This is a genomic window from Dyella jejuensis (genome assembly GCF_044904675.1).
In the GTDB taxonomy this organism is placed as follows: Bacteria; Pseudomonadota; Gammaproteobacteria; order Xanthomonadales; family Rhodanobacteraceae; genus Dyella_B; species Dyella_B jejuensis.
In genome coordinates, this window is the sequence record NZ_JADIKJ010000003.1 from 114,505 (window position 1) to 172,175 (window position 57,671).

Consider the following 57,671-nt stretch of genomic DNA (forward strand, 5'->3'; position numbering starts at 1 on the left):
CTGGGCGATGGCCAGGCGTTGCTGCGTGCCGCGCAACTGGAAGTAATTGCGCGCGACTTCGGCGAACAGGCTGACTTGCGCGTCGTGCAGCGATGCTTCGCTGGCACCCAGGTCAGCGCGTGCGGCTTCCACCGAACGGCGCACGCCGCCGAACAGGTCCACTTCCCACGAAGCATCGAAGCCGGCCTCGTAGGTATCGGCCGCGACGCGCTGGGTAGTGAAACCCGGCTGCTGTTCCAGCGCACGGCTATAGGCGATCTGCGTGTCGATGGTCGGCAATTGCCCGGAACGGGCGCTGCCGAGCAGCGCGCGCGATTGCTTCAGGCGCGCTTCGGCGATGCGCAGGTCCAGGCTGCCGCTGGCGGCGCGCTGGATCAATGCATCGAGCACCGGATCGTTGAACTGCTTCCACCAGGCGGCCTGGAACTGCGCGGCGCTCTCGCGCGCCGCGTCGACGCCTTGTACGTTCGCCGTTGGCGCTGGCGGGGTGTTGTAATCCGGCCCCACGCTGGCACATCCGGCCAGCGCAAGAGCGGCGAACAGGACGGTGTTACGGAAAAGTCGTGTCATCTCAATGGCCCTCCAAGGCGGGCAAGCTCGGCGCGTGCCGTTGCCTGCGTGCTTCGCGCCGTTCGACCACGGCGCGGATCAGCACGTAGAACAGCGGGGTGTAGATCAAGCCGAAGATGGTTACGCCGAGCATGCCGGAGAACACCGCCACGCCCATCGCATGGCGCATTTCCGCGCCGGCGCCGTGCGAAGTGACCAGCGGCACCACGCCCATGATGAAAGCGATCGAGGTCATCAGGATCGGGCGCAATCGCAGGCGAGCCGCTTCCAGCACCGCATCGTGGCGGCTCATGCCTTCGTGCTGGCGTTCGCGCGCGAACTCCACGATCAGGATCGCGTTCTTGCAAGCCAGGCCGACTAGCACGATCAAGCCAATCTGGGTGAAGATGTTGTTGTCGCCGCCCGACAACCACACGCCGGCGATCGCGGATAGCAACACCATCGGCACGATCAGGATCACCGCCAGCGGCAGCGACCAGCTTTCATACAGCGAGGACAGCACCAGGAATACCAGCAGTACGCACAACGGGAACACCAATATCGCGGTGTTGCCGGCGAGGATCTGCTGGTAGGTCAGTTCGGTCCATTCGAAGCTCATGCCGTTGGGCAGGTTGTCGTGTGCCAATTTTTCCATCGCCGCCTGCGCCTGGCCGGAACTAAAGCCGGGCGCCGGGCCACCGTTGATTTCCGCGGTCACGTAGCCGTTGTAATGCATCACCCGTTCAAGGCCGGCGGTGTGACGCACGCTGATGAACGAACCCAGCGGCACCATCTGTCCCTGGGCGTTGCGCGTCTTCAGTTGCAGCAGGTCTTCCGGCTCGTGGCGGAAGCCGGGCTCGGCCGAGACGTTGACCTGGTAGACGCGGCCAAAGCGATTGAAGTCGTTGACGTACAGCGAGCCAAGATAAGCCTGCAAGGTATCGTCGACATCGGTAAGGTCCACGCCTTCGGCCTTCGCTTTTTCCCGGTCCACATCGGCATCGATCTGCGGCACGCTCACCTGGTAGCTGGAGAACAATCCAGCCAGCGCCGGTGTTTTCTGGCTTTGCGCAATCAGGTTCTGGGTTTGCTTGTACAGCTCGGCGAAGCCCAGCTGGCTGCGATCCTCGATCTGGATGCGGAAACCGCCGATCGTGCCCAGGCCCTGCACCGGCGGCGGCGGGAAGGTGGCAATGTAGGCATCCTGGATCGTGGCGAACTTCTGGTTCAGCGCGGCGGCAATCGCCCCGGCCGACAGCGAAGGATCGCGCCGTTCCTCGAACGGCTTCAAGGTTTCAAACACGATGCCGGCATTCGTGCTGTTGGTGAAGCCGTTGATCGACAGTCCCGGGAACGCGACGGCACTTTCCACGCCCGGCTGTTTCAGCGCGATCGCGGACATGCGTTGGATCACGTCCTGCGCGCGGTCGAGCGAAGCCGCGTCGGGCAGTTGCGCGAACGAGACCAGGTACTGCTTGTCCTGCGCCGGGACGAAGCCCATCGGCACGTGCGAAAAGCCCAGCCAGGCCAGGCCGATCAGGCCGGCATAGACCACCAGCGCCACCGAGCCCTTGCCGATGACCCGGCGCACGCCACCCACGTAGCGCTCCGCGCCGTGGTGGAACAGTTTGTTGAACGGACGGAACAGCCAGCCGAAGGCCCTGTCGATAAGCAGCGTGAGCCGATCCTTGGGCGCGTCGTGGCCCTTCAGCAATACCGCGGCCAAGGCCGGGCTGAGACTGAGCGAGTTGAACGCGGAAATCACCGTGGAGATCGCGATGGTCAGCGCGAACTGCCGATAGAACTCGCCGGTCAAGCCGCTGATGAAGGCGGTCGGTACGAACACCGCGCACAGCACCAGGGCGGTGGCGATGATCGGCCCGGTTACCTCGTTCATGGCGCGGCGTGTCGCGTCGCGCGGCGTATAACCGAGCTCGATGTTGCGCTCGACGTTTTCCACCACCACGATCGCGTCGTCCACCACGATGCCGATGGCCAGCACCAGGCCGAACAGCGACAGCGCGTTGAGCGAAAAGCCCACCAGGTACATCACCGCGAAAGTACCGATCAACGATACCGGTACCGCTACCAGCGGAATCACCGAGGCACGCCAGGTCTGCAGGAACAAAATCACCACCAGCACGACCAGGAAAATCGCTTCGAGCAGCGTATGCGCCACCGCCTCGATCGAGCCGCGCACGAACACGGTCGGGTCATAGACGATGCTGTAGTCCACGCCTTGCGGGAAATCCTTTTTCAATTGCGCCATGGTGGCGCGCACTTCGTTGGAAATCTGGATCGCGTTGGAGCCGGGCCGCGCGAAGATCGGAATCGCCACCGCGGGCTGGTTGTTGAGCAGGCTGCGCAGTGCGTACTGGTTGGAACCCAGTTCGATGCGCGCCACATCGCGCAGGTGCACGACGCTGCCGTTGGCATCGGTGCGCACGATGATGTTGCGGAAATCGTCAGCCGTGCTCAGGCGTCCCTGCGTATTGATATTGAGCTGGAAGTCGGTATTGCCCGGCACCGGCGGTGCGTTCAGCGCGCCGGCGGCAACTTGCACGTTCTGCTCCTGGATCGCCTTGACCACGTCGCTGGTGGTCAGACCGCGCTGGGCCAGCTGGTTGGGATCAAGCCATACCCGCATGCTGTATTCGCCGGCGCCGAAGATCTGCACGTCGCCCACGCCATCGAGGCGGGCGAGCAGGTCTTTTACGTGCAGGCGCGCGTAGTTCGACAGGTACAGCATGTCGTAGCGCTTATCCGGCGAGGTCAGGTGTACCACCATGGTCAGGTCGGGCGAACTCTTCTGCGTGGTGACGCCCAGCCGCTGCACTTCGTCCGGCAGGCGCGGCAATGCCTGCGACACGCGGTTTTGCACTTCGACTTGCGCATTGTTGAGATCGGTGCCGAGCGCGAACGTTACGGTCAGCGTCATCTGTCCGTCGCTGGTCGCCTGCGAGGAGGTGTAGAGCATGCCTTCCACGCCGTTGATCTGTTCTTCCAGCGGCGTGGCCACGGTTTCGGCGATCACCTCGGGGTTGGCGCCGGGATAGTTGGCGCGCACCACCACGGTAGGCGGCACCACTTCGGGATATTCGCTGATCGGCAGCTTGAACACCGCGATGCTGCCTGTGATCACGAAGATCAGCGAAAGCACCGCGGCCATGATCGGCCGGTCGACGAAAAACTGTGCGATGTTTTTCATGGGTCATGTCTCAATGATTCGTGCCATGCGGCTTTCTCTTCCAGCAGGAGAGAGGAAGAGTGGCGCTCAACCCTGCGGACGCTTTTGCGTCGCGCCGCTGTCTGCCTGCGCCGTGCGCGTGTCGTTGCCATCCGGATCGGTGACCGCTGCATCCACCAATGCCTTGTCTTGCGCATCGAGGCGGTAATCCATTGCCACCTGCTGTGGCGCGACTTCGACACCCGGGCGTACGTGCTGCAAGCCATTGACCACGACCACGTCGCCGGGGCTCAGGCCGTCGTCGATCACGCGCAGGCCGTGGAACAGCGGACCGGTATCGACCCTGCGGTATTGCACCTTGCGCTGGCCATCGATCACGTAGACGAACTGATTGCCAAGATCGGTGCCGACCGCGCGATCATCGATCAACACACGTGGGCGGGGTTGCCCGCTTTGCAGATGCACGTGCGCATACAAACCGGGCGTAAGCAGGCCGCCTTCGTCGTCGAACACGGCGCGCAGGCGCATGGTGCCGGAGCCCACGCGCAGCTGGTTATCAACGAAGTCGATGCGGCCGCTGTGCGGATAACCCTGCTCGTCGGACAGCCCCATGCTGGCTTCGATGCGCGGTGCATGGCCGCTCTTGATGGCGTTGCGGCGCAGGCGATCGAGCTTCAGCCAGGTCTGCTCATCCACGTCGAAATACACATAGACCGGGTTGACCGAGACCACGCTGGTGAGTACGTCTGAACTGGTCACCAGGTTGCCGGGCATGATGCGGGCATTGCTCACACGGCCATCGATCGGCGCGCGCACCTGGGTCCAGTCGAGATTGAGCCTGGCTGTGGCCAATGCCGCCGTGGCCGCCGCCACGCTGGCGATGGCGCTTTGTTCGCCGGTACTCATGCTGTCGGCGTCTTCCTGCGAGATGGCATGCTGGGCGAGCAGCCGCCGGGCGCGTGCCGCATTGGCCTGGGCCAGCCCCCATTGCGCCTGGGCCTGGGCGCGATTGGCGCTGAGCCGGTCCACCTCGGCCTGGAATGGGCGCGGGTCGATGCGGAACAGTACATCGCCCTGGTGCACCTCGGCGCCTTCCTTGAATAGCACCGCGTCTACATAACCGCCCACGCGCGGGCGCACGTCGGCGGTATCGACGGCCTGCAGCTGGCCGGTGAAATCAGCGCTATCGCTGACCGGCCGCGACATCGCCTGGGCGACGGTGACTTGGGGCGGGCCGCCGTCGGGCGTGGCGACCTGGGCCTGGGCGCCGTGGTGTCCCAACAGGGCCCAGCTGCCGGCGATGACTGCCACGACGAGCCCGGCCAGAATAGTTTTCTTCAACATCGGTTCGCTCCCTGGGATACGGTCGTGCCGCAATGCAGCACGCTTGGGGAAACGAATGATGGGTATACCGTACAGTTTAGAAAATCCGTTTCTTGCGCAAGCCACTCATGACTTCAAATCACGAATGGATGCATAATCGCCCGCAGTACTTGCTCTGGACCTTGTTATGGAAGATTTTTCCGCTATCTCCGCCTTTGTCCGCGTGGTAGAGGCGAAAAGTTTTGCGTCCGCCGCCGCCCAGCTGGGCATGACGCCTTCCGGGGTCAGCCGTGCGGTCTCGCGGCTGGAAGAACAGCTTGGCGCACGCTTGCTGTTCCGCTCGACTCGGGCACTGCGGTTGACCGACGATGGCGCCTCGTTCTATGCACGATGCAAGGAAATCCTTACCGATCTCACCGAGGCGACCGAAGCCCTGGGTTACGCGCATCGCAAGCCGACCGGCAAGTTGCGGGTCGGTATGTCGGTATCGGTAGGGCGGGCCGCGATCATCCCCCAGCTATCGGATTTCGAGCGCCGCTATCCGGACATCCGGCTGGAATTGATGATGTGCGATTACCCCTATGACTTGAACGAGGAAGGGGTGGATTGCGCCATCCGCATGGGCGAACTGGAAGATTCCAGCCTGATCGCGCGCAAGATCGGTTATTTCCGCAACGTACTGCTGGCCTCGCCGGACTATTTGCGGCGGCATGGCCATCCGGCCAGCATCGATGACCTGAAAAACCATCGCTGCATCAACTACGTCTACCCGAATGGCCGCCCGCGCCAATGGCAGTTCGACACACCGAACGGCCGGCTGGAGGTGGATATCCAGGCGCATATGCTGATCAACGATGGCGAGTCGGTGATCCAGGCGGCGGTGGCGGGCCTGGGCATCATCCAGGCGCCGCATGTGCTGGCAGCCTGCATGCTGGACCTGGGCAAACTGGAGCCGATCATGACCGATACGCTCTCCACCGGTAAGAGCGTGTGGATCGTATATCCCCAGAAAAAACACCTGTCGGCGCGCGTGCAGGCTTTCATCGAATGGGCGCGTGAGCTGTTCGAGCGCCCATTCGAATCGGTCTGCCCGCTGGCGCCCGTGGTCGACGCCCTTCGCCCGCCGGCTCAGGAAAAATCGATGTCGCTGGCTCAGTAAGGCATCGCACGCGCCGCGCGACTTTCAAGCACCCGCCGGAATCAACCACAGCAGCGCGGCGCCGAATGCGATGCGATACAGCGCGAACCACGTGAAACGATGCGTGCGAATGTAGCCGAGCAGCCATTTCACCACGACGAACGCCACGATCAACGACACCAGGAAGCCGATCGCCAGAGCCGTCCAATCCTCATGCGCCGTGTCGCCGCGCTTGAGCACTTTGAGCCACTCATAGCCGGTGGCGGCATACATGGTCGGAATGCCGACCAGGAATGAAAACTCGGTAGCGGCCGGCCGGTTGCTGGTCCCGGCCAGCATCGCCGTGAAAATAGTGGCGCCCGAACGCGAGGTACCCGGAAACACGCCCGCCACCAACTGCGCGATGCCCACCAGGATCGCCACCCGCCAGGTGACGTCCTTGCGATCGGCCTGGCGGGCGGCGATCGCCTCCGCGCCCAGCATCCAGCAGCCGCCGATCATCAATGCCCAGGCAATCGGTGTCACCGTCTCCGGTAATTTGAAACCGTAGTGGGTGACCATCAGGCCAAGCACGCAGGTGATCAGGAACGCCACGGCCAGTTTGCACAGGTAAGCGCGATTGGCCGGGTTCCGCCATTGCGTGAGCAATTGCCAGATGTGCTTGCGGTAGATCAACGTGATCGCCAGGATCGCGCCGGCCTGGATGCCGATATTGAAGAGATCCGAACGTGCGCCCAGCCCGAAGTCTTCCGCGATCAGCAGGTGGCCGGTGCTGGAGACGGGCAGGAACTCGGTGACGCCTTCGATGATGCCGAGCAGGATGACGTGGATCAGGTCGCGCATGGCAGGCGAAACTCCATGGGATGCAGCGATGGCGCGCAGGAACGGCGCCGGATGAGGCAAAAGAAGCCGCATAGCTTAGAGGCTGCCTGGCAGGTTGTGCCGCCGCTGCCGTCCAAATCGGCCTCGACCGATGGGCTGGCGGGTGCTACCGGAAAGCGGCTGGCGCTCTGACCTGGTCCGCCTCGACCGAGCTGCGCCAACGGGATGGGACGCACGTCAAGCACAATATTGGTGCAACCCATTCCCCACAAGCGGGCAGTTCGTGTTGTGTCCGCCCGCGCCTCTTTACTTAATTGCCTGAAAAAAAAGACATTCCAAGCCTGGTACGCCCCTTGCTACAGTGCACGCGCGATCCCCTTCCACGATCTGAGGTTCCACATGTCCGCCAAGAAAGTTCTCGACCTGATCCAGGAGCATGAGGTCGAGTTCGTCGACCTGCGTTTCGCCGACATGCTCGGCAAGCACCACCACGTGACGTTCCCCGCCCACGCCATCGACGAGTCGACCTTCGAGGACGGCAAGATGTTCGACGGTTCGTCGATTTCTGGCTGGAAGGGCATCAACGAGTCGGACATGGTGCTGCTGCCCGATCCGGAGACCGCCTACCTCGATCCGTTCAGCGGCCACACCCAACTGGTACTGCATTGCGACGTGCTGGAGCCGAGCACCATGCAGGCCTATGGCCGCGACCCGCGCTCGATCGCCAAGCGCGCCGAGGCCTACCTCAAGTCCACCGGCATCGCCGATACCGCCTTCTTCGGTCCGGAGCCGGAATTCTTCATCTTCGATTCCGTGCGCTGGCAGAACGACATGGGCCGCGTGTTCTACGAAATCGAATCGCAGGAAGCCGCCTGGAGCTCGCGCTTCAAGTACGACGAAGGCAACAGCGGTCATCGCCCAGGCGTGAAGGGTGGCTATTTTCCGGTGAGCCCGGTCGATTCGCTCGGCGACCTGCGCGCGGACATGTGCAAAGTGCTGGAGTCGCTGGGCCAGGTCGTGGAAGTGCATCACCACGAAGTGGCGAATGCGGGCCAGTGCGAGATCGGCGTGAAGTTCAACACGCTGGTGCAGAAGGCCGATGAGCTGATGACGATGAAGTATGTCATCCGCAACGTGGCGCACCAGAACGGCAAGACCGTCACCTTCATGCCCAAGCCGATCGTCGGCGACAACGGCAGCGGCATGCACGTGCACCAGTCGCTCAGCAAGGACGGCAAGAACCTGTTCTCCGGCGACCTGTACGGCGGCCTGTCGCAGACGGCGCTGTGGTACATCGGCGGCATCTTCAAGCATGCGCGCGCCATCAACGCCTTTGCCAACTCGACCACCAACAGCTACAAGCGGCTGGTGCCGGGTTTCGAAGCGCCGGTGATGCTGGCTTATTCGGCGCGCAACCGCTCGGCGAGCTGCCGCATCCCGTTCGTCTCCAATCCGAAGGGGCGCCGCATCGAAGTGCGCTTCCCCGATCCGATGCAGTCGGGCTACCTCACCTTCACCGCGTTGATGATGGCCGGCCTGGATGGCATCCTCAACAAGATCGATCCGGGCGCACCGGCCGACAAGGATCTTTACGACCTGCCGCCGGAAGAAGAGAAGAACATTCCGCAGGTATGTTCGAGCCTCGACGCCGCGCTGGATGCGCTGGACAAGGACCGCGAGTTCCTCAAGGCCGGCGGTGTGTTCAACGACGACTTCATCGATGCGTACATCGAACTGAAGATGCAGGAAGTCACGCGCTATCGCGCCAGCACGCATCCGCTGGAGTTCCAGATGTATTACGCGATCTGATCGGTTGCAAGACGTGTCATCACACAACGGGCGCTGCGGCGCCCGTTGTCATTTGCGCAGCTGCTCTGTGCAAGCATCAGAAAGTAGCGCCACGCAACATATCGCCGCACGCAAGCTGACTATTCGCATCGAGCCACAGTCGACTCATTGCTTGCGTTCTCCATCGCGGTCTTCTTTTGGTCAACGCCGACTTCCTGTTCGCGGCGCGCTGTCTTTTAGTTGGCTTCGGGTCCACCACCAGGCCACGCACGGTCGGCAGCGTGGAGGACTATGCCAAACGGGTGCGCGTCGCTGCCGCTGCCATCCATGAGGTGGATCCGGATGCCGTCGTGGTCGCCGGCGGCGCTACCAATTCCGATATGCATTGGTTCGAAGCGTTTGCTCGCAACGATGCGCTGTCGGCCATTGATTATCTGGCAAGGTTCATGGCCCTGGCGCGTGCAAGCAGGTACGTGCGTGGCGTTTGGTGGTATGACCTGATCGACGATGGAAGCGATCCGGACAATCGCGAGAATCGTTTCGGTCTTTTCAACCAGGATGGAACACCCAAGCCAGCGGCGCGACGCATCGCCGACAGCCGCCGATGACGTGACAGGCATTGCGGCGGAACAACGTATCCGCCGTCGCTTTCATGCAGTGCCTGGGGTGGCTGGCATCGCGCGCGCATTTGATTTTTCTGACAGCATCCCTAGAACTTCTTCTGGATGTTGATCAACACCGATTGGTCGTTCTGGTCACCCGCGTCGATCTGGTTGACGTATTCCAGCCGCAGCATCAGGTTGTTGGGGAATTCCCAGTTCACGCCCACGCCGACCAGGAAGTGGTTCTGCGTCAGCGGATCCACTTGCGCACGGTAGAGCGGTCCGGCCAACAGGTCGGCGTAGCTCATGGTGGCCTGGCTGGAACCCTGGAAATCGTGCTCGTATTCCACGCGCAGTTGCGGCATGACCGTGCCGTAGTCTTCCTTGATCAGGTAATTGGCGCGGATACCCAGGCTGGTCGTGGTGGTTTTCACCAGCTGGCTCTGGTAGCTCAATGCGTAGATCGCATCGCCTTGCTCGGTATAGCCGTCCAGCCGCGCGGAAGCAGCGTCGAGTCGTCCGTATGGCGAGAGCAGCAAGGTATCGGTGCGGTACTCGTAGCCGGCGGAGATCGAGGCGAATACCTGGTGCCCGTCACGGCTGCCGCTGACCGTATTGCCATCGGCGGTGACATAGCGGCGCGCGTCGAATGACAGCCATTCGTAGCCCAGCAAACTGTCGACGAAGGTCGAGGGGCTCGGACTGAAGCTGCCGTACCAGGCGATGTTATAGCTATCGGCAATGCTGCTGCTGCCGTTGTGGCCGATATCCGAATCGTCGTGGCCATAGCCCACGCCGACGCCCATCGCGAAGGACGAGGACAGGCGATGATCGATACCCGCGCTGACGCCCGAGGTCGTGAAGTCGAAGCCGTTGGCGGTGGCCGTGGTATCGCGCGATCCGAAATTCACCGCGCCGCCGGTCCACACGGTATAGCCGTTGGGTAGCACGGACGACGACGCGGATGCCGGATTGGCCGGTGTTTGCGGCGCCACCATGTAGCGTCGATCCAGGTTGGCCGCCGTGTTCTGCGTGCCGTTGTACGGCCATTGCGTGGCAAGGCCATCGGGATTGATGTTGTCGCCGGACATGAAAGTGAGGCCATTCTGGAATCCGCCGTCGCCGCCTGCGCCGCCATGCAGGCTTTCCAGGCGTTGCTGGAAGTTGTCGATCTGGCCCTGGGCGAATTCACGGGCCGCATCGGCCTGCGCGGTGAGCACCCCCAGCACTTCCGGATCTTTCGACGGATCCGGCCGCGCAGTCACCGCGATGGTGATGGTGCCCGGCGTCGAGGTCGCATAGGCGTTGGTCAGCGTGAAGGTGACCACGGCGGCGCCGCTGAACGTCGGCGACGACGTGAAGTCGAGCTGGTAGCCACCCGATGCCTGCACAATGCGCGCGCTGCCTGCCGAGGCAGGCGAGAGCGATACCAGCGTGGCCGCCGTAAACGGTCCGCCGCTCGCGCCCTTGGTCAGTACGGCCTGCACTGGCCGGCCGGCAACGGACGAGAGGTTTTGCGAGACCGCGATCGGCTTCGGATCGATCGTGATCGTCACCGTGGCTGGCGAGGATACGCCGAACGCATTGGACAACGTGTAGGTGAAACTCACCTGCCCCGAGGCCGTGGCTTCGGCGGTGTAGTTGATCGCATTGGCCGCCACCGTTGCCGTGCCGGAGCCCGGCGCCTTGACGATGGTGACTGCCGTGAACGGACCGCCTGTCGCACCGGTAGTCGGATTGATGCTCACCGTATTGCCGGCAAGCATGGTGATGTTCTGCGCGGCAATCGTCGGCACTGCCAGTGGCGTCACCGTGACCGTCACCGTAGCCGGCGCGGACGTACCACCGGGACCGGTAGCGGTATAGGTCAGCGTATCGGTGCCGAAGAAATCGTGCGCCGGCGTGTAGACGATGCCCATTCCGCTGACCGATGCCGCGCCATGGGCCGGCGCCGTACCGATCGCCACGCTGGTAATCGGACCGGTATCCACCGAGGTCACATTGATCGTCACCGCCTGGTTCGCCGGTGTGCTGGCGGTGTCGTTGACGGTCACCGGCCGGGGCTGCCTGGTGGCCAGCGTGTAGGACTGCGAGCCCGAGAAATTCAGGCTGTCCTTGGCCATGACGGTGAAGCTGAAACTGCCCGCGGCCGTCGGCGTGCCGGACAGCAGGCCGGAACTGCTCAGTGTCAGGCCGGCCGGCAAGGCACCGGCGCTGATGCTGAAGCTGTAACTGCCGTTGCCGCCGCTTGCCGTCAATTGCTGGCTATAGGCCGCGGCAACTTGCGCGCCGGACAAGCTGCTTGGCGTGATGCTCACCGTGGGCGAACCGACCGTCACCGCGTATGCGCCGGTCTTGGAGAAGGGTGCGCCAGTACCTGTGCTGCTATCGGTCGCCTGCACGGAGATAGTGAACGTTCCAGCCGCGGTCGGCGTGCCGCTCAGTACCCCGCTACTGTTCAAGCTCATCCCAGGCGGCAACGCGCCGCTGGTAACTTGATAATGATAGGGCTGGGTACCGCCGGAAGCAGTGAACGTCTGGCTATACGCGGTTTCCGCGGTGGCCGCCGTGAGTGTGGCCGGCGACAACGTGATCGTGGGCGCGCCGATCGATACGTTGTACGTCTGGTTGCCGGTAAGGTTGTTGTGATCGGTCGCCACCACGGTAACGTTGAACGATCCGCTCGCGGTGGGCGTGCCGCTGAGCATGCCGCCGGAACTGAGCGTCATGCCCGCTGGCAGGCTGCTGCCTACCGCCAGCGCGTAGGTGTACGGCGCGATGCCGCCACTGGCCGTAAGCGTGGTGTTGCTATAAGCAACTCCGACCGAGCCGTTCGGCAGCGTGGCCGGCGTGATTGAAATCGCCGCCGCAGCCACCGTCAGCGTGTAGTTCTGCGTTTGCGTATACGGGCCGCTGCCGGTGCTGTGGTCGACCGCCGTGATGGTGAAACTGTAGCTGCCCGGTTGTGTCGGTGTGCCGGACAAGGTGGCCGTTGCTGCGTTCCAGCTGAGGCCTGGAATGCTGGCGCCGGACATCGAAAACGTATAGGGGGCGGTCCCGCCGCTGGCGTTGAATGTCTGGCTGTACGCCTGCGCATAACCGGCGCCAAGTGCACCCGCGGCCGGTGAAATCGTGATCGTCGGCTGGCCGATGACCAGGGTGTAAGCCTGACTGCCGGCCTGCCCGTTCTTGTCCGTTGCGATCACAGTGATGTTGAAACTGCCGCCCGCTGTCGGCGTGCCGCTAATCATGCCACTGGCGCCAAGCGTCAAATTTGGCGGCAAGCTGCCCGAGCCCAACGAATACGTATACGGGCCGGCGCCGCCACTCGCGCTGAGTGCAGTGCTGCTATAAGCCGTTCCGACCGTACCGTTCGGCAAGCTCGCTGGCGTGATCGTAATGGAGGGCGTGCTGACAGTAAGCGTGTAATTTTGCGTGGCCGAATAGGGCGCGCCAGTGCCGGTACTCTTGTCGGTCGCGGTAATGCTGAAGTTATAGGTGCCCGGTTGGGTCGGCATGCCGGACAACGTGTTCGTGCCGCTATCGAAGGAGAGCCCCGGAATCGCCTGGCCGCTCATCGAATACGTGTACGGCGCGGTGCCGCCGCTGGCGGTAAACACCTGGCTGAACGATTGCGCATACGATGCGTTGAGCGTACCGGCAGCAGGAGAAATCGCGACCGTTGCATCGGCAATGGTGCCGCTGTACGACTGCGGCGCGCTCCTGTAAGGGCCGGTACCTACACTGCTGTCTTGCGCCTGGATCGCAAAACTGTAGCTGCCACCGGCGGTCGGGGTGCCTGACAGCGTGCCGCTATTCGTATCGAGCGTCACCCCCGTCGGCAACGCGCCGGACGATACCAGGTACGTATAGCTCGGCGTACCGCCGCTGGCGGTGAGTGTCTGCGAGAACGGCACGCCGACCTTGATGCTGCCAAGGGCATTCGGACTTACGCTGATGGTGGGGGTGTTGATCGTCAGCGTGTAGCTCTGGCTACCGGCGTTGGTATTGCTGTCGGTGGCAGTCACCGTGAAGTTATAGGTACCGCCACCGTCCGGCGTGCCGGACAGGCTGCCGCCATTATTGAGCGTCATGCCGGGAGGCAGCGTGCCGGTGTAGCTATAGCTGTAAGGTCCGGTACCGCCGCTTGCACCCAGGGCCTGGGTATACGCCACGCCGACTTGCGGATTGGGCAAGGTGGCCGGCAAGGTGATAGTCGGTGTGACGACCTGCAGGGCGTAAACGATCGAGGTAGTGACGGGACCATTGCCGCCAGTCGAATCGGTCACGTTGATCGTGAAAGAGGGGCTGGTGCCGCTGACCGTCGGTTTACCGCTCAGCACGCCGCCACTGCTGAGCGTGATGCCGGGCGGAAGGCTGCTGCCGCCGGCCACCGCGTAGCTGTAGCTCGGGGTGCCGCCACTGGTGGTGATGGTCTGGTTGTAGCTGGCATTCAACGTCGCCGTGGGCAGCGACGATGGCGAGATCGTCAGTGTCGGCGTATTCAGCTGCAGGGTGTAGTTCTGTGTGGCTGTCGCATTGAGGCTATCTTTTACGGTGACCGATACCGGAAAACTGCCGGTTTCGGTCGGCGTGCCCGAGATCACGCCGCTGCTCGAGATCGCAAGGTTGGAGGGCAGGCCGGTGGCCGAGAACGTATACGGCGCATGCCCGCTGGTCACGTTGATCTGCTGGCTGTAGTTCACGTCGGCGGTGCCTGGGTTCAACGACGCGGTAGTGAACTGCGGCAGATCGGGATCGACTTTCAGCGCGTAGGTTTGCGAGCCGCTGTAAGGGCCCGGGCTGGGGCTGCTGTCGGTCGCGGTCACCGTGAAGTTGAAGGTGCCGGTGGCGGTCGGCGTGCCGCTGAGCAAACCCGAACTGCTGAGCGTGACGCCAGGCGGCAGGCTGCCGCTCGCCGCAAACGTGTAACTACCAGCGGGCTTGCCGCCGCCCGCGGTGAGCTGTTGGCTGTACGCGAGCGTCTGCGTGCCGTCCGGCAACGAGGTCGGGGCGACTGTGATCACGGGCGGGTTGATGACGAACGTATAGTCGACGCGCTCGCTGTTGCCGGCGTTATCGGTCACGTTGACCGCATACGTGAAGGTGCCGGTCTGCGTAGGCGCGCCGCCGAATACGCCGTTGTTGAACGTCATGCCCGACGGCAGGCTGCCGGTGCTCCCGTAGGCGTAGGTATAGGGAGAGGTACCCCCGCTGGCGTTCATGCTCAGCGCATACGATGCATATAAATTGCCCGTGGGCGCCGTGCCGGGCGTTACCGAGAGAACACCGCCACCGATAGTGAAGGTGTAGTTCTGCGTGGCCTCATCGCCATGACCATCCGTGGCCGTGAGCGTGATGCTGAAGGTGCCCGACTCGGTAGGCGTGCCCGCGATGGTATCGCCGCTATGGTTGAGGCCGGCGGGCAGGTTGCCTTCCGCGATATTGAACGTGTACGGACCGCCGTCGCCACCGGTGGCGGTGAAGGTCTGGGAGTAAGCCGTGCCGACGCTGCCGTTGGGCATGGTCGCGGGGCTGATGACGATCTGCGGATAGGACGGTGACCCGATGGTGATGATGACGTTGATCGTCTCGTCATTATCGTCCACGAAGGTAAACTGATCGCTGGAGCCTTGCCCATTGTTGGTGTACATGATGTTGCCGGCGGTCTTTTCACCGACGATGGAGGCGCTGCCGTGCGAGGGCTGCGTAATGGATTGCACGCCATTGACCGAGCAGCTCAAGACGCTGAATGTGATCGAGCCGCCGGAAGCGACTGTCTCGTTGAACGTGCCGCATTCATTCGCATGCGCCATTGCCGGCCACACCGCCGTGTTGGCCAGCAACAACAACAACGCCAGTCGCGACAAAATGCCGTGACAGGAATGCGGTGACGTGGCCGCATCGCGCGATACGCCCGCCGTACTGGCGCGTGTGGAAAAAAACCGGCGCAGAACATCCTGCAACCGACTCGCGCGCGCGCGATTCCGCTCAAGCAAACGGTGCGACATGGCTACAACCCCCCAAATCCCTGTTGCATCACGGCCTGACGCCATTGCGGCAGAACGGCCTTCACGCAGGCGCGGGCGCGGCTGCATATCCATGCGTGCCGCACCGATTTCCCAAAATCTCTAGCCCCTGCTGCTTCGAATGCTATTGGAGCAAGAAAACGCGCCATTTAACAGTGGCTTCGCAAAACGATCGCAAATGTAAAGGGCGCGTGATGACCAGATATCGCTTGTAAGTTGCCTGCCGCTGGGAGAGAGTGGCGACCGCGCCAGTTCCGGCGCGTCATTACACCATCCAGGGGGAAGGGGAGATGGCTACTTTTTATCTCGGGCAGGTCATGCTCACGGGATTCCCGTTTGCGCAGAAGGGATTTGCCCAGTGCAATGGACAATTGCTGCCGATCAACCAGAACCAGGCATTATTTTCCTTGCTTGGCACGCAATTTGGCGGGGACGGCATAAGGACTTTCGCGCTACCTGATCTGCGCGGGCGAACCCCGGTGGGCAGCACTGCCACCGGCTCGACGGTTGGACAGGTCGCGGGCGTCGAAAATGTCACGCTGCTCAGCGCGAACATGCCTGCGCATAACCATGTCGCCATGGGCTCGACCACCGCCGGCGATAAATCCAATCCCACCGGCAATCTCTACGGCGGTAGTGGCAGTGAGCCGATCTACGCGGCGAGCGGCTCGTCGGTCGTGCTGGATCCGGTGACCTTGGCCAACGCAGGGGGCAACGCCCCGCATCCGAATATGCAGCCGTCGCTTGTGATCAATTTCAATATCGCGCTGACCGGCATTTTTCCGTCGCGCAATTAATTGATCCACTACCTTCGTCAAGGAGACACCTCATGTCCACACCATATGTCGGAGAGATCCGGTTGTTCGGCTTTCCACGCATTCCCACCGGCTGGTTTCTCTGCGACGGCAGCCTGAAATCGATTGCCCAATACCAGGTCCTGTTCCAGCTGCTCGGCACCACCTATGGCGGCGATGGCCAGACCACCTTTGGGGTGCCGGATCTGCGCGGCCGGATACCGCTGCACCAAGGTACCGGCACGGGGCTGACGCCGCGCGTGATGGGGCAACTGTTCGGCACCGAAAGCGTGACGTTGACCGCCAGCCAGATGCCGACGCATACGCATGCCTACAACGCGACGACGGCGGCCGCTTCGGCGAACACGCCCGCCAACGGTCAGCTCGGCGCGCTCAGCAGCGACACCATGTACACCACCGCGCCGGGAATCCGTACCGAACAGATGTCGTCGCAAAGCGTCACCACCGTAGGCGGCGCTTTGCCGCATGACAACACCATGCCGACCTTGACGGTCTCGTTCTGCATTGCCTACGAAGGTGTCTACCCTTCGCAAGCGTGATACGCCGGCACACATGGACATCGTCACAACGATCTAAGGGGATATGACGTGACAGACGCATATGTAGGTGAAATTCAGGTATTCGGCTTCAATTACGCGCCGCGCGGCTGGGCCGTATGCAACGGGCAACTGCTGGCAGTCCAGCAGTTCACCGCGCTGTTCTCGCTGCTGGGGACCTATTACGGCGGCGACGGTGCCCGGACCTTTGCGCTGCCCAATTTCTACGACAACAACTTCGCCAACGGTATCGCGCCTTGTAGCCAAGGACAGGGTCCGGGGTTGAGCCAGCGCACGATCGGCGAGCCTTTCGGCACAGTGCAGGCCACGTTGAACATCACGCAAATGCCGTCGCATACACATCCAACGACGTTATATGCGCAGCCCGACACCAGCAAACGAGCGGCCGCGCCGCAGGCGGGCTATGGCGTGGTGACGCCGGGCAATCCCACGGCATTTGTTACCGCGACGCCGAATACATCCTTTGCCGCCACGACCATCGGCATGAACGGCGGCAATCAACCGCATGAAAACCGGCAGCCGTATCTGGGCCTGAATATCTGCATCTGCCTGCAAGGCATTTATCCGTCTTTCAATTGATGCAGCTTGCGCTCGCCCCGTTCCCGGCCAGCCGGTGCGATGCATTTGCGTGCGCTCATTTACTGAGCGCGCGCGATCTTTCCCTGCGCGCGGCGACCACGCAAGACCTCCCGTTCATGCGCAAGCTTTATGGGCTGCTACGCGCGGACGAGCTCAATCAAGTGGCGTGGCCGGAAGCGGTGCGGCAACCGTTCCTGGATAGCCAGTTTTCGCTGCAACACCATCATTTCGTAACCCATTACGCGCGGGCGGACTTCTACGTGGTCCAGCACCAGGGAACCGATGCGGGCCGCCTCTACCTGCTGCGCGAGCCGCCGTATTTTCACATTATCGAGATCGCCTTGTTGCCGGCTTATCGCGGCGGGGGATTGGGCAGCATCCTGTTGGCATGGGTAAAGGCATTGGCTGCCGAAAACAGCGCCGACGGCATCGACTTGCACGTCGACCAGCGCAATCCCGACGCGCAGCGACTATATGCGCGGCAAGGTTTCGCGGTAACCCACCGGGAAGGCCCTTATATCGGCATGCGCTGGATACGCAACGCGCAACTCAGTTGAAGACGGCCTGATACACGAAGCCTGGTTCGCCGCGTTCGACCGGCACCAGGAAAATGTCCACCGCGCCGAGCGCCGGATGCTGCATCGTATAGATGCCTTGCGGGTACAGGACTTCCGAGCGATTGTGGAACATCAGCGAGAATGGCGGGCGCGTCAGGCCGGCCGGTGTTTGCGAACTCAGCGATTCGGTTTTGACCAGCGTAAACGCAGTGTTCCCGTGTTCGTGCGCGACGACGAAATCCTGGTCCAGCTGGTCGGCGAAGTGTTCGAGCCTGAGGTCGAGCATGACAGCATTCCCTGATCAATCTGCTGCGCGAGTGTCACACAAAGCGCCGTGCGCGGCGATAGGGTTGGCGGTGCGCGTTGCATCGTGCGGTACCGCCGTCACGCCATCGTGGCCCGCGCATCCAGCTTGCGCATCCGCTTGCGCTCGCGCCGCGCGGCCTTGCGTTCGCGCCGATCGTGCTGCCACAGGTAGATCGCCGGCGTGCTGAGCAGGGTGAGCAATTGCGATACGAACAGGCCGCCAAGAATCGCGATGCCGAGCGGCTGGCGCATTTCCGAGCCGATGCCGAAGCCGATCGCCAGCGGCAGCGCGGCGCCCATGGCCACCAGGGTGGTCATGGTGATCGGGCGGAAGCGCACCAGCGCCGCTTCACGGATCGCGTCGGGCGGTGCGCGGCCATGCTCGCGCTCGGCGACCAGGGCGAAGTCGACCATCAGGATCGCGTTCTTTTTCACGATGCCGATCAGCATCAGCACCGCGATCACCGACATGGTGGTGAGCTGCGTATGCGTGATCAGCATCGCCAGGAACGCACCCATGCCGGCGGCGGGCAGGGTCGAGAGAATGGTCAATGGATGGATCAGGCTTTCGTAGAGGATGCCAAGCACCACGTACATCGCCAGGATGACGGCGATGAACATGACCGCCGCGTTGCCCGCCGCTTGCATCAGCTTTTTGTTGTCGCCGGTAAATTGCTTGCCGACACCGGGCGGAAGCTGTGCGACGGCCATCGCCTGGTCGATCAACTTCAGGCCTTCGACCTGGCTGGTGCCTTCGGCAAGGTTGTAGTTGATGGCCGCCGATTCAAGCTGGTTGAAGTGCTGCACATCGATCGGCGCGATATACGGCTTGATATGTGCCATGGCCGACAGCGGAACCATCTTGTTACTGCTATTGCGCACATACATGTTCAACAGCGTTTCGGGACTGAGCGACCCGGCGTTGTCAGCGGTCAGGATCACCTGGTACTGGTTGATATCCGAATAGATCAACGACACCGGAGTCTGGCCGAACGCATCGGCGAGCAGCTGGTCGATCTGTCCCATGCCCACTTGCAGGCGTGATGCCGCATTGCGGTCGACCACCAGCATCTGCTGCTTGCCGATGCTGTCGAAGCTGGTGGTGACATCACGGAACGGCTTCATCTTGCGCATCACCTGCGCCAGGCGCAGCGTAGGTTCCTGCAAGGAGCCACCCGCGGTGCTGGTCAGGTTGAAGGCATATTGGCCCTTGGCCTTGGTGCCGCCGCCGCCATCGAAAAAGCCGAGACTGGTCACCGAGACGTCCACGTCGGGAAGTTTCTTGTATTGCCGGTTGAGTCGCGCGATTACCTGGTCCACCGGATCGTGCCGCTGCCCGGGTTGCTTGCCGAGGGGCTTGAGGTCCACGAAGAACGATGCCTGGTTGCCTACCGCGCCATTGGAATTGTTGCCGCCCAGGAAGGTGGCGACATCCAGCACGGCCGGATCGGCGAGCATGGTGCGGTAGACCGCTTGCGCGCGCTGGGCGAGCAGGTCCGGGGAGATATTCGCTTCGGCGGTCATGGTCGCCTGCAGCATGCCGGTGTCGCTCTTGGGCATGACGGCGCCGCCCGCGGTCTTGCCGACCGCCATCGCCAGCACCACGGTGAGCACCAGCAGGATCGGCGGCTGCCAGCGCATGATGCGCCGATGATGCATGGCCCAGTCCAGCGCGCGCTCGTAGATACGCAGCAGCCAGCGGTCGAACCGTTCCACTGCCTGTTCGAGCCGGCCTGGCTGGCGCTCGCCAATCTTTTCCGTGAGCAGGTGGCGGCCGCACAACGCCGGGGTGAGGGTCAGCGACACCAGCGCGGAGATCACGATGGTGGCGATCAGCGTCACCGAGAATTCGCGCATCAGCATCACCAGCGTGTTGTTGCCGAACACCATCGGCGCGAACACCGCAACCAGCGACAGCGTGATCGAAATCACTGTGAAGCCGATCTCGCGCACGCCGACCAGCGAGGCTTGCAGCGGACTGGCGCCCTGTTCCATGTGGCGGAAGATGTTCTCGATCACCACGATCGCGTCGTCCACCACGAAGCCGATGCACAGCACCAGCGCAATCAGCGACAGCGTGTTGAGGGTGAAGCCCAGCGCATACATCAGCACGAAGGCGCCGGCGAGCGAGAGCGGCACGCTGATCATGGCAATCAGCGTAGGACGTGCACGGCGCAAGAACACCAGCATCACCAGCGCCACCATCACGATGCTCAGCAGCAAGGCGATTTCCACCTCGTGCAGGGCGGATTTGGTCGATTGCGTAAGGTCGAAGATCGGGGTGATCTGCACGTCCGCCGGAACCAGCGCGCGCAGCCGTGGAATGGTGTCGCGGATTTGCTGCACCAATTGCACGGCATTGGCTTCAGGACGCTTGTTGACCTGCAGCGTGACGGCGCGAAGATTGTTGAACCAGGCAGCCTGGTAGATATCCTGCTGGCCGTTGCTGACGGTGGCGACATCGGAAAGACGCACCGGTCGGCCTTTTTGGTTGGCGATCACCAATGAACCGAAATCGCTTGCGGTGTGCAGGCCGTCGCTGGCGTCGACGGTCATCTGGGTGACGCCGTCAGTCAGCACGCCTTGCGGCGAGCTGACATTCGCTGCGCGCAAGGCATTGGCGACGTCATTGGCGGTCAGGCCTTTCGCGGTAAGCGCGGCGCTGTTCAGCGATACCCTTATCGCATGCGGCGCGCCACCCTCCAGCTGCACCTGCGCCACGCCGGGAATCTGCGAGATCGCCGGCTTCATCAGCGTATCGGCCAGGTCGTAGAGCTTGTCCGGCGGCATGCTGGTCGAGGTGAGCGAGATCAGCAGGATCGGAATCTGCGAGGTATCGAATTTGAAATATTGCGGTGGCGAGAGCGCCATGGCCGTCGGCAGGTCGGGCGCGGCGGCATTGATCGCGGCCTCCACGTCGCGCGCCGCCTGATCAGCGCTGCGACTGGGATTGAACTGGATCTGGATCTGCGTGCCGCCCTGGTTGGTATCCGAATCCATTTCCTCGATGCCGGGAATGCGCCCCAGCTGGCGCTCCAGTGGCGCGACCACGGTCGATGCCATGGTCTGTGCATCGGCACCGGGAAGCAGCGCGACCACCGCCACGCCCGGAAACTGCATCGATGGGAAAGCAGACAACCCCAGCAAGGCATAGGCGCAGGCGCCGGCAAGCAGCAGCCCCAGCGCGAGCAACGACGTACCGGTCGGGCGGCGGATGATCGGCTCGAAGACATTCATGGCGTCACCGCCACGCCGGCCGGGCGCAAGCGACCGTAGCGAACAGGCCGAACGGGAAACGGAAGGTTTGGAGAGATTGCCATCATACGCAACCTCATACGCCTAACCGTTGCCACAACAATGTGCCTGAAGTCCGGCCGTGCCAGAAGGCATGCCTGAGAAGGCATGCAAGCTTGCTGGTCCGGACCCGGTCGTCCAGCCCGCGTTGGCATCCCTAGTTCATTTAGTGGCGGTGGCTTGCCTGCCGAGTTTGCGCAAGCGTCGCTTTTCGTCGCGACGCGCCTTGCGCGCGGCCTTGCGCAGGCGGCGATCGTATTGCCACAAGTAGATCGCCGGCGTGCTGAGCAGTGTCAGCAGCTGCGATACGAGCAGGCCGCCGACAATGGCAATACCCAGCGGCTGGCGCATTTCCGAACCCACGCCAAAACCCACCGCCAGCGGCAGCGCCGCGCCCATCGCCACCAAGGTCGTCATGGTGATGGGACGAAAGCGCACCAGTGCCGCCTCGCGGATCGCCTCGGGTGGCGAGCGGCCGTGTTCGCGTTGCGCCACCAGCGCGAAGTCGACCATCAGGATCGCGTTTTTTTTCACGATGCCGATCAGCATCAGGATCGCGATGATCACCATCAACGAAAGCGGCGTATGCGTCACCAGCATCGCCAGGAACGCGCCCATGCCGGCGGCGGGCAGGGTGGAAAGAATGGTCAGCGGATGGCCGAGGCTTTCGTACAGGATGCCCAGCACGATATACATCGCGACGATCGAGGCAATCAGCAGCACCCCGCCGTTGGACTGCGCCTGCTGGAATTGCTGGTTGGCGCCGGTGAAATCCAGTCGCACACCGGCCGGCAGGTGCACCTGCTGCGCGGCCTGGTTGATCAGTTCGATGCCATGGTTCTGCGCGACATCGGGGGCGAGGTTGTAGTTGATCGTCGCCACCTGTTGCTGGTCGTGGTGGCGTATGCGCATCGGGCTCATGTCCGGCACGATCGTGGCCAGGGCCGAGAGCGGAACCATGGCGCCCTGGGTGTTGCGCACATAGAGGTTGAGCAGCGCTTCGGCGCTCATCGATTCGGCGCTGGAGGAGGTCAGCACCACGCGATATTGATTGATATCCGAATAGATCACCGAAACCTGGTTCTGGCCGAACGAGTTGAGCAGTACCGAATCGATGTCGCCGATGTTGACGTGCAGGCGGCCGGCGTTGGTACGGTCGATCTGGATTTCCTGCTGCTTGCCGACCAGGTCGAAGTCGCTGCTTACGTCGCGCAACTCCGGGATCGTGCGCAACTTGCGGACCATGCCCAGCGTGATCGGCTGCAGGTCTTCGCCGCCGGTGGTGTCGAGAATCTGGAATTCGTATTGGCCGGCGTTATCGCCCGCGCCACCGCCGCTGAGGAACTGCACCGGACTGATGTACACCTTCACACTGGGCAATACCCCGAACTTCTTGTCCAGCCGTTCCATCACTTTCTTGATGTCTTCGGGGCGTTCGTGCGGACCGCTGCCGCGCGGCTTCAGGTCGGCGAACATGGTGGCGCTATTGCCTACCGCGCCACCGGTCTGGTTGTTGCCAAGCATGGTGAGCACGTCGAGCGTGGCCGGATCGTCCTGCAGGATCTTGTCGACCTGCTGCACGCGCGTGGACAGCAACGTGGGCGAAATATTGGCATCCGCGCGAAGGTTGAGCTGCAACTGCCCGGTATCCTGGTCCGGCATGAACGTACCGCCGGCGGTCTTGACCACGGCCATGCCCAGCAGGACGGTAAGAACCAGCAAGCTCAGCGGTTGCCAGCGCATCAGCCGGCGATGGCGCATGGCCCAGTCCAGCGCGTTTTCGTAATGGCTGTGCAGCCAGCGATCGAAGCGCTGTAGCGCCCGCTCGACGCGCGAGGGCGTGCCGGTGGCGGCGTTATCCAGCTTGAGATAGTGGCCGCACAAAGCCGGCGTCAGGGTCAGCGAAACGATCGCCGAGATCACCACCGCCGCCGCCAAGGTGACCGAGAACTCGCGCAGCAGCATGATCAGCATGTTGTTGCCGAACAGCAGCGGTGCGAACACGGCAATCAACGACAGCGTGATCGAGATGACGGTAAAGCCGATTTCGCCGACGCCGCGCAGCGCCGCGTCCAGCGGCGGTTCGCCGTGTTCCATGTGGCGCACGATGTTCTCGATCACCACGATCGCATCGTCCACCACGAAGCCGATGCACAGTACCAGCGCGACCAGCGACAAGGTGTTGAGGGTGTAGCCCAGCGACCACATCACCACGAAGGCGCCGGCCAGCGACAACGGCACGCTGAGCGCGGCGATCAAGGTGGGGCGCAACTTGCGCAGGAATACCAACATCACGCCCGCCACCATCACGATGCTGATCAGCAGCGCTACTTCCACTTCGTGCAAGGCTGACTTGGTGGTCTGGGTAAGGTCCAGGATCGGCGTGATCTGCACGTCGGCGGGCAGCCACTGGCGCAGTTCGGGCAGCTTGGCGCGGATCGCCTCGGCCGTGGCGACCGCGTTCGCCTCGGGCCGCTTGTTGATCTGCATGCCGACGGCGCGCTGGCCGTTGAACCAGGCCGCCTGGTATTTATCCTGTTCGCCGGCCGTTATCCTGGCCACGTCGGACAGATACACCGGCACGTTCTTTTTGTTGGCGATGACCAGCCTGGCGAAATCGTCCGGCGTATGCAGCGCATCGTTGGCGGTCACCGTCATCTGCGTCTGGCCATCGCTCAGGATGCCTTGTGGCGAGGTGACGTTGGCGGCACGCAGCGCATTGCTGATGTCGTTGGCGGTCAGGCCCTTGGCCGACAGCGCGGCGATGTTGAGATCCACGCGCACCGCATGCGGCGTACCGCCGAATACCTGCACCTGCGCGACCCCGGGAATCTGGGCCACGGCAGGGTTGAGCAAGGTGTCGGTGAGATCGTAGAGCTTGTCCGGCGGAAGGCTGGTCGAGGTCAGCGCTACCAGCATGACCGGAATTTGCGAGGTGTCGAACTTGAAGTACTGCGGCGGGCTGGGCAGCGAGCTTGGCAGGTCCGGCGCGGCGGCGTTGATCGCCGATTGCACATCCTCGGCGATCTTGTCGACATTGCGGCCGAAATCGAAGCGCACCATCACGGTAGCGCTGCCCTGGTTGGCGTTGCCGTACATGTCCTGCACGCCGGGAATGCGTCCCAGATGGCGTTCCAGCGGCGCCATCACTGTGGTCGCCATGGTCTGCGGGCTGGCGCCCGGCTGGCTCACGGACACGAAGACGCCGGGGAAATCCAGCGTGGGCAGCGCGGCGACGCCCAGCATCAGATAAGCGCAGAAGCCGGCGATGGTCAGTCCGATCGCCAGCAACGAGGTGCCGATCGGCCGGCGGATGATCGGTGCGAAGATATTCACGCGGTCACCGATACGCCGAGGTCAGGCCAATGTAAGCCATGTCCGCGCCCATCCAGCGCGGTCCATGGCGCAAACCAAGCGAAGGGCACATTCATGGGCGCCTTTATGCCTTTGGAAGCGATGCCCGTGAATGTGCCTGAAGTCCGCGTGCGCCGGAAGCCTTGGCGACATCGTTTCCTCGATCGCCAATGTTTTTTTTCCCTCTCCTCTCGGGGAGAGGGCACGGGCGAGGGGCACGCTTGCGACGAGCCTGCGTTCGAAGCGTGCCTTTGATCGACCTCTCCCCGGCCACTTCCCGCCAGGCGAACGCTTACGGGCTGTACCGCAAGGTCAGATACCAGGTGCGCCCCAGCTGGTTGTAGTAATAGGCCGTCTCATAGTTGTGATCGAACACGTTCGCCAGCTTGGCTTCCACCTGCCAGCCGGGCGCAAATGCATAGCTGGCGCGCAGGTCGGTGGTGGCGTAGCCGCCCATGCGATACACGTTGGCCGCGTCGTCGTAACGCTTGCCGGAGGCGAAAAAGGTGGCCCCGACGTTGAATTTGCCGAACGCGCGATCGACATCCACGCGCGCGGTGCGTTCGGCCCGCCGCGGCAGGATGTTGCCGTTGTTGGCGGTATCGTCGTCTTCGATCGGCTGCAGCAGGGTCAGGTAGCTCTGCACGCGCCAGTCGTCCAGCTTGAAACCGAACTGGCCTTCGATACCGCGGATGCGCGCGCGGCTGATATTGATCGGAACAAACTCGCTATTGAAGCCGATCAGGTCGGTAATGCGCGTCTGGTAGGCATTGACGCCCCAGTTCCAATCGGTGAGTTGCTGGGTCAGGCCGATTTCCGCGCTGCGCGACGTTTCCGGCTTGAGGTCCGGGTTGGACGTGGGTACGCCGCCTGCGGCAGGGAAATACAGGTCGTCGAAGGTCGGCGCATGGAACGCGCTGCCGTAGCTCACCGACAGCGTCGGTCCCTGTTCGAAGTGATAGCCCCATGCCGCCGCGCCGGTATTGTGATTGCCGAACTGATCGTTGTGGTCATGGCGCGCCGACAGCTGCACTTCGTTCTGGCCGAAGGTGCCCTGGTATTGCGCGAAGGCGCCGGTGTCGCCGCGACTGGTCTGCTCGAAGGCGGTATCGCTGTAGATGTGTTCCTGCTGGTAATCCACGCCCCCGGTCAGCAGCTGGTTGCTGGCCAGCGTGATGTCGTTCTGCCAGGAAGCCTGGTTGCGGCGCGAATCGAAATAGCCGGTGGCGACGCGCGGGTAATACTGGCCGAAATAACTGCCTTGGTAGAACGTGGCGTCGTCATCGCGGCTCTGGCCGGCGTTCAGCGTGACTTTCCACAGCTCCAGCGGCGAAAAACTCAGCCGGGCGCCGGCGACATGCTGCTCTTCCAGCGCGTCATCGCCGCCATAGGGGCTGCCAGCGTACTCGGCATTGCTCTTGCTGCGCAGCCAGTCGAACGCCAGCTCGGTGCCGTCGTCCCAGCGATAACCGAAGTTGGCGAAGCCGTTCCAGTTGCGGTAAGCGTCATTGCGCGGATCGTCGACGAAACACGCCACGCCGGCTTCCGCCGCGCCCATGCGGCAGGCGGGAATGCCGCTGGTGTATTCGCCGCCGAGACTGGCGTTGTACCAAAGGTGCGAATCGCCGCCGGACACGCCGGCTTGTCCATTCACATAGCCATGGCTGCCGCCGGTGACGCTGACCGAAGGCTTGATGCCGCCGTCGGGCTGGCCGTGGCGAAGAAAAATCTGCAACACGCCGCCGAGCGCGTCGGAACCGTACAGGCTGGCGCGCGGGCCGCGCACGAGCTCGATGCGCTCGATCGCCGCCACCGGAATCTGTTCCAGCGCCGGCAACCCGGCGCTCACCGAGCCGATGCGCACGCCGTCGATCAGCACCAGCACATGCGTGGGATTGGTGCCGCGCAAGTACAGCGAGGTCTGCGCGCCGATGCCGCCGGTCTGCGAAATGGATACGCCCGGCAGGCCGGTCAGCAAGTCGGCCACCGATGCAGGCTGCAAGCGGTCGATATCGTCGCGCGTGATGACGGTGACCGAGGTCAGCGTGTCATCGGCAGTGACGGCGGTGCGCGTCGCGGTCACGACCACCGGATCCAGCGTGTCACTTTGACTGGAACTTGCCTGGCCAGCGGAAACGGCCTGGGCCTGCGCAGCCTGCGTGGCCAGACCAAGCAGCAGCGCGGCGGCGAGCGCGCCGCGTCGGAGTGAAGCGTTGTTCGACATAACGGATTCCCCTGCCGCACGTCCCCGCGCGGCACATATGGATGAGCCGGCGCGCACGGATGCTCGGATACGGGAATGGCGGCAGCCAGCAACGGCCGCAACGCGATCTCCGCACCCGCCCACCGCGAGCCGCCAGAACCTTGAAGAGCCTTGCTGGCTCTGTTTCGGGCCGGTCTCCGGACTCGCGAGTGGCATGCATGAAAGACCACGCATGCCGCCGAACGATGCCTTCCCATGCTAAGCGCACAGTGGCGTGTGACCGTTCGTAAAGCGCTCGCTTACCGTTGCGGGGGCAGTGCCGGAATAGTCGTGTGGATACACGGCGCACCGGCTTCCCGTTTCATCCCCAGGACAAAGCCTGAGGACACCCGAAACGCGCGAACTGTAGCGGGCGGAGCCAGCAAGAGCAAATTACCGGCAATAAGTGCCCAGCCTGGTTGTAGATCGATGACAAGTGCGGAATAGGGAAATTCTAATGCCGAGGCTACATCAAAATACCTGTCCTGTTCAGCTTTATGATTTATGTAGCGTGCGCCTAAAAGAAATAATTTGTAGGCGGAACTCCTTAGCTGGATCATCCATTTAGACGAAGCATTGAACGTATTCGCATAATATTCAAGTAAATGAAGCGGTTAATGAATAATACGCGAATAGAATTACGAAGACCAATTGATGGTGCTGATTATATAGCTTGGTGTAGGGTTGATATGACTTTCTATTGCATAACAGGTTTTGCAAATGAAGAATAGATGCGGGCATGGGTTTTCTTTGAACGATAACTTGTCTGCATGGTATCGAGATGGATGAGGTGCTGCTCGAACGCCTGCTTGATTCTAAGGATGCAATCATGCGAGCAGAACTGTTACGCCTTCGTCCCCAAGTCTCATGATGAGTCGGTCGAAATTTGGCGTAAGCGACTACAAACTAGCCCGATTTTTCCTCCTGTCAGCAACTTTTGTATCGATCGGTTTGCTGGTTGCGCGCAAGGTAGGCATGGTGATACCTCAGCCGCTGCTATGGCTGGGTTGGTTTGTGATCGACATCAAGATTTTGCTTACGCTAGCCGAACTAGCGGAATTTCTACGTACTAGAAGGAAGCGAATTCAGTCGACGCGCAAAGGAAAGCCAATAAGGCTAAATCCCTTTTTCTCACTTATGTTCGTTGAAGTGACTATATTTCGCGGCTTTATGGAGTCGTGGAAAAAGCATGCTATGCCGACTGAGGGGTTTGCCTTTCGCAAAGGACCGGAATACAGATCAATGAAGTATGCACTTTGGATTTCGTTCCTGGTAGAGATACCATTCCTTTCCTTTCTCTTTTATATATTGCCAATCTTGGCTTTGTATCGTGTAGCAATAGAAGTTGGAGTGCTTTTTGCTTCAGCTTACATACTTATAGCTTATCGTTCAGACCTGTATGCCGTTAAACATAGTGCGCATCAACTCGATGGCGATCAACTGACCATACATATGGGGCTTCGTGTTAGGGGCGCCGTGCCGCTTGACTGCATTACAGCAATTGCACCTGTGGAAATAGGCAAGTGGCGCTCATTCGCGCGCAAGTTGACGCTTGATGGCATGGTTGTCGCCAAAGTCTCGCCATTGGACAAGCCGAATGTAGTGCTGCATGTAGCGCAAAATTCGGTCGAGCTTGAGTGGATACAAGGAAATACTATGTGGCCTGATTACATAGGTTTGTACGTTGACCATCCCCATCGACTAATTGCTGAGCTGCGCGCAAGCTGCCCACAACTTGATGAAAATCAACTTCCTGCAGCCTGAAACATCATTCGATGACCATGGCATGCATGAAAGCAACCAAAGGCGAGAACTGATCAAGCAATCAATTCACGAAAACTTCGACTCCGGTTCAAGTCTCTACCCTGTCGAAGAAGTATCCATCGGAAAGCCGGTGGCTTTATTGATGTGAGCCGCTCAAAGCGGCTAATTGGGGACGCTAATGCGACCCCGACAATTTGAGTCTAAGATTCATATCTACGTCCAAAACCATTGATGAAATTATTGGACTCATATTGGCCATGATTTTTGGCGGTCCTATCGGGATAGGAACTATAGCTTTCATTTTCCTGCTGGGTCCTTTGATACAGCCGCAGCACAAAGCAATCTCTGCCTGGGCAGAACGAGTTATTTTGTAGCGATAGGAGATGTCGACGATGAAGGAATCCCTGGAAAAGGATGCGGAGATGCTTTTGGAGGTTTTCCATCTCGGAGAAAAGCTCAAGTGCCTCATGCGGCACAGTTGGATGTCGGATGGCCGCCGAGAAAGCGTCGCGGAACATTCCTGGAGGGCATCATTTATGGCGCTTCTCTTGGTTGATTATTTAGATCAACCTGTGGACATTGGTAAATTGCTCGCCATGGTTATAGTCCACGATTTAGTCGAGGCAATATGCGGTGATGTGCCTGCCTTTGATCTTCTAAGTGAAGATAGGCGCGCTTTGAAAGAAAGAGAGGAGCGCGCAGCTATATGCAAAATTGCCAGCATGGTCCCAGTGAAGTCAGGCGAGAAAATCAGGGCGCTTTGGGAGGAGTTCGAGTCAGCTGTCACCTATGAGGCCAAAGTTGCCATGGCCATCGATAAGCTTGAGGCGCAAATTCAGCATAATGAGGCCGATTTAAGCACGTGGACAGAAATCGAAAAGGAAATGGTTTTTCGCCTGGGTCGCTATACGAATTTTGATTCGTTTATGGACAATTTTCGAAAGCTTATAGAAAAAGAAGGTGCAGAGAAAATAGCACCCAATAAGGATCATCTGTCGAATAGTCCTTGAAGGACAACTCGACGTTGCCAACGTATGGCAATCGTATTGCTCAATAATATTTTGGATATCGACCAATTAAATAAATGATGGAAGCTCAATCGGTCTGCAATTCCGCCACGAAATCGTAGATATCCCCGCGATACCACGAGGTGGTGAACTCCACCACGCGGCCGTCTTCCAGAAAGCCGCGGCGTTCGATGTGCAGGCCCGCGCTGCCGGCGCTTACGTGCAGCAGGCGGGCCTGGCGCGCCGCCAGCAGCACCGCGCGCAGGCGCTGCAAGGCGCGGATCGGGCGGCAGTTGTATTTTTCCAGCGCTTCGTAGAGCGAGTCATGCACTTCATGCGGGTCGGGCAGCACGCTGCTGGGTACTACGGTGCGTTCGATCGCCAGCGGCTCGTCTTCGGCGTAGCGCACGCGATGCAGGCGTGCTACCAGCACGCCGGGGGAAAGGTTCAGCGCCATCGATTCTTCCGGCGTCACCTCGCCCACGCTGCGCTCGAAGAATTCGGAGCGCGGGTGCAGGCCGCGGGCGCGCAAGTCTTCGGTGAAGCTGGTCAGCCGCGACATCGGCTTGATGATGCGTTCGGCCACGAACGTGCCGGCGCCGTGGCGCTGGGTCAGCAGGCCTTCCTCGACCAGGCCGGAAATCGCCTTGCGTACCGTCACGCGGGACAGACCCAGCGCCTGCGATAAATCGCGTTCGCTGGGTAGCGTCTGGCCCGGTTCGATATCCCGGTGCTGGATCACATTGCGAATGGCCCGGCGCAGCCGCAGGTAAGCCAGCGGCTGGTGGGTGGTCGTATCGCGGCTGAGGCGCCGGTATTCGTCGGCCAGGGCGTTTTGCATAAGTCGACGCACAATACCAATGCCGAACCACTGGTACAACCAGGATTTTCGTACTGCCCAGTGCGCTTAGGAAAAAATTGCATACGATTGCAATGCACAAAATACTGGTATTGCCTGGTATGTCATTGGTACGATCCAGGCTCCCCGGCGGCCGCACCCCCGTGGCCGCCCGCATCCGTAGAGGTGAGTTGTGACTGCACCTGCCCAACCGGTCGATCTGTTTGACCTGGTGATTTTCGGCGGCACCGGCGACCTGGCCGTGCGCAAATTGCTCCCTGCCCTGTTCCACCGCTTTGTCGACGGCCAGATCCAGCCCGGCAGCCGCATCGTCGGGGTAGCCCGCGAAGCGCTGGACGACGAGGGTTACCGCGGGCAGATCCGCGCCGCGTTGAACGGCGCGGCCAAGTCGCAATCGAGCAAGCTGGGCGAATTCCTCAAGCTGGTCCATTACCGGCCACTGGATGCGCGCAAGGACGATGGCTGGGACGACTTCGGCAAGCTGATCAACGAGCAGCCCGACCACGTGCGCGTGTTCTATCTGTCGACCTCGCCCGAACTGTTCGTCGACATCTGCCAGCGCCTGGGCCACTACGGACTCAACCGGGGCCAGTCGCGCGTGGTGCTGGAAAAACCGATCGGCCATGACCTCGCCAGCGCCAACCGCATCAATGACGATGTCGGCGCGGTTTTCGCCGAGTCGCAGACATTCCGCATCGACCATTACCTGGGCAAGGAAACCGTGCAGAACCTGCTGGCGCTGCGCTTCGGCAATGCGCTGTTCGAGCCATTGTGGAACGCGGGGCATATCGATCACGTGCAGATCACCGTGGCCGAAACGCTGGGCGTCGGACGCCGCGGCCCGTATTACGACCATGCCGGCGCGCTGCGCGACATGGTGCAGAACCATATGCTGCAACTGCTGTGCATGGTGGCGATGGAGCCGCCTTCGTCGTTGTCGCCCGATGCGGTGCGCGACGAAAAACTCAAAGTGCTGCATGCGCTCAAGCCGATCAACGACAGCAATGCCGCGCAGCTCACCGTGCGCGGGCAATATCGCGCCGGCGCCGCGGAAGGCCAGAGCGTGCCCGGCTACATCGAAGACCTCAATGCCGATAGCAAATCGAAGGTCGACAAATCGAACACGGAAACCTTCGTCGCCCTGAAAGCCGAGATCGGCAACTGGCGCTGGGCCGGCGTTCCGTTCTACCTGCGCACCGGCAAGCGTCTGGCCGAGCGCGTCTCGGAAATCGTGGTGGCGTTCAAGCCGGTGCCGTATTCCATCTTCACCGACTCGGCCGGTCCGCTGGCGCAAAACCGCCTGGTGATGCGATTGCAGCCGGACGAGGGCGTCAAATTGTGGCTCACCATCAAGCATCCGGGCCCGGGTGGCCTGCGCCTGCGCCACGTACCGCTGGATATGAGCTTCGCCGAAGCCTTCGGCGTGCAGCAGCCGGATGCCTACGAGCGCCTGCTGCTCGATGTGGTGCGCGGCAATCCCACTTTGTTCATGCGCCGCGATGAAGTCGAGGCCGCCTGGCGCTGGGCCGATCCGATCCTGGCAGCCTGGGCCGGCGGCGGCGAGGCACCGCGTCCGTACACCTCCGGCACCTGGGGTCCGAGCGCTGCCGTGGCGCTGATCGAGCGCGACGGCCGCACCTGGGACGAGGATTACGAATAGTGTCCGCCCAACAGAAGCTCCACGTGTTCGAAGACGGCTCGACGCTGGCCATGGCGCTGGCGTCAAGCATTGCCGGCAAGTTGCGCGACGCGATTGCCCTGCATGGCGAAGCGGTGATCGCGGTATCGGGCGGTAGTACGCCCAAGCGCCTGTTCGAAAAGCTGTCCAATGAAATACTGGATTGGTCGCGCGTCACCGTTACCTTGGTCGACGAGCGCTGGGTGCCCGACAGCGACGAGCGTTCCAACGCGCGGCTGGTGGAATCGTTGCTGTTGCAACGTGGGGCGGCAGATGCGGATTTCGTCCCGCTGTACGTGGAAGCCGCCACGCCAGAAGCGGGCATCGGCGAAGTGCGCACGCGCCTGGCCGCGTTGAAGCAGCCGTTCGACGTGGTCGTGCTCGGCATGGGACCGGATGGGCACACCGCTTCGTTTTTCCCCGGCGGCGATCGTCTCGGCGAAGCCCTCGATACGTCCAATACCGCGTTGGTGCTGCCGATGCGCGCGCCAGGCGCGGGCGAGCCGCGCATCACCTTTACGCTGCCGGTGCTGTTGAAGGCGCGCGCGCTCTATCTGCACATCCAGGGCGAGGACAAGCGCGAGGTGCTGGATCAGGCGGAACAGGCGAACAGTCAGCTGCCGATCGCCAGCGTGCTGCGCGATGCGCCGCAGCTGGATATCTACTGGTGTCCTTGAAGAAGCATCGCTTGCCCTATTCCGCCAGTGGACAACGTGTCTAGCATCGTTCGCGACAATCGGTCTTACCCGCCCTTTTCCCCGCGAAAAAGAGGGTGCTCCGGCGGCAGCGAAGCGAACACCTGTGGCTTCACTGCCGCAAGCGTGACGTCCCGGCAAGACCGGACATCGCCCGCACACCTTTTACGTTCGCAAAAGAACCAACGCCGGATGCGCCCGGCTGGAGTATGAAATGAGTTTGCATCCCGTCGTCGCCGAAGTGACCGAACGCCTGCGCGAGCGCAGCCGTGACACGCGCGCGGCCTATCTCGATCGCATCCATGACGCCGTCATCGAAGGCACGCATCGCGCGCGCCTTTCCTGCGGCAATCTCGCGCATGGCTTCGCCGCGTGCGGCACGCAGGACAAGGCCGCCTTGCGCGAAGGCCACACGCCCAATCTCGGCATCGTCACCGCGTACAACGACATGCTCTCGGCGCACCAGCCGTATGAGCGGTATCCGGCGCTTATCCGCGAAGTGGCGCGCCAGGCCGGTTTTACCGCCCAGGTGGCCGGTGGCGTGCCGGCCATGTGCGATGGCGTGACGCAGGGTCGTTCGGGCATGGAGCTGTCGTTGTTCTCGCGCGACTTGATCGCGATGGCGACGGCGGTCGCGCTTTCGCACGATATGTTCGACGGTGCGTTGTACCTGGGCATTTGCGACAAGATCGTGCCCGGCCTGCTGATCGGCGCCTTGAGCTTTGGCCATCTGCCGGGTGTGTTCGTGCCCAGCGGCCCGATGCCCAGCGGCATCAGCAATGAGCAAAAATCCAAAGTGCGCCAGGCCTATGCGGAAGGCAAGGTCGGCCGCGCGCAATTGCTCGAAGCGGAAGCGGCCTCCTATCACTCGGCCGGCACCTGCACCTTTTACGGCACCGCCAACTCCAACCAGATGCTGATGGAGATCATGGGCCTGCATCTGCCCGGCGCCAGTTTCGTCGCGCCCGATACGCCGCTGCGCGATGCGCTGACCGCCGCAGCCGTGCGTCGTTGCGCGGCGCTCGGTAAGACTGGCGAGAACCTGCCGATCGGCCAGATCGTCGATGAGCGCGCCATCGTCAACGGCGTGATCGGCCTGCATGCGACCGGTGGTTCCACCAACCATTTGCTGCACCTGGTTGCCATCGCGCAGGCCGCCGGCATCGCCCTGCGTTGGGAAGACTTCGATGCCTTGTCGTCGGTCGTGCCGCTGCTGGCGCGCGTGTATCCGAACGGCTATGCCGATGTGAATCAGTTCCACGACGCTGGCGGCATGGCGTTCCTGATCGACCAGTTGCTGAGTGCGGGCCTGCTCCACGGTGACGCGCGCACGATCGCCGGCACCGATCTTTCCGGTTATGCCAGCTTGCCGGCGCTGGACGAATCCGGACGGCTGAGCTGGACGCCGGTGCCGAAGGAGAGCGGCAATCGCGGCGTACTCCGTGGCGCGAGCGAGCCGTTCCGCGCCGATGGCGGTTTGCGCATGCTGCATGGCAATCTCGGTCGCGCGGTGATCAAGGTATCCGCGGTACCGGATGATCGGCTGGTGATCGAAGCGCCGGCCGTAGTGTTCCATGACCAGGACGAGATCAAGCGCGCGTTCGATCGTGGCGAACTCAATCATGATTTCATCGCCGTGGTGCGTTTCCAGGGGCCGCGTGCCATCGGCATGCCGGAACTGCACAAGCTCACGCCGACGCTGGCCGTGCTGCAGGATCGCGGCCATCGCATCGCGCTCGTGACCGATGGACGGATGTCCGGGGCGAGCGGTCGTGTACCCGCGGCCATCCATGTCACGCCGGAAGCGGACGATGGCGGCCCTATCGCGAAAATCCGCGATGGCGACATCATCCGTCTGGACGCGGTGCAGGGCCGCCTCGAAGTGCTGGTCGAAGCCGCCGAATTCGCCGCGCGCGCGCCGGTGGTCGAAGATTTGTCCCGCCACCAGCACGGCATGGGCCGCGAATTATTCGGCATGTTCCGCCGCAATGCCGTAGCCGCCGATCTCGGCGCCGGCGTGCTGTGACCACCCTATTCCAGGACCGCTCATGAATATCGAAGCAAAGCAGCTACAGGTTGATGCCACCATGCGGCTTGCGCCGGTCATCCCAGTGGTGATCATCGATGACGCCAAGCATGCCGTGTCGATGGCGCGGGCCTTGGTGGCGGGCGGTATTCCCGCGATCGAAGTGACCTTGCGCACGCCTGCTGCGCTCGACGCGATCCGCGCGATCGCCGCGGAAGTGGAGGGCGCGGTCGTGGGTGTCGGCACCGTGCTCACCGCGAACGATCTGCAGGCGGCCGAAAAGGCCGGCGCGCGTTTCGCCGTGTCACCCGGAGTCTCGCCCAGGCTGCTGGCCGCCGCCGATGACAGCGCCCTGCCCTTGCTGCCCGGTGTGGCGACTGCCAGTGAAGCGATGGCGATGCTGGAGCGTGGTTATCGCCACCTGAAGTTCTTTCCTGCGGTGCCGGCGGGCGGTACGAAATTGCTGGCTGCCTGGGCCAGCCCGCTGCCACAGCTGCGCTTTTGTCCCACCGGAGGCATTGCTTTGGACAGCGCGCCGGACTTTCTTGCCTTGCCCAACGTACTGTGTGTCGGCGGTTCGTGGTTGACGCCGAGCGACAAATTCAAGAGCGGCGATTGGCACGGCGTCGAACAACTGGCGCGCGAAGCCGCTCTGTTGAAAGGCGCCATAAGCCAGAAGTGAGACGCTGCCATAGCAAAGCGCTGCGCTTGCTGTGACTTCTGGGCGGTGAAAACTTTCCCCTTCCTTGCGTACTCTGTGCGTTCGTGTCATTGGGGAACATCTGTCCATGCGCAAGCTTCCGCTCGCTATCGCCCTCGCCGTACTGCTGCTCGGCAATGCCGCCGCCGCCGACAAGCGGGACAAGACGCCTTCCGACGACGCGAAGCCGGAGACCGCACTGCTGCACCCGCAGGCATCGAGCAGCGAGGGTTCGGTATCCGTCGAAGGCAAGCGCATTGGCTACAAGGCGGTAGCCGGCACGATCGTGCTGCATGGCAAGGGCGATAAGGAGAACGAGCCCACCGTCAGCATGTTCTATGTTGCCTATTTCAAGAAAGGCGTGGCGTCGGACCAGCGCCCGATCACCTTCATCTACAACGGCGGCCCGGGTTCAGCCACGGTGTGGCTGCACATGGGGGCCTTCGGTCCGCGCCGCGTGGTCACCGCCGACGATAGCCATACCCCGGCCGCGCCCTACCAGCTGGTCAACAACGACTACAGCCTGCTCGATGCCTCGGACCTGGTCTTCATCGATGCACCCGGCGCGGGATTCAGCCGCCTGATCGCCGACGAGCCGGATCTAGCCAAGCGCGTGGAACAAATGGACGATCGCCGCAAGGAGATCTACAGCGTCGACGGCGATGGCCATGCGTTCGCACAGTTCATTACCCAATTCCTGTCGCGCTACGAGCGCTGGAACTCACCCAAATACCTGTTCGGCGAAAGCTACGGCACTACCCGTTCCGCGGTCCTGGCGAATGATCTGGAAAACGAAGATAGCGTCGACCTCAATGGTGTGATTCTGCTGTCGCAGATTCTCAACTTCGACACCAGCATCGATGGCCCCGAGCAGAATCCCGGCGTAGACCTGCCCTATGAACTGGCCTTGCCCACGTTCGCCGCCACCGCGTATTACCACCATCGCCTGCCGCAGCAGCCCGCGGCGCTGGAACCATTCCTGCAGGAAGTGGAACAGTTTGCGGCAGGCGACTACACGCAGGCTCTGATGGCCGGCTCGCGCCTGGACGACGCACGCAAGCAGGCGATTGCCGAAAAGATGCACCAATACACCGGCCTGCCTGTGGATTACCTGCTCAAGGCCGATCTGCGCGTCAGCGGCGGCATGTTCGAGCACGAACTATTGGGCGATACCGACGACACCACCGGTCGCCTGGACAGCCGCTTTTCCGGCCCTTCGCTCGATCCGCTGAGCAAGGAAGCCGAATACGATCCACAGTCCTCCGCGATCAGTTCGGCCTATATCGCGGCCTTCAATAATTACGTGCGCCAGGACTTGAAATACGGCCAGGGCCAGACCTACCGTGAATACGCCGATATCAAGGAATGGAATTTCAAGCACAACAACCACGATGGCGCCGTCAATGTAATGACCGACCTGGCGACCGCGATGAAAACCAATCCCAACCTGAAAGTTTTCCTCAATGGCGGCTACTACGATCTGGCCACCCCGTTCTTCGCGGCCGATTACGAAATGCACCACTTGCCCGTCCAGCCCGCGCTGATGAACAACATCAGCTACGCATGGTATCCATCCGGGCATATGGTGTACGCGCACGAGCAGTCGCTGAAGCTGTTGCACGACAACGTGGCGCGGTTCATCGAGCAGACTGACAACCTCAAGCACTAAGCCCCCCGGCAAGCGACGGCAACGCGCCGGCTCCTTCCTTGCTGGCGAAGGAACAGGTGGCGTTGCCCATACCGGCGGCGCAAGATCGTGCCGTCGCGCTTCGGCCGTTCGCGCAGGGCCGACGGACCGCCCAGGCAAGCATCGATCGCAACGAGGGCAGGCGCTATCCTTGCGCTCGTTCAAGGCGAGCGAACCCGGATGCGCACTCTCATCGACCGTTACATTGACGCATATAACCGCATGGATATCGAAGCCATGCTAGCCGCGGTGCATCGCGAAGTAATCTTCGAAAATTACACGGCAGGCACGCTCGGCATCCGCACCGTGGGCATCGACGAACTTCGTCACCTTGCCGAAAGCTCCCGCCACCTGTTTTCCTCGCGCCGGCAGACCGTCACCGGCTATAGCGAAGCCTCCGGCACCGCGCATGCGCAGATCCATTTCGAAGGAATTTTCGCCATCGACCTACCTAACGGCGTGCGCGCCGGCCAGAGCGTCGCCATGCATGGTCGCAGCGAATTTCGCGAGCGCGAAGGCAAGCTGATCTATATCGCCGACCATAGCGATTGAACGCATCGCTTCGGCTCGTCTAGCCTGACATGTCCGTCCGTTTCCAGTCGCGGATAGTCCGCTTCATATACTCGTCGAACAGCGGCACGGTGAACTCGGTATCGCCATGGGATGGGCTGTAGATCATTCCCTTTTTTATCAGGCCGTTGCGCAAAGGTGCAACGCTCGGCGGCGGGGCTCCGGCACCGGGAGAGAAGGGTTGAGAACAGGATCCATATCAAGGCTTCTTAGGGCAATTTATCCAGTTGTATCGAAAATTATATAAATTTAGATAACTTTCCTAAATATCGCTGTCCAGCATCTGGCGAGGCGGCGACGGGCACGCGCGTCCTGACTCAGCGCCGCACGTAGCTCACGTCGCTGGTACCGTCCGGCTCCGGCCGCCGCAGGAGCGCGTTGTACCAGCGGCGTTGCTGGACGAGGTCGCTGTCGAGCAGCCATTGCGGCTTGTTGGCGACCCAGGCGGCCACCGGCATGCCGTCTTCGTACAGCACGCGGGTGCCGGCCAGGGCGGGCAGGCGATCGCCGGCCAGCACGGTGCCGACCAGGTTGAGCGGATCGCTGCCGCTGAGGCAGATGCATTGCTGTTGCAGCGGCTGCTGGCGCACGCCGCGCAGCTGGCCGATGGCTTCAGGCAGCGCGAATTGCTCGCCGACCAGGCCTTCCACGAAGCGGCCGCCGCGGATTTCGCCGCGCGCTTCCAGGCGGTGATACACACGCAACAATTCGCGCCAGGACGGCAACCATGGGGCCTCACGCTCCAGCAATTTCCAGAACACCACGCCGTAGCGTCGCAACAGCACGCGGGCGATGTGTTCGATGGGCTCGTTGGCGTCTTCGGTTTTGTGGCCGGGGTTTTCTTGCGAGTTTGTCCGCTCGGCGCGCAAGAGCGCGGACGGAACCGGCTTGCGCACGAGCGACCAGCGACCCGCGTCCTCGATCTCACTGAGCGCATGCCGGCGCACGCGCCGATGACGCGGGGATTCGCGTTTCGCGGCAGGCGTAAGCAAGGCACGCAGGCCGGCGAAGCTGTCGGCGGTGACGCGGCCGGCCGAAACCAGTTCGCCGAGCGCATCTTCCAGCTCGGTGCGCAACAGGTGTGCGTCCTCGATCAGTTCATCGAAGAACAGGGCGCCGTGGGCCTGCAGCGCGTCGATCACCGCCTGTGCGCGCGAAGACAACAGGGTTTGCTGTTCCTGATTGCGATCGGCGACGGTGGTCCAGATGCCGGTCTGGCGACGCGGCAATAAAACGATCGGAGTGGCGCGCACCGGACCGTTGCTGCCGCCGCCACAACGCAGGCGATTCCAGCCGATGCGGCCGGCGCGGCACATTTCGTCCAGCCAGCGGCTGGAATAATCGGTGATGCGCGCACCAAGCAATTCGCTTTCCCAGGCACCGGCGGCGGCTTCGTAACCTTCGAGCTGCGTCAGCACGGCGGCGACCGAATCAGGGCCACTCAAGCGCGTGTTTGGCGTGGCGTGTTGCCAGTCGAGCAGGAAGCGCATCAGGTCGCGACGGCTGACGGGCTCGATTTCGCGACGCAAGCGGCCGATGGTGTAGCGATGGATGCGGGCGAGCAGATGCCGTTCGCACCATTCGGTGTCGACCGCGTCGGGCGTGAACCGGCCCTGCATGACATAGCCTTCGGATTGCAGGCGGAGCAGGGCCAGATCGATATCGGATCGGTCCACGCCGAGCGACGTGGCCAGCGTGTTCACGGTGATCGGGCCCATGCCGGTCAGCCGGCCGCGTACCAGTTCGAGCAGGGCGTCTTCGCGGGTCCAGGCTTGCGCGGCGAATTCGGCCGGCGCGCTGATGGCCGGTTGCATCGTCGCGTCGGCATGTACGGTTTGCCACAGCGGAAGCTTTTCGGCGCAGATCCATACGCCTCTGCCCTTGTTTGCTTGAGAAACACGCAGGTCCGCAGGACTGGATGAGGAGCCGGAGCCCCCATCCGTGCTGCTCGCGGGATTTGCCGAAGCGGCGGCGGCCCGGGCGCGGGAACCTTCATCCAGCTCCTCGCGCTGGCGCGAAGCGGGACTGAAAAGCGTGGCGCGCCGGGAGCCTGCCAGCTTGCCGAGCCAGTCGGCCCAGCCATCGTTTGCCGCGGCTTCTTCCATGCTGACGAACCCCAGCACGTTGAGCGCCTCGTGCATTTCATCCGCGCTGCGTACTTGCGGCCACGCTTCGGCGCGCACGGCAGCGATCGCGTCCGGATCAAGCTTGGCCAGATCGTCGGTATCCTCGATGCCGTTCCAGTGGCGCGTCTGCACGGCGCGCGTGCGGCGTTCCTCCAGCGGCGCATCGTCGAGGAAGGCGTAGGGAGCGGCATTGAGTATCTCGCTCGCCAGCGGGCTCGGCGCGGTGAGATCGCGCGCGACCACGGCAATGGCACCGGACTCCAGGCCCTTCAGTATCTCCAGCAGCCCATCCACGTCCATCGCTTCGCGCAAGCAGTCGTGCAAGGTCTGGTTGACCAGGGGATGATCGGGAATCTGCCGCTCGCCGGCAATGTTTTCCAGGCAGGCGACCTGATCGGGGAATACCGCGGCAAGCAGGTCTTCGCTCTTCATGCGCTGCAACGGTGCCGGTACTTTCTTGCCGCCGGCATAGCGTGGCAAGGCCAGCGCGGTGACCGCGTTCCAGCGCCAGCGCGCCGGAAACAGGGGTGCGTCGAGCAATGCCTGCACCAGCACGTGTTCGGCGCTGCCGCTATGCAGGTAGCGCGCGACTTCCTCCAGCGGAAAGCTATGGCTGGTGGAGAGCGAAAGCACGATCGCGTTTTCGGTGGCTGCCGCCTGCAATTCGAAATTGAACTGGCGACAGAAGCGCTTGCGCAAGGCGAGTCCCCAGGCGCGGTTGATGCGGCTGCCCCACGGCGTGTGGATCACCAACTGGGTGCCGCCGGATTCATCGAAGAAACGCTCGAACACCAAGGTGGATTGCGTGGGCAATACGCCCAGGGCGGCCTTGGCCTTGGCGAGGTACTCCACGATCTGCTGCGCAGCGGATTCGTTCAGGCCGAGCGTATCGCGCAGCCAGTCGAAGGCTGCCTGCACGCCTCCGGCGTCGATCTGCGCCACGATCTCTTCGCGCAGGCGCGATACGCCTAGCGACAACTCATTGCTGCGGCCCGGCGCCTCGCCGAGCCAGAAAGGAATGCTGGGCGGCGCACCCTGCGCATCTTCTACCCGCACGCGATCGCGCTCCACGCGCAGGATGCGATAGCTGGTGTTGCCGAGCTGGAAGATATCGCCGGCCATGCTTTCGACGGCGAAATCCTCGTTCACCGTACCGACGATGGTGGCTTGCGGTTCCAGCACTACCAGGTAGTCGGCGGTATCCGGAATGGTGCCGCCGGAGGTGACCGCCGTGAGCCGCGCGCCGCGTCGTGCGCGCAATTCGTGATGCACCGCGTCGCGATGCACATACGCGGCACGCGCGCCGCGGCGCGTGGTGAAGCCGTCGGCCAGCATGCGCAGGATCGCGGTGAACTGCTCGCGCGCCAGCGTGCGATAGGAATAGGCGCGGCGCACCAGTTCGAACAATGCGTCTTCATTCCATTCCGCGCACGCTACTTCCGCGACGATCTGCTGGGCCAGCACATCGAGCGGCTGCGGCGGTTGCACCAGCGCGTCGAGTTCGCCGCGGCGCACGCAGTCGAGCAGTGCGGCACATTCGATCAGGTCGTCGCGGCTGCTCGGGAACAGTCGCGCCTTCGGGGTGCCGTTGACCGCGTGGCCGGAGCGGCCCGCGCGTTGCAGGAAGGCGGCGATCGAGCGCGGCGAGGACAACTGGCAGACCAGGTCCACGTCACCGATATCGATGCCCAGTTCCAGCGATGCGGTGGCGATCAATACCTTCAGCTCGCCGCGCTTCAGGCGCTGCTCGGCCTCCAGTCGCTGCTCCTTGGCGAGACTGCCGTGGTGCGCGGCGACGGCTTCGTGGCCCAGGCGCTCGGACAGGTGTCGCGCCACGCGCTCGGCCATGCGCCGCGTGTTGACGAACACCAGCGTGGTGCGATGTTGCTCGACCAGCTGCGCGATCTGGTTATAGACCAGTTCCCAACAGTCATTGGACATCACCGCTTCGAGCGCCACCGGCGGCACTTCGATGCCGAGGTCGCGGGCGCGCGTGTGGCCGACGTCGATAATGGTGCAGGCGGTTGTCTTCTGCGTGGCCGACGGCGGTTCGCAGATGGGACTGGCAAAAAGGTCCGCTGTCGTGGGACGCGCTTCGGAAGCCGCTTCCCGCGAGGTCGACCCTTCGCCCCGGCTTTCTTCCCGCAGGGGCGAGGGCGCCAGGCCTTCGCCCTGCCCTACCAGGAATTTCGCGACATCCTCGATCGGCTTCTGCGTGGCCGACAGGCCAATGCGTAGCAAAGGCCGCTGGCACAATGCCTCGAGCCGTTCGAGTGTCAGCGACAGGTGCGCGCCGCGCTTGCTGGCGGCGACCGCATGGATTTCGTCGACGATCACGCTGCGCACGCGCTTGAGCATCTCGCGCCCGGACAACGAACCCATCAACACGTACAGCGATTCGGGCGTGGTCACCAAGATGTGCGGCGGCGCCTTGCGCATCAGGTTGCGCTCGGCCTGCGGCGTGTCGCCGGTGCGCACGGCGGTGCGGATCGGCGCATCCGGCAGGCCGAGCTTTTCCAGCTCCGCGCGAATGCCTTCCAGCGGGGCTTCAAGGTTGATGTGGATGTCGTTGGACAGCGCTTTCAGTGGCGATACGTACACCACGCGCGTTTCGTCCGGCAAAACGCCACCGCGTGCCACCGCTTCGCACACCAGGGCATCGATGGCGGCGAGGAAAGCGGTCAACGTCTTGCCCGAGCCGGTCGGTGCCGCCACCAGCGTGTGCTGCCCCGCCCTGATCGCCGGCCACGCGGCCGCCTGCGCGGAGGTTGGCGCAGGAAACGTGGCCTGGAACCACGCAGCAACGGCGGGATGGAAATCGGAGAGCGGCATCGTCGGGGGCCCGCAGGAAGGCGGGTGCGGTTCGTCGATCATACATAGGGCCTGGTGGCGGCGCGGTAAAGGCCTGCCGTGGCCGCCGGCGTTCCGCTGCGCCGATCGTAGGCATGCTCCGGGGTCGAGGTCTCAAAGGCTGAGATGCCAGCGTGCTCATCGCCCGACTAGCACCGGGCGAACGGCAAGCGGCCTGCTTGCGGATGGCGTCCCGCGCCGCCGGCCATGGCGTGTCGGTCGCTGGTTCGGCATTTCTGCAAAACGCCCGACACGTGGGGTGTCTGACGGGGTAGTCAGGTGCCGGTTTATTGGAATTGGCCTTGCCGACCGGCCCTTCTGCCTCGAACGCGCGCCGCGGCGGGCAGTCAGTGATCCCTAAGCCGCCCGCTGGCCGAAATAACGCGCCGGCGGATGACCGAAACAGCGTCGGAACATGGCGATGAAGGCGCTGGTGCTGGCATAGCCGAGGCTGTCCGCGATGGCCGCGACGGGAACGCCGTCGGCCAGTTGCTCCAGTCCCTTGCTCAGGCGTGCCTGCTGGCGCCATTGCGCAAAGCTCAATGCCGTTTCGGCGCGGAACAGCCGGCTGAGGCTGCGCGCCGACAGGCCGGCCCAGGCCGCCCATTCCTCCAGCCCGCGGTTGTCTTGCGGTTGTTCCAGCACGGCGCGTGCGATGCGCTGCAGGCGGCGATCGATCGGCATCGGCAGGTGCAATGGCTCGTGCGGGGCGTGCCGCATCTCATCCAGCAGCACGGCCATGACGCGCTCCTGGCGTTCGTCCAATTGCTCGTTCCACGCCCATGAATTGGCGCGATGGACCAGTTCGCGCATCATGGCGTTCACGCCGATCACGCAAGGATGGTCGGGCAGGCATCGACTGATTTCTGGCGTCAGGAATACGCCCCAGCCGCGCATGACGCCGCTGAGCGTGACGGTATGCATTTCGCCCGGCGGCATCCAGCCGGCGCGATGCGGCGGCAGCAGCCATGAGCCGCGCGCGGTGTGGACATGGACCAGGCCGCTTTCCACGCACCAGAACTGTCCCCGCACGTGACTGTGCCAATCGTAGTTATGCGTGTCCTGGCTGTATTCGCCGGTGGCCTCGCCCTCGCTCCAGTACGCCACCACCGGCGGGCCATCGGTGCGCTCGATGAATTCGTAAAACTCCTGCTTGGAACGCGCCATGGCCGGTTCTCGCTATTTTTTGACCAAATAACGTTATCAGCTTGCGCGCCGCTTTACCTAAGCTTTTGCGTTACCTGGTCATTGCACCGGGCTTCCATGCCGCTGCCGCCGCTCGCGGTTGTCCCAGCCAGTCCGGATAGAGGGCCGCGCCAGATCGCGGCCCGGCACTGGCAAGCCACGTCTGTCACGCTCATTCGTTCGTTCCAAGAGCGATATCACGGCTATCCGGCAACGCTAATAAGAAAGGAAAGGCTATGTCCCCGATCCAACTGGTTTCTGTTAAACCCGATGTTTCCAGGTCGCCGCTGGAGACCTTCGTCGCCTGTGCCCACCAGATGCTTGACCCGGCGACGCCCGAGCCGGTGCGGCGGGCCATGGAGCCGCGCCTGCTTGCGCAACTGCCGGCATTGCGAGCGCTGGGCGTCTTCGATTTGTTCGACGTGCGCGATCCAGCCTTGCGCGCCTGGCTCGAGGATGAGCTGGCCGAGCTGGTCGCCATGGGCCGGCAATAATTCATTTCTGTCCATTTGCTGGAACAATAGGTGTCTGAATTATATTTGCCTTGACAAATATACCGGCGGCCATAGAATAGCGCTCCCATGACCCTCGGACCCCTCATTACCCCCACCAGCCAGGAAAGCCTTGGCGTGCTCATCGGCCTGGTTCGCGCGGAACTCGTGCGCGGCCTCGAGGCGGAAATCGCCAGCAAGGGACTGGACCTGCGCTTTACCCAGTTCCTGATCCTCAAGCGCCTGGCGACGCTGGGTCCGATGACGGCGACCGAACTGGCCCGGGCAGTGGAACTGGATGGCGGCGCCATGACGCGCCAGCTCGACCAGCTGGAGGGCAGGGGCTATCTGCGCCGCCGCCCGCACGAACAGGACCGGCGCGCCTTGCGCATCGAGCTTACCGACGAAGGCAACGCGCAGTGGCAGCAACTGACCGGATGCAACGAGCGCGTGCTGCAGGCGGCGCAACGTTCGTTGAGCGATAGCGAACGAGCATGCCTGCACGATTACCTGGAGCGTGTGTTGTATGCGCTTCGAGACAAGCATTGATCCATTTCAACTTCGAGACCTGAAAGCCATGCGTCTGCATATTCTTGCGGCTGCTATCGGACTGACGCTTGCCCTGGCTGGCTGCGCCAGCAGCGGTGGCCTGCATCCGAACGGCACGTCGATCGATCCGTCTTCGCTCAAGGCCGACCGCAGCCTGGCGAACCTGCAGGTGTCCGCCGCGGCGTGGCCGAAAAGCGATTGGTGGACCGGCCTGGGCGATCCCCAGCTCGATGCATTGATCGCCGAGGCGTTGCACGACAACCCGAGCCTGGCCGTGGCCGATGCACGGGCGCGCGGGGCCCAGGCTGCCGCGGGCGCCGCGGAGGCGGCGCGCCAGCCGAGCGCCGGCGTCGGCGCCAGCGTGGCCGAAGCGAGTATTCCCACCTCCATTCCCGCGCTGGGTACGGGCCACGTCGCGGCAGCCAAGTACGTCTACGGCAGTTTCAAGTGGGACCTGGACCTGTGGGGCGGCCAGCGCGCCGCGTGGGAAGCCGCGCTTGGCCAGCTGCGCGCGGCGCAGGTGGACGCGCAAGCCGCACGTATCGAGCTGTCCACCAATGTCGCGCGCGCCTATGTGCAGCTCGGTTATGCCTATGCGCAGCAAGATGTCGCGCAGGATGAACTGAAGCGCGCCAGCGAAGCGCGCGACCTGACCCGCCAGCGTGTCGCCGCCGGCATCGATAACCGGATGCAGCTCAGGCAGAGCGATTCGGAAGTCGCCAGCGCGGAAGGGCAAAAAGCCCAGGCCGATCGCGCCATCGACGCCGCCCGTTCGGCCCTGGCGGTACTGCTTGGCAAAGGGCCGGATCGCGGGCTCGACATTGCTCGTCCACGATTGCTGCCGCCGGGCATGTTGACGGTGCCGGCAAACGTGCCAGTGGAGCTGATCGGCCATCGTGCCGACCTGGTCGCCGCACGCTGGCGCGTGGAAGCTTCATCCAAGGACATCAACGCGGCCAAGACCCAGTTCTTGCCCAACGTGAACCTGGGCGCGATGGTCGGCCTGATCGGTCTGGGTGGCGGCAACCTGTTCGAGTTACCGAACCGCTTCTACGAAGTGGCGCCGGCCGTGAGCCTGCCGATCTTCGATGGCGGTCGCCGCCGCGCCAACCTCGAAAGCAAGGACGCGCAATACGACCTGGCGGTGGCGCAATACAACCAGACGCTGGTGTCGGCGATCAACGAGATATCCGACGACTACGACGCCATCCACTCGCTACAGCAGCAGGTCGACGCGCAGCAGCGCGCGCTCGATGCGGCGCATGATGCATGGATACTGGCCGGGCAGCGCTACAAGGCCGGCATCGGCAACTACCTGGAAGCGCTCAGCGTGCGCCAGGAGCTGCTGCTCGCCGAGCAGCGCATGGCCGCGCTGCATGCACAACAGTCGGATCTGAACGTGCAACTGATCCAGGCGCTCGGCGGCGGCTTCCGTCCGCAGGCCGACGTCGAACTTTCCTCTACCGATCATTCCCATTCCTGAGGCAGCATCATGTCCAGTCCCAATCCCCAACCCGCCGACTCCCCCGTCGTGCAGGCGCCGCCGGCGAACAATCGGCGCGGTTTCCTGCTGCGGCTGCTGGCGGTGGTCCTTGTTCTGGCCGCCATCGCGTGGACGCTGTGGTACTTCCTTGACGGCCGCTGGTACGAAAGTACCGACGATGCCTACGTCAACGGCAACATCGTGCAGATCACGCCGCGCATTGCCGGCACCGTGATCAGCATCGGCGCGGACGATGGCGACTTCGTCAAGCAGGGCGACGTGATGGTGCAGCTCGACAAGTCCGATGCCGACGTCGAATTGCAGCGCGCTGCCGCCAATCTCGCCAATACGGTGCGTCGCGTGCGCGGCTTGTACAGCACCGTCTCCGGCGCGCAGGCGCAGGTCGCGGTCGAGAAGGTGGCGTTGCAGAAGGCCCAGGCCGACTACAACCGCCGTCGCGATCTGGCCAAGTCCGGGGCGATTTCCGCCGAAGAACTGTCGCATGCGCAAGATGCACTGACCACGGCGCAGAGTGCATTGACCACCTCGCAGCAACAGTTGCAAACCAACCAGGTGTTGGTGGACGACACCGTGGTCGCCTCGCATCCGGATGTGAAAGCGGCGGCCGCGCAATACCGCGCGGCATACCTGGACGATGTGCGCACCACCATGATCGCGCCGGTCACCGGCTACGTGGCCAAGCGCACCGTGCAGGTCGGCCAGCGCGTGCAGCCGGGTGCAGCCTTGATGGCGGTAGTGCCGTTGCACGAGGTATGGGTGGACGCCAACTTCAAGGAAACCCAGCTCACCCAGATGCGGATCGGCCAGCCGGTGGAAATCAGCGCCGACGTCTATGGCGGCGCGGTGAAATACAAGGGCAAGGTGCAGAGCCTGGGCGTAGGCACCGGCAGCGCGTTCTCGCTGCTGCCGGCGCAGAACGCCACCGGCAACTGGATCAAGATCGTGCAGCGCATTCCGGTGCGCGTGGTGTTCACCGACGTCTCGCAGCTCGACAAATACCCGTTGCGCATCGGCATGTCGCTCGATACCGAAGTGAGCCTGCATGACCAGAACGGCCCGATGCTCTCGCAAACGCCGCGCACCCAACCGCTGTTCAGCACCGACATCTACAACCATCAGCTGGAAGCGGCCAACAAGCAGATCGAACAGATCATCCATACGAACATGGGTGGGCATTGAGTTTCGCTCCCGCTCCCGCACTTGCGGCTTCCTCCCGTCGAGTGGGGAAGCCGCAAGGCAGGCCAGGTGCGGCGAGACGCTCGTACTCGCGACTTCTGGCCCACAGCGCAGCGCAGCGGACATGACTACTTCTCCTGCCTTTCCACGAGCATCCATCCCCTCACCCCAGCCCTCTCCCCGGAGGGGAGAGGGGGTAACGGTCAGGTAACGCCATGAACACCCATTTTCGTCCACCCAACCTGGTCCTTGCGACGATCGGCCTGTCGCTGGCCACGTTCATGCAGGTGCTGGACACCACCATCGCCAACGTGTCGCTGCCGACCATCGCCGGCAACCTCGGCGTGAGCCAGGACCAGAGCACCTGGGTGATCACCTCGTTCGCGGTGAGCAACGCCATCGCGCTGCCGCTTACCGGCTTCCTCACCCGCCGCTTCGGCGAGGTGAAGTTGTTCATGTGGGCGACGGTGTTGTTCTCCATGGCATCGTTCCTGTGCGGCATTGCGCAGAGCATGAGCATGCTGATCGTGTTCCGCACCATCCAGGGTGCGGTGGCCGGTCCGATGTATCCGATTACGCAAGCGCTGCTGATCTCCATTTATCCACCCGCCAAACGAAGCATGGCGCTGGCGCTGCTGGCGATGGTCACGGTGGTCGCGCCGATCGCCGGCCCGATTCTCGGCGGCTGGATCACGGACAACTATTCCTGGCCGTGGATCTTCTTTATCAACGTACCGATCGGCATCTTCGCCAGCATGGTGGTGGGCAACCAGATGCGCCTGCGCGAAGTGGTCACGCAGCGGCCGAAGATCGACTACGTGGGCCTGATTACCCTGGTGGTCGGAGTCGGTGCGTTGCAGGTAGTACTGGACAAGGGCAACGACGAGGACTGGTTCAACTCCACCTTCATCATCATCACCGCGATCATCTCTGCTATCGCCATCGTGATCTTCCTGATCTGGGAGCTGACCGACAAGGATCCGATCGTCGATCTCAAGCTGTTCCGCCATCGCAACTTCCGCATGGGCACGATTGCGCTGGTGCTGGCCTACGCATCCTTTTTCGCGATCGGCCTGCTGGTGCCGCAATGGCTGCAGTTGAACCTGGGCTACACCGCCACCTGGGCCGGTTTTGCGACCGCGCCATTGGGCGTGTTGCCGGTGCTGCTGACCTTCATCGTCGGCAAGTACGCCACGCGATTCGACTTGCGCCTGCTTACCAGCGGTGCCTTCGTGGTCATGGGCATTACCTGCTTCCTGCGTTCGGACTTCTATATCGGCATCGACTTCGAGCACGTGGCCCTGGTGCAATTGCTGCAAGGCCTGGGCGTGGCGTTCTTCTTCATGCCGGTCACGACCATCCTGCTATCGGACCTGCAGCCGCATGAAATCGCCGCAGGCGGTGGCCTCGCCACGTTCCTGCGCACCGTCGGCGCCAGCTTCTCGGCCTCGCTCACCACGTTCCTGTGGCAGCACCGCGGCATCCTGCACCATGCCCAGTTGACCGAGCAGATCACGCCCTACAATCCCACCGTGCAGCAGGCGATGAGCCAGACAAGTGATTCGCAGACAGCCATGGCCATGCTGAATCAGACGATCACGCTGCAAGGCTTGCAGATCTCCTTCAACGAAGTGTTCCACATGCTGGGCTGGGTGTTCCTGTCGCTGATCGTGGTGATCTGGATGGCCAAGCCGCCGTTTGCGGCAAAGGCCAGCGCGAGCGCGGGTGGACATTGACGCTTGGCCGACTTTGAAAACGACAACGGCCCCGAATGGGGCCGTTGCTTTGTGGCATGGCGTAATGCGGCCCGGGATCAGAACGCAACGCCAGCCACCACCATCGTCTCGCCACGGTTCGGCTCGTGAAAACTGCCGTTGGAGATATGGCGGATGCCGAGGCTCCAATGGTTGCCCTGGTAGCCGAGCGTACTGACGAATTCATAGCTGCTGCTCAGTGCCTGCGTGCGTCCGGTGTGCAGGGCAGGCTGGAAGCTGAAGAAGAAGGGCTGGTACCACGCATTGGCCGGGCCGTAATGCAGGCGCACGCCGCCGGCGAGCAGCCAGACATTTTCGCGGGTGGTATAGCGATCGGCGTTGTAGCGTGCAAGGTTGCGGCCATCGATCCAGCCACCGGTGACGTCCGGTGCCCAGGTGAAATTGCTGCTGCCGATGGCGTGATCGTCAAAGATCACCTCGCCGAATGCTACGGGCGTGCTGTAGCTATCCATGTAGCTGACGCCGCCTTGCAGTTCGAAACGGGCGGCCATGGCGGGGAGAACCGGTAAAGCAAACATCAGCGCGGCGATGAAGCCGCGGGTGAGAGGATGCATGCGCATTCGGATTACCTATGGGGATAGGGATATGAAGTTTATGTACTTATAAGTTTACAAATGATCAAGGCTGATGACTAGCCAAATTTGGGGTGCTTTTTGCAACTCATCGTTGCTCCGAAGCAATGTGCGAGGAAAGGACAGCGAGGCGTAAGCGAACGCTGGCACGAGACGCCTCATTAGCATGTCCATGGCACGTATTCCTGCGGTGATCGCCGCTTGCCGGCGCCGGTTTGCAGGATTGCGAGTGCGTTGGGAGCGGCGGTAAGCGGGGCCGTTTCAGGTCGCCGTGCCTTGCGTATTCTTGCTCGCCAGGCACTGCGCGATTTCCAGGAACGCATGCACCATCGGATCGTTCGCGTCATCGCGGTAGATCGCCCACACCGCGGTGGCGGCTTCCATATCGACCACCGGCCGGTACACCACGTTTTCCACCATCATGCGTTGCACCGAACCCGGCAATACCGCCACGCCGAAGCCACCGGAGATCAATCCGATGATGGTGGGCAGTTCGCGTACCTCATAGAGGATGCGCGGGCTGAAGCCGGCCTTCGTGCAGAGCGCGATCACTTCGTCGTAGAGGCGCATGCCCAGATTGCGCTGGTAAAAGATGAAGTCGTCGTCTGCCAGTTCGCGGATATCGATCGGACCTGGCGTGGCCGCCAGCGGGTTGCTGGAATGCATGACCACGGTCAGCGAATCCTTGAACAGTTCGATCGCCTTGATGCCACGCGGCAGTGCCTCCGGACGGATCACGCCGACATCCAGCACGCCTTGTTCCAGCGCATCGATCTGATGCGAGGTGGCCATTTCATGGATCAACAGGCGGACATTCGGCAAGCGCTCGCGGAATCGAGCCAGCACGCGCGGCACCACTACCGTGAACGGCCCCGACGATACCAGCCCCAGGTGCAGTTCGCCCAGTTCGCCGCGTTGCGAGCGTGCTACCGATTCGGCCGCGCGTTCGGCTTGTGTCAGTATGCCGCGCGCCCGCGGCAACAAGGTGTTGCCTGCGGTGCTCAGGGCGATGCCCCGGCCCTTGCGCTCGAACAGCTTGGCACCCAGGCGCTGTTCGAGCGCATGGATCTGCTGGCTGAGCGGCGGCTGGGAAATACCCAGGCGCTCGGCGGCGCGGCCAAAGTGCAGCTCGTCGGCGACCGCGACGAAATACTTCAAGTGCCGAAGCTCCAGATATTCATTCGTCATGCGTATCAAGCCATTCGCCATGCTGTATCGATCTTAGCAAGTCGTAGAACTAACCTTCACATCTGGTTGGCGCCGGTCCCCAGGTGCCGGCCGTCCGTCGTAACCGGAATTTGCATGTAAGCGGAGCAGGCGCCCCCAAGGCGCGCTCGTGCTGCCTCGGTGCGCTGCATGAACGCCATCCACGGGCATGCAGCACGAGGCGTGCGTGTTCCGCCCCCATCTCTGGAGTACATCCACATGTTGAGGATTGTGCGGCTTGCGCTGGAGCGGCCTTATACATTCGTCGTCCTTGCGCTACTGATCCTGATCGTCGGACCGCTGGCCGCGCTGCGCACGCCCACCGATATCTTTCCGGACATCAAGATCCCGGTGATCGCGGTGGTATGGCAGTACACCGGCCTGCCGCCGGACCAGATGGCGGGGCGCATTGCCTCGCCGTTCGAGCGCGTGCTGACCACCACGGTCAACGACGTCGAACACATCGAAGCCAAGTCCATCGCCGGCTTCGGCATCATCAAGATCTTCTTCCAGCCGACCGTCAACATCGCCACCGCCAATGCGCAGGTCACGGCGGTGTCGCAGACCCTGCTCAAGCAGTTGCCGCCCGGCATCACGCCGCCGCTGATCCTCAATTACAACGCTTCTACCGTGCCGATCCTGCAGCTGGCGCTGTCGGGCGAGGGCCTGAGCGAGCAGAACCTGGGCGACCTGGGCTTGAACATCCTGCGCCCGCAACTGGTCTCGGTGGCCGGCGCGGCGATTCCCTATCCTTACGGCGGCAAAACCCGCCAGGTGCAGATCGACGTCGATTCGGCCGCGTTGCAGGCGCGTGGACTGTCCGCGCAGGACGTGGCCAATGCCTTGGCTGCACAAAACCTGATCGTTCCGGTCGGCACGCAAAAGATCGGCACATTCGAATACACGTTGAACCTCAACAATTCGCCGGACGAGATCGACGAACTGGGCAACCTGCCGATCAAGCAGGTCAACGGCACCACCATCTACATCCGCGATGTGGCGCACGTGCGCGACGGCGCGCCGCCGCAGACCAATATCGTGCACGTGGACGGCCACCGCTCCGTGCTGCTGAGCGTGTTGAAGAACGGCTCGGCCTCCACCCTGGCGATCGTCGCCGGCATCAAGCAGCGCCTGGCTGACAGCAAGGGCATCCTGCCGGACAACCTCAAGGTCACGCCGATCGGCGACCAATCGCTGTTCGTGCGCGCGGCGATCAGCGGCGTGGCGCGCGAGGGCGTGATCGCCGCGGCGCTGACCAGCCTGATGATCCTGTTGTTCCTGGGCAGCTGGCGCTCGACGGTGATCATCGCGGTGTCGATCCCGCTCGCCATTCTCGGCGCGATCGCGCTGCTGTCCGCGTTCGGCGAAACGCTCAACATCATGACGCTGGGCGGCTTGGCGCTGGCGGTAGGCATCCTGGTCGACGACGCCACGGTCACCATCGAGAACATCAACTGGCATCTGGAACACGGCAAGGACGTGGAAACCTCGATCCTGGACGGGGCGCGCCAGATCGTGACGCCGGCGTTCGTATCGCTGCTGTGCATCTGCATCGTGTTCGTGCCCATGTTCTTCCTGGAGGGCGTCGCGCGCTTCCTGTTCGTGCCAATGGCCGAAGCGGTGATGTTCGCCATGATCTGCTCGTTCATCCTCTCGCGCACGCTGGTGCCGACGATGTCCAAGTACCTTTTGAAGCCGCACGCGCCGCATGTCGACGAGCACGGCGATCACCTCGCGCAGCCGCCATCGCGCAATCCGCTGGTGCGTTTCCAGCGCGCGTTCGAGCTGCGCTTCGAGCGCGTTCGCGCGATCTACCACGGCATGCTCGACTTGGCGTTGAGCCACCGCCGGCCGTTCGTGATCGGGTTCCTGGCGTTCGTGCTCGTTTCCTTCCTGCTGGTGCCGTTCCTGGGCCGCAACTTCTTTCCGGAAGTGGATGGCGGGCAGATCCTGATGCACGTGCGCGCGCAGGTCGGCACGCGCGTGGAAGATACCGCCAACCTGTTCAACCGGATCGAGCAGACCGTGCGGCGCGTCATACCCGCCGATGAGCTGGGCACCGTGGTCGACAACATCGGCCTGTCCAACAGCGGTATCAACACCACCTACAACAACACCGGCCTGGTCGGCGAGCAGGACGGCGATATCCAGATCGCACTCAACGAAGGCCACCGCCCCACGGCCGAGTACGTGCGCAAGTTGCGTGAGCTGCTGCCGCGCGAATATCCCGGCGTCACGTTCTCGTTCCCGCCGGCGGACATCGTCAGCCAGATCCTCAACTTCGGCTCGCCGGCGCCGATCGACCTGCAGATCCGTGGCCCGAACCTGGCAGTGAACTTCGCTTATGCCGATACCCTGCTGGGACGGATCAGGCAGATCCCTGGCGTGGTCGATGCGCGCATCCAGGAATCGCAGGCCAATCCCGCGTTCGACGTCAACGTCGATCGCACGCAGGCCCAATTGCTGGGCATCACCGAACGCGACATCACCAATAGCCTGGTGGTGAACCTGGCCGGTTCCAGCCAGGTGGCGCCCACGTTCTGGCTCAACCCGGCCAATGGCGTGTCGTATCCGATCGTGATGCAGACGCCGCAGTACGCGCTCGACAGCCTCGCGCAATTGCGCAACCTGCCGATCAACGGCAGCAATGGACAGGCCCAGGTGCTGGGTGGCCTGGTGACGCTCCGGCGCGACAACACCAACGCGGTGATCGACCAGTACGATATCCAGTCGGTAGTGCAGATCTACGCCGCCACGCAGGATCGTGACCTGGGCGCGGTGGCGGCGGACGTACAGAAAGTGATCGACAGCACCGCCAAACAACAGCCCAAGGGTTCGCACGTGGTGCTGCTGGGCCAGGTGCAGACCATGAACAGCGCCTTCTCCGGCCTGCTGTTCGGCCTGCTCGGCGCGGTGGTACTGATCTATCTGCTGATCGTGGTGAACTTCCAGTCCTGGAGCGATCCGTTCGTGATCATCACCGCGCTGCCCGCCGCCCTGGCCGGCATTGTGTGGATGCTGTTCGCCACGCATACGCCGCTGTCGGTGCCGGCCCTGACCGGCGCCATCATGTGCATGGGCGTGGCCACCGCCAATTCGATCCTGGTGGTGAGTTTCTGTCGCGAGCGCCTGGCCGAACACGGCAATGCCGCCGTCGCGGCACTTGAAGCTGGCTTCACGCGCTTTCGTCCCGTCTGCATGACGGCGCTGGCGATGATCATCGGCATGGCGCCGATGGCGCTCGGCCTGGGCGAGGGCGGCGAGCAGAACGCACCGCTCGGCCGCGCGGTGATCGGCGGCCTCATCTTCGCAACCTGCGCCACCCTGCTATTCGTGCCGGTGGTGTTCAGCATCATCCATGCGCGTCACAGCCATGCTCCGAAAGCAGCGGGAGAACCCAGCTATGTCGTCTGAAGCAACTACCCAACCCATCCAGCAGCTCTCCCGCCGTGGATTGCGGCTGGCCGGCCTGGTCGTGGCCGTCGTGCTCGTGGCCGTGGTCGCGACCGGCCTGGTCACGCGCGCTACGCAAGCCAGCAGCCTCAAGTCCTGGACGCAGGAACAGGCGGTTCCCACCGTCAAGATCATCATGCCCGAGCCTGGCAAGAGCGGGCCGGTGCTGGATCTTCCCGGCCGCCTGGAAGCCTATATCCGCGCACCGATCTACGCCCAGGTCGGCGGCTATCTCAAAGACTGGAAAACCGATATCGGCACACCGGTGAAAGCCGGCCAGCTGCTCGGCGAAATCTCCACGCCGGAAATCGACCAGCAACTGCTGCAGGCGCGTGCCGACCTGGCCAGCGCGAAGGCCAATGCCGACCTGGCCGGCATCACCGCCAAGCGCTGGCAGGCCATGCTCGGCAGCGATTCGGTCGCGCAGCAGGACGTGGACCAGCGCACCGGCGACTACGCCGCCAAGGTCGCGTTGATGAAGGCCGCGCAGGCCAATGTCGATCGCCTGGAAGCGACCAAGGCGTTCGCGCGCATCGTCGCGCCGTTCGATGGCGTGGTCACCGCGCGCGATACCGATGTCGGCGCGCTGATCAACGCAGGCGGCGGCACCGGTCCTGAACTCTTCGTGGTATCGGATACGCACAAGCTGCGCGTCTACGTGCAGGTACCGCAGAGCTATGGTCCGTCGATCCATCCAGGCAGCGGCGCTGTGCTGGTGGTGCCGGAGTATCCGGGGCGCGAATTCCATGCGCAGGTGGTCGCCTCGGCCAACGCGATCAATGCCGTCTCCGGCACCACGCTGGTACAGCTGCAGGTCGATAACGCGGACGGCAAACTGATGCCGGGCAGCTTCGCGCATGTGCACTTCAACCTGCCGGTCGATGCCACCGCGCTGCGCGTGCCGGCCAGCGCACTGATCTTCGACAACGCGGGCCTGCGGGTCGCCACGGTTGGCGCTGGCGACAAGGTGGCGTTCAAGAAAGTAAGCATCCTGTACGACTACGGCAAGACGGTCGAAATCGGCAGCGGCCTCAGCCCCGGCGATCACGTGATCGACAGCCCGCCGGACGGCATCCAGGATGGCGACACGGTGAAGATCGCAAGTAACGACGATGCGGCCAAGCTCCATGAAAAAGCTTGAGTCAACACTTGCTTTGCTGATCGCCGCCGCGCTGGGTGGCTGTTCGCTGGCGCCCGCCTACAAGGCGCCGGCCACACCGCAGGCGCCGGCGTATCGCAACGTCGGTCCATGGGTCGCGGCGCAGCCGTCCGATCAGCTGCCGCGCGACCATTGGTGGCAACTCTATGGCGACGCCGACCTCGATCGACTGCAGGTGAAGTTGCTGGCTGACAACGCCACGCTGGCCGCGGCGCTGGCGCATTACACGCAGGCGCAAGCGTTCAGTGCCCAGGCACGTTCGGAACTGTTCCCGCAGATCGGTGCGGGCGCCACGGGTACACGCCAACGGCAGTCCCGGACCGCCGCGACGCGCGACGCCAGTGCGGGCGATGTTTACGACAACTACAGCGTCGGCCTGCAGGGCAGCTATGAGGTCGATCTGTGGGGTAGCGTGCGCAACACCGTTACCGAGGGCCGCGACAATGCGCTGGCCGCCAAGGCGGATCTCGCTTCCGCACAACTGAGCTTGCAGGCCGAGCTTGCCGACAGCTATATGCAGCTGCGCGGCATCGATCAGCAAATGGCACTTTTGCAGCAAACCATCCAGGCCTACGAAAAAGCGCTGAAACTTACCCGGACACTGCATGCCGGTGGCATCGTTTCCGGCCTGGACGTGTCGCGTGCGCAAACGCAATTGTCCGACGCGCGCTCGCAATGGTCGCAATCGGCGGCACAACGCGCGTTAATCCAGGACCTCATCGCGGTACTGGTAGGGGAGAATGCGTCCGACTTCAGCCTGCCCACGCAAACGGCGGCGATTCCCCTGCCGGTAGTGCCGGTCGGCGTGCCGTCGACGCTGTTACAGCGCCGTCCGGATATCGCCGCGGCCGAACGGCGTGTCGCGGCGGACAACGCGGGTATCGGGGTCGCGCGTGCGGCGTGGTTTCCGTCGCTGACACTTGCCGCGCAAGGTGGCTTCCAGAGCGGGGGGTGGGCCAATCTGGTCACCGCTCCAAACCGTTTTTGGGCGCTCGGCCCGGAACTGGCCCTGGACGTGTTCGATGGCGGTTATCGCAAGGCCACCATCGAAGCGGCCAAAGCCAAGATGGATGAAGCGGGCGCCACCTATCGCGGCGTCGTGCTCGGCGCCTTCCAGCAGGTGCAGGACAATCTGGCCTTGCTCGATCACCTGGGTACGGCCAGCACCAACCAGCAAGATGCATCGGATGCCGCGCAGCACGCGCTGGCGCTATCGATGACGCAATACAAGCATGGCGCGGTGAGCTATCTGGACGTCGTGCAGGCGCAAACGGTGGCATTGCAGGAACAACGCGGCCTGCTGCAACTGAACACCCAGCGCTTGCGCGCCAGCGTGCAATTGATTCGCGCGCTGGGCGGCGGCTGGGCGGCCGGACAGCTGGCGCGCGAATAGGCGCAGCATGGCGTCTAGCGTGTGGCGGCTATCCGTTTCCGCCGCAACGGGGAGCTTCCGCTGCACGCAGCGGGCGGCGACAATGGCCGCGTCAACCAGGAACC

Annotated in this window: 37 protein-coding genes, 1 pseudogene and 1 riboswitch (1 of these 39 running past the window's edge); of the genes and pseudogenes, 23 read left to right on the forward strand and 15 right to left on the reverse strand. The window is 62.9% G+C overall.

Annotated elements, in window-relative coordinates; genetic code table 11:
• From ISP15_RS04485 to ISP15_RS04495, 3 genes are all read right to left on the reverse strand, one after another.
• Window positions 1-570, reverse strand: the start of a protein-coding gene (locus tag ISP15_RS04485; protein ID WP_404545543.1) for an efflux transporter outer membrane subunit. 876 nt of this gene lie to the left of the window's left edge; only the first 570 of its 1,446 coding nucleotides appear in the window; its start codon is at window positions 568-570; its stop codon lies beyond the left edge, outside the window.
• Between the two features lies 1 nt (window position 571).
• Window positions 572-3,757 carry an efflux RND transporter permease subunit gene (locus ISP15_RS04490; RefSeq protein ID WP_404545545.1) on the reverse strand — a complete coding sequence of 1,062 codons (3,186 nt, stop codon included), beginning with the start codon at window positions 3,755-3,757 and terminating at the stop codon, window positions 572-574.
• 66 nt (window positions 3,758-3,823) lie between these two features.
• Window positions 3,824-5,080, reverse strand: coding sequence for an efflux RND transporter periplasmic adaptor subunit (locus tag ISP15_RS04495; RefSeq protein WP_404545547.1), 1,257 nt, complete (start codon window positions 5,078-5,080; stop codon window positions 3,824-3,826).
• Window positions 5,081-5,246: 166 nt separating this feature from the next.
• Between ISP15_RS04495 and ISP15_RS04500 the strand changes: the two genes are divergently transcribed.
• Window positions 5,247-6,218: a LysR family transcriptional regulator gene (locus ISP15_RS04500; protein ID WP_404545549.1), complete on the forward strand. Its 972-nt coding sequence runs from the start codon at window positions 5,247-5,249 to the stop codon at window positions 6,216-6,218.
• 24 nt (window positions 6,219-6,242) lie between these two features.
• Here ISP15_RS04500 and ISP15_RS04505 read toward each other — a convergent pair whose 3' ends face one another.
• Entirely contained in the window at window positions 6,243-7,040 is a 798-nt protein-coding gene (locus ISP15_RS04505) for an undecaprenyl-diphosphate phosphatase (protein WP_404545551.1), read from the reverse strand.
• Window positions 7,041-7,418: 378 nt separating this feature from the next.
• Between ISP15_RS04505 and glnA the strand changes: the two genes are divergently transcribed.
• Both glnA and ISP15_RS04515 read left to right on the forward strand, forming a co-directional pair.
• Window positions 7,419-8,828: a type I glutamate--ammonia ligase gene (gene glnA, locus ISP15_RS04510; RefSeq protein ID WP_404545552.1), complete on the forward strand. Its 1,410-nt coding sequence runs from the start codon at window positions 7,419-7,421 to the stop codon at window positions 8,826-8,828.
• A 176-nt stretch (window positions 8,829-9,004) separates the two neighbouring features.
• Window positions 9,005-9,415 (forward strand): hypothetical protein, encoded by a 411-nt coding sequence (locus ISP15_RS04515; protein WP_404545554.1) that lies wholly within the window; start codon window positions 9,005-9,007, stop codon window positions 9,413-9,415.
• Between the two features lie 101 nt (window positions 9,416-9,516).
• On the opposite strand, the gene ISP15_RS04520 is transcribed toward ISP15_RS04515, so the two are convergent.
• A complete protein-coding gene (locus tag ISP15_RS04520) occupies window positions 9,517-15,420 on the reverse strand; it encodes a putative Ig domain-containing protein (protein ID WP_404545556.1) in 5,904 nt (1,967 codons plus the stop codon).
• Window positions 15,421-15,728: 308 nt separating this feature from the next.
• Between ISP15_RS04520 and ISP15_RS04525 the strand changes: the two genes are divergently transcribed.
• The 4 genes from ISP15_RS04525 (at window position 15,729) to ISP15_RS04540 (ending at window position 17,946) form a co-directional block, all read left to right on the forward strand.
• Entirely contained in the window at window positions 15,729-16,235 is a 507-nt protein-coding gene (locus ISP15_RS04525) for a phage tail protein (RefSeq protein WP_404545558.1), read from the forward strand.
• A 32-nt stretch (window positions 16,236-16,267) separates the two neighbouring features.
• Window positions 16,268-16,792: a phage tail protein gene (locus ISP15_RS04530; RefSeq protein WP_404545560.1), complete on the forward strand. Its 525-nt coding sequence runs from the start codon at window positions 16,268-16,270 to the stop codon at window positions 16,790-16,792.
• 48 nt (window positions 16,793-16,840) lie between these two features.
• On the forward strand, window positions 16,841-17,389 hold the full coding sequence (locus tag ISP15_RS04535; protein WP_404545561.1) for a phage tail protein: 549 nt from the start codon (window positions 16,841-16,843) through the stop codon (window positions 17,387-17,389).
• A gap of 116 nt (window positions 17,390-17,505) precedes the next feature.
• Window positions 17,506-17,946 carry a GNAT family N-acetyltransferase gene (locus ISP15_RS04540; protein ID WP_404545563.1) on the forward strand — a complete coding sequence of 147 codons (441 nt, stop codon included), beginning with the start codon at window positions 17,506-17,508 and terminating at the stop codon, window positions 17,944-17,946.
• Here the strand turns inward: ISP15_RS04540 and ISP15_RS04545 are convergent.
• The 4 genes from ISP15_RS04545 to ISP15_RS04560 all read right to left on the reverse strand — a co-directional run bounded on the left by ISP15_RS04545 (window position 17,939) and on the right by ISP15_RS04560 (window position 27,124).
• Window positions 17,939-18,232, reverse strand: coding sequence for a DUF6916 family protein (locus ISP15_RS04545; protein WP_404545565.1), 294 nt, complete (start codon window positions 18,230-18,232; stop codon window positions 17,939-17,941). The two genes, ISP15_RS04540 and ISP15_RS04545, sit on opposite strands and share 8 nt — an antisense overlap.
• Window positions 18,233-18,330: 98 nt before the next feature.
• Entirely contained in the window at window positions 18,331-21,489 is a 3,159-nt protein-coding gene (locus tag ISP15_RS04550) for an efflux RND transporter permease subunit (RefSeq protein ID WP_404545567.1), read from the reverse strand.
• 219 nt (window positions 21,490-21,708) lie between these two features.
• Window positions 21,709-24,882, reverse strand: coding sequence for an efflux RND transporter permease subunit (locus ISP15_RS04555; RefSeq protein ID WP_404545569.1), 3,174 nt, complete (start codon window positions 24,880-24,882; stop codon window positions 21,709-21,711).
• 310 nt (window positions 24,883-25,192) lie between these two features.
• The gene (locus ISP15_RS04560) at window positions 25,193-27,124 is read right to left on the reverse strand and encodes a TonB-dependent receptor domain-containing protein (protein WP_404545571.1); all 1,932 of its coding nucleotides are present in this window, start codon (window positions 27,122-27,124) and stop codon (window positions 25,193-25,195) included.
• Between the two features lie 150 nt (window positions 27,125-27,274).
• Window positions 27,275-27,511, reverse strand: a riboswitch (cobalamin riboswitch).
• Window positions 27,512-28,009: 498 nt separating this feature from the next.
• Between ISP15_RS04560 and ISP15_RS04565 the strand changes: the two genes are divergently transcribed.
• Complete coding sequence (locus tag ISP15_RS04565) at window positions 28,010-28,906, forward strand: hypothetical protein (protein WP_404545573.1); 897 nt, start codon at window positions 28,010-28,012, stop codon at window positions 28,904-28,906.
• 392 nt (window positions 28,907-29,298) lie between these two features.
• On the forward strand, window positions 29,299-29,916 hold the full coding sequence (locus ISP15_RS04570) for an HD domain-containing protein (protein WP_404545574.1): 618 nt from the start codon (window positions 29,299-29,301) through the stop codon (window positions 29,914-29,916).
• 85 nt (window positions 29,917-30,001) lie between these two features.
• Here the strand turns inward: ISP15_RS04570 and ISP15_RS04575 are convergent, their stop codons facing one another.
• Window positions 30,002-30,754, reverse strand: a complete 753-nt coding sequence (locus ISP15_RS04575; RefSeq protein WP_404545576.1) for a GntR family transcriptional regulator — start codon at window positions 30,752-30,754, stop codon at window positions 30,002-30,004.
• 190 nt (window positions 30,755-30,944) lie between these two features.
• Between ISP15_RS04575 and zwf the strand changes: the two genes are divergently transcribed.
• The 6 genes from zwf (at window position 30,945) to ISP15_RS04605 (ending at window position 38,110) form a co-directional block, all read left to right on the forward strand.
• Entirely contained in the window at window positions 30,945-32,432 is a 1,488-nt protein-coding gene (gene zwf, locus ISP15_RS04580) for a glucose-6-phosphate dehydrogenase (RefSeq protein ID WP_404545578.1), read from the forward strand.
• Window positions 32,432-33,127, forward strand: a complete 696-nt coding sequence (gene pgl, locus ISP15_RS04585; RefSeq protein ID WP_404545580.1) for a 6-phosphogluconolactonase — start codon at window positions 32,432-32,434, stop codon at window positions 33,125-33,127. Before zwf ends, pgl begins: the two co-directional genes overlap by 1 nt.
• Window positions 33,128-33,359: 232 nt before the next feature.
• On the forward strand, window positions 33,360-35,171 hold the full coding sequence (gene edd, locus ISP15_RS04590) for a phosphogluconate dehydratase (RefSeq protein WP_404545581.1): 1,812 nt from the start codon (window positions 33,360-33,362) through the stop codon (window positions 35,169-35,171).
• 22 nt (window positions 35,172-35,193) lie between these two features.
• A complete protein-coding gene (eda, locus tag ISP15_RS04595; RefSeq protein WP_404545582.1) occupies window positions 35,194-35,853 on the forward strand; it encodes a bifunctional 4-hydroxy-2-oxoglutarate aldolase/2-dehydro-3-deoxy-phosphogluconate aldolase in 660 nt (219 codons plus the stop codon).
• Window positions 35,854-35,959: 106 nt separating this feature from the next.
• Complete coding sequence (locus ISP15_RS04600; RefSeq protein WP_404545584.1) at window positions 35,960-37,540, forward strand: S10 family peptidase; 1,581 nt, start codon at window positions 35,960-35,962, stop codon at window positions 37,538-37,540.
• 198 nt (window positions 37,541-37,738) lie between these two features.
• Entirely contained in the window at window positions 37,739-38,110 is a 372-nt protein-coding gene (locus tag ISP15_RS04605; RefSeq protein ID WP_404545586.1) for a nuclear transport factor 2 family protein, read from the forward strand.
• 335 nt (window positions 38,111-38,445) lie between these two features.
• Here ISP15_RS04605 and ISP15_RS18610 read toward each other — a convergent pair whose 3' ends face one another.
• The 3 genes and pseudogenes from ISP15_RS18610 to ISP15_RS04615 all read right to left on the reverse strand — a co-directional run bounded on the left by ISP15_RS18610 (window position 38,446) and on the right by ISP15_RS04615 (window position 44,271).
• A complete protein-coding gene (locus ISP15_RS18610; protein WP_449757814.1) occupies window positions 38,446-39,942 on the reverse strand; it encodes an Lhr family helicase in 1,497 nt (498 codons plus the stop codon).
• 219 nt (window positions 39,943-40,161) lie between these two features.
• Window positions 40,162-43,086, reverse strand: a pseudogene (locus ISP15_RS18615) (DEAD/DEAH box helicase); the annotation flags it as partial.
• A gap of 375 nt (window positions 43,087-43,461) precedes the next feature.
• Window positions 43,462-44,271 carry an AraC family transcriptional regulator gene (locus ISP15_RS04615; RefSeq protein ID WP_404545589.1) on the reverse strand — a complete coding sequence of 270 codons (810 nt, stop codon included), beginning with the start codon at window positions 44,269-44,271 and terminating at the stop codon, window positions 43,462-43,464.
• A 254-nt stretch (window positions 44,272-44,525) separates the two neighbouring features.
• On the opposite strand from ISP15_RS04615, the gene ISP15_RS04620 reads away from it, so the two are divergent.
• The 5 genes from ISP15_RS04620 (at window position 44,526) to ISP15_RS04640 (ending at window position 49,745) form a co-directional block, all read left to right on the forward strand.
• Window positions 44,526-44,783, forward strand: coding sequence for a hypothetical protein (locus tag ISP15_RS04620; RefSeq protein WP_404545590.1), 258 nt, complete (start codon window positions 44,526-44,528; stop codon window positions 44,781-44,783).
• Between the two features lie 87 nt (window positions 44,784-44,870).
• Complete coding sequence (locus ISP15_RS04625) at window positions 44,871-45,329, forward strand: MarR family winged helix-turn-helix transcriptional regulator (protein ID WP_404545592.1); 459 nt, start codon at window positions 44,871-44,873, stop codon at window positions 45,327-45,329.
• A gap of 28 nt (window positions 45,330-45,357) precedes the next feature.
• Window positions 45,358-46,812: an efflux transporter outer membrane subunit gene (locus ISP15_RS04630; protein ID WP_404545594.1), complete on the forward strand. Its 1,455-nt coding sequence runs from the start codon at window positions 45,358-45,360 to the stop codon at window positions 46,810-46,812.
• A 9-nt stretch (window positions 46,813-46,821) separates the two neighbouring features.
• Entirely contained in the window at window positions 46,822-48,012 is a 1,191-nt protein-coding gene (locus tag ISP15_RS04635; RefSeq protein WP_404545596.1) for an efflux RND transporter periplasmic adaptor subunit, read from the forward strand.
• 212 nt (window positions 48,013-48,224) lie between these two features.
• On the forward strand, window positions 48,225-49,745 hold the full coding sequence (locus ISP15_RS04640) for a DHA2 family efflux MFS transporter permease subunit (protein WP_404545598.1): 1,521 nt from the start codon (window positions 48,225-48,227) through the stop codon (window positions 49,743-49,745).
• Between the two features lie 77 nt (window positions 49,746-49,822).
• Here the strand turns inward: ISP15_RS04640 and ISP15_RS04645 are convergent, their stop codons facing one another.
• Entirely contained in the window at window positions 49,823-50,344 is a 522-nt protein-coding gene (locus tag ISP15_RS04645; RefSeq protein ID WP_404545600.1) for an acyloxyacyl hydrolase, read from the reverse strand.
• A 273-nt stretch (window positions 50,345-50,617) separates the two neighbouring features.
• Window positions 50,618-51,544, reverse strand: a complete 927-nt coding sequence (locus ISP15_RS04650; protein ID WP_404545602.1) for a LysR substrate-binding domain-containing protein — start codon at window positions 51,542-51,544, stop codon at window positions 50,618-50,620.
• 237 nt (window positions 51,545-51,781) lie between these two features.
• Between ISP15_RS04650 and ISP15_RS04655 the strand changes: the two genes are divergently transcribed.
• From ISP15_RS04655 to ISP15_RS04665, 3 genes are read left to right on the forward strand one after another with little or no spacing between them, the layout of a single operon-like run.
• Window positions 51,782-54,976, forward strand: coding sequence for an efflux RND transporter permease subunit (locus ISP15_RS04655; RefSeq protein ID WP_404545603.1), 3,195 nt, complete (start codon window positions 51,782-51,784; stop codon window positions 54,974-54,976).
• A complete protein-coding gene (locus ISP15_RS04660; RefSeq protein ID WP_404545605.1) occupies window positions 54,966-56,156 on the forward strand; it encodes an efflux RND transporter periplasmic adaptor subunit in 1,191 nt (396 codons plus the stop codon). Before ISP15_RS04655 ends, ISP15_RS04660 begins: the two co-directional genes overlap by 11 nt.
• Window positions 56,143-57,567, forward strand: coding sequence for an efflux transporter outer membrane subunit (locus tag ISP15_RS04665; RefSeq protein ID WP_404545607.1), 1,425 nt, complete (start codon window positions 56,143-56,145; stop codon window positions 57,565-57,567). Before ISP15_RS04660 ends, ISP15_RS04665 begins: the two co-directional genes overlap by 14 nt.
• Window positions 57,568-57,671 lie beyond the last annotated feature (104 nt).

What these genes read in the sequence shown, in the direction of transcription:
- ISP15_RS04495 (WP_404545547.1), bottom strand. Translation starts at nt 5,080, where the DNA reads ATGTTGAAGAAAACTATTCTGGCCGGGCTCGTCGTGGCAGTCATCGCC.
- ISP15_RS04575 (WP_404545576.1), bottom strand. Translation starts at nt 30,754, where the DNA reads ATGCAAAACGCCCTGGCCGACGAATACCGGCGCCTCAGCCGCGATACG.
- ISP15_RS04520 (WP_404545556.1), bottom strand. Translation starts at nt 15,420, where the DNA reads ATGTCGCACCGTTTGCTTGAGCGGAATCGCGCGCGCGCGAGTCGGTTG.
- ISP15_RS04640 (WP_404545598.1), top strand. Translation starts at nt 48,225, where the DNA reads ATGAACACCCATTTTCGTCCACCCAACCTGGTCCTTGCGACGATCGGC.
- ISP15_RS04490 (WP_404545545.1), bottom strand. Translation starts at nt 3,757, where the DNA reads ATGAAAAACATCGCACAGTTTTTCGTCGACCGGCCGATCATGGCCGCG.
- eda (WP_404545582.1), top strand. Translation starts at nt 35,194, where the DNA reads ATGAATATCGAAGCAAAGCAGCTACAGGTTGATGCCACCATGCGGCTT.
- ISP15_RS04525 (WP_404545558.1), top strand. Translation starts at nt 15,729, where the DNA reads ATGGCTACTTTTTATCTCGGGCAGGTCATGCTCACGGGATTCCCGTTT.
- ISP15_RS04570 (WP_404545574.1), top strand. Translation starts at nt 29,299, where the DNA reads ATGAAGGAATCCCTGGAAAAGGATGCGGAGATGCTTTTGGAGGTTTTC.
- ISP15_RS04600 (WP_404545584.1), top strand. Translation starts at nt 35,960, where the DNA reads ATGCGCAAGCTTCCGCTCGCTATCGCCCTCGCCGTACTGCTGCTCGGC.
- ISP15_RS04620 (WP_404545590.1), top strand. Translation starts at nt 44,526, where the DNA reads ATGTCCCCGATCCAACTGGTTTCTGTTAAACCCGATGTTTCCAGGTCG.
- ISP15_RS04550 (WP_404545567.1), bottom strand. Translation starts at nt 21,489, where the DNA reads ATGAATGTCTTCGAGCCGATCATCCGCCGCCCGACCGGTACGTCGTTG.
- glnA (WP_404545552.1), top strand. Translation starts at nt 7,419, where the DNA reads ATGTCCGCCAAGAAAGTTCTCGACCTGATCCAGGAGCATGAGGTCGAG.
- ISP15_RS04635 (WP_404545596.1), top strand. Translation starts at nt 46,822, where the DNA reads ATGTCCAGTCCCAATCCCCAACCCGCCGACTCCCCCGTCGTGCAGGCG.
- ISP15_RS04645 (WP_404545600.1), bottom strand. Translation starts at nt 50,344, where the DNA reads ATGCGCATGCATCCTCTCACCCGCGGCTTCATCGCCGCGCTGATGTTT.
- ISP15_RS04540 (WP_404545563.1), top strand. Translation starts at nt 17,506, where the DNA reads ATGCGCAAGCTTTATGGGCTGCTACGCGCGGACGAGCTCAATCAAGTG.
- ISP15_RS04650 (WP_404545602.1), bottom strand. Translation starts at nt 51,544, where the DNA reads ATGACGAATGAATATCTGGAGCTTCGGCACTTGAAGTATTTCGTCGCG.
- ISP15_RS04615 (WP_404545589.1), bottom strand. Translation starts at nt 44,271, where the DNA reads ATGGCGCGTTCCAAGCAGGAGTTTTACGAATTCATCGAGCGCACCGAT.
- ISP15_RS04630 (WP_404545594.1), top strand. Translation starts at nt 45,358, where the DNA reads ATGCGTCTGCATATTCTTGCGGCTGCTATCGGACTGACGCTTGCCCTG.
- ISP15_RS04505 (WP_404545551.1), bottom strand. Translation starts at nt 7,040, where the DNA reads ATGCGCGACCTGATCCACGTCATCCTGCTCGGCATCATCGAAGGCGTC.
- ISP15_RS04660 (WP_404545605.1), top strand. Translation starts at nt 54,966, where the DNA reads ATGTCGTCTGAAGCAACTACCCAACCCATCCAGCAGCTCTCCCGCCGT.
- ISP15_RS04565 (WP_404545573.1), top strand. Translation starts at nt 28,010, where the DNA reads ATGATGAGTCGGTCGAAATTTGGCGTAAGCGACTACAAACTAGCCCGA.
- ISP15_RS04500 (WP_404545549.1), top strand. Translation starts at nt 5,247, where the DNA reads ATGGAAGATTTTTCCGCTATCTCCGCCTTTGTCCGCGTGGTAGAGGCG.
- ISP15_RS04605 (WP_404545586.1), top strand. Translation starts at nt 37,739, where the DNA reads ATGCGCACTCTCATCGACCGTTACATTGACGCATATAACCGCATGGAT.
- ISP15_RS04560 (WP_404545571.1), bottom strand. Translation starts at nt 27,124, where the DNA reads ATGTCGAACAACGCTTCACTCCGACGCGGCGCGCTCGCCGCCGCGCTG.
- ISP15_RS04530 (WP_404545560.1), top strand. Translation starts at nt 16,268, where the DNA reads ATGTCCACACCATATGTCGGAGAGATCCGGTTGTTCGGCTTTCCACGC.
- ISP15_RS04655 (WP_404545603.1), top strand. Translation starts at nt 51,782, where the DNA reads ATGTTGAGGATTGTGCGGCTTGCGCTGGAGCGGCCTTATACATTCGTC.
- ISP15_RS04665 (WP_404545607.1), top strand. Translation starts at nt 56,143, where the DNA reads ATGAAAAAGCTTGAGTCAACACTTGCTTTGCTGATCGCCGCCGCGCTG.
- ISP15_RS04545 (WP_404545565.1), bottom strand. Translation starts at nt 18,232, where the DNA reads ATGCTCGACCTCAGGCTCGAACACTTCGCCGACCAGCTGGACCAGGAT.
- ISP15_RS18610 (WP_449757814.1), bottom strand. Translation starts at nt 39,942, where the DNA reads ATGCAACCGGCCATCAGCGCGCCGGCCGAATTCGCCGCGCAAGCCTGG.
- edd (WP_404545581.1), top strand. Translation starts at nt 33,360, where the DNA reads ATGAGTTTGCATCCCGTCGTCGCCGAAGTGACCGAACGCCTGCGCGAG.
- ISP15_RS04625 (WP_404545592.1), top strand. Translation starts at nt 44,871, where the DNA reads ATGACCCTCGGACCCCTCATTACCCCCACCAGCCAGGAAAGCCTTGGC.